At 63.3% G+C, this 55,972-nt stretch carries 57 protein-coding genes and 1 tRNA gene (2 of these 58 only partly in view); 26 read left to right on the top strand and 32 right to left on the bottom strand.

The features are described from left to right. Positions 1 to 176, bottom strand: the beginning of a protein-coding gene (locus U1738_RS18510; protein WP_332790505.1) for a glycosyltransferase family 4 protein. The gene continues 997 nt to the left of window position 1, outside the view; 176 of the gene's 1,173 nt are visible here — the first part of the coding sequence; it begins with the start codon at positions 174 to 176; the stop codon falls past the left edge of the window. A 167-nt stretch (positions 177 to 343) separates the two neighbouring features. Here U1738_RS18510 and U1738_RS18505 point away from each other — a divergent pair, with 167 nt between their 5' ends. Next, entirely contained in the window at positions 344 to 1,048 is a 705-nt protein-coding gene (locus tag U1738_RS18505; protein ID WP_332790504.1) for a fatty acid desaturase CarF family protein, read from the top strand. Positions 1,049 to 1,054: 6 nt separating this feature from the next. Here U1738_RS18505 and U1738_RS18500 read toward each other — a convergent pair whose 3' ends face one another. From U1738_RS18500 to rfbC, 9 genes are all read right to left on the bottom strand, one after another. Then, positions 1,055 to 2,272: a capsule polysaccharide biogenesis protein gene (locus U1738_RS18500; RefSeq protein ID WP_332790503.1), complete on the bottom strand. Its 1,218-nt coding sequence runs from the start codon at positions 2,270 to 2,272 to the stop codon at positions 1,055 to 1,057. Further along, the gene (locus tag U1738_RS18495) at positions 2,269 to 3,936 is read right to left on the bottom strand and encodes a capsular polysaccharide export protein, LipB/KpsS family (RefSeq protein ID WP_332790502.1); all 1,668 of its coding nucleotides are present in this window, start codon (positions 3,934 to 3,936) and stop codon (positions 2,269 to 2,271) included. Before U1738_RS18495 ends, U1738_RS18500 begins: the two co-directional genes overlap by 4 nt. Positions 3,937 to 3,939: 3 nt before the next feature. Beyond that, entirely contained in the window at positions 3,940 to 4,776 is an 837-nt protein-coding gene (kdsA, locus tag U1738_RS18490) for a 3-deoxy-8-phosphooctulonate synthase (protein ID WP_332790501.1), read from the bottom strand. A gap of 9 nt (positions 4,777 to 4,785) precedes the next feature. Next, positions 4,786 to 5,601, bottom strand: coding sequence for a 3-deoxy-manno-octulosonate cytidylyltransferase family protein (locus U1738_RS18485; RefSeq protein ID WP_332790500.1), 816 nt, complete (start codon positions 5,599 to 5,601; stop codon positions 4,786 to 4,788). Next, a complete protein-coding gene (locus tag U1738_RS18480; protein WP_332790524.1) occupies positions 5,598 to 6,590 on the bottom strand; it encodes a KpsF/GutQ family sugar-phosphate isomerase in 993 nt (330 codons plus the stop codon). The genes U1738_RS18485 and U1738_RS18480 overlap by 4 nt, the downstream gene beginning before the upstream one ends. Before the next feature lie 286 nt (positions 6,591 to 6,876). Further along, positions 6,877 to 7,752 carry a glucose-1-phosphate thymidylyltransferase RfbA gene (gene rfbA, locus U1738_RS18475; protein WP_332790499.1) on the bottom strand — a complete coding sequence of 292 codons (876 nt, stop codon included), beginning with the start codon at positions 7,750 to 7,752 and terminating at the stop codon, positions 6,877 to 6,879. Between the two features lie 25 nt (positions 7,753 to 7,777). Then, positions 7,778 to 8,656 (bottom strand): dTDP-4-dehydrorhamnose reductase, encoded by an 879-nt coding sequence (gene rfbD / locus U1738_RS18470; RefSeq protein WP_332790498.1) that lies wholly within the window; start codon positions 8,654 to 8,656, stop codon positions 7,778 to 7,780. After that, a complete protein-coding gene (gene rfbB / locus U1738_RS18465; RefSeq protein WP_332790497.1) occupies positions 8,653 to 9,717 on the bottom strand; it encodes a dTDP-glucose 4,6-dehydratase in 1,065 nt (354 codons plus the stop codon). The genes rfbD and rfbB overlap by 4 nt, the downstream gene beginning before the upstream one ends. Positions 9,718 to 9,724: 7 nt before the next feature. Further along, complete coding sequence (gene rfbC / locus U1738_RS18460) at positions 9,725 to 10,288, bottom strand: dTDP-4-dehydrorhamnose 3,5-epimerase (protein ID WP_332790496.1); 564 nt, start codon at positions 10,286 to 10,288, stop codon at positions 9,725 to 9,727. Between the two features lie 453 nt (positions 10,289 to 10,741). On the opposite strand from rfbC, the gene U1738_RS18455 reads away from it, so the two are divergent. After that, entirely contained in the window at positions 10,742 to 11,929 is a 1,188-nt protein-coding gene (locus U1738_RS18455; RefSeq protein WP_332790495.1) for a polysaccharide biosynthesis/export family protein, read from the top strand. Between the two features lie 48 nt (positions 11,930 to 11,977). Here U1738_RS18455 and U1738_RS18450 read toward each other — a convergent pair whose 3' ends face one another. From U1738_RS18450 to U1738_RS18420, 7 genes are all read right to left on the bottom strand, one after another. Then, positions 11,978 to 13,225 carry a hypothetical protein gene (locus U1738_RS18450; protein ID WP_332790494.1) on the bottom strand — a complete coding sequence of 416 codons (1,248 nt, stop codon included), beginning with the start codon at positions 13,223 to 13,225 and terminating at the stop codon, positions 11,978 to 11,980. After that, entirely contained in the window at positions 13,222 to 13,875 is a 654-nt protein-coding gene (locus tag U1738_RS18445; RefSeq protein ID WP_332790493.1) for an ABC transporter ATP-binding protein, read from the bottom strand. Before U1738_RS18445 ends, U1738_RS18450 begins: the two co-directional genes overlap by 4 nt. Then, positions 13,872 to 15,734, bottom strand: coding sequence for an ABC transporter permease (locus U1738_RS18440; RefSeq protein ID WP_332790492.1), 1,863 nt, complete (start codon positions 15,732 to 15,734; stop codon positions 13,872 to 13,874). Before U1738_RS18440 ends, U1738_RS18445 begins: the two co-directional genes overlap by 4 nt. Positions 15,735 to 15,768: 34 nt before the next feature. Beyond that, entirely contained in the window at positions 15,769 to 16,842 is a 1,074-nt protein-coding gene (gene gmd, locus U1738_RS18435; RefSeq protein WP_332790491.1) for a GDP-mannose 4,6-dehydratase, read from the bottom strand. Next, positions 16,835 to 18,193, bottom strand: coding sequence for a glycosyltransferase family protein (locus tag U1738_RS18430; RefSeq protein ID WP_332790490.1), 1,359 nt, complete (start codon positions 18,191 to 18,193; stop codon positions 16,835 to 16,837). The genes gmd and U1738_RS18430 overlap by 8 nt, the downstream gene beginning before the upstream one ends. 79 nt (positions 18,194 to 18,272) lie before the next feature. After that, positions 18,273 to 19,193: an NAD-dependent epimerase/dehydratase family protein gene (locus U1738_RS18425; protein WP_332790489.1), complete on the bottom strand. Its 921-nt coding sequence runs from the start codon at positions 19,191 to 19,193 to the stop codon at positions 18,273 to 18,275. Further along, positions 19,194 to 20,258 (bottom strand): KpsE/RkpR family capsule polysaccharide export protein, encoded by a 1,065-nt coding sequence (locus tag U1738_RS18420; RefSeq protein WP_332790488.1) that lies wholly within the window; start codon positions 20,256 to 20,258, stop codon positions 19,194 to 19,196. A 381-nt stretch (positions 20,259 to 20,639) separates the two neighbouring features. Here U1738_RS18420 and U1738_RS18415 point away from each other — a divergent pair, with 381 nt between their 5' ends. From U1738_RS18415 to U1738_RS18405, 3 genes are read left to right on the top strand one after another with little or no spacing between them, the layout of a single operon-like run. After that, on the top strand, positions 20,640 to 21,428 hold the full coding sequence (locus U1738_RS18415) for an ImuA family protein (RefSeq protein WP_332790487.1): 789 nt from the start codon (positions 20,640 to 20,642) through the stop codon (positions 21,426 to 21,428). Next, positions 21,319 to 22,863, top strand: a complete 1,545-nt coding sequence (locus U1738_RS18410; protein WP_332790486.1) for a Y-family DNA polymerase — start codon at positions 21,319 to 21,321, stop codon at positions 22,861 to 22,863. The genes U1738_RS18415 and U1738_RS18410 overlap by 110 nt, the downstream gene beginning before the upstream one ends. After that, a complete protein-coding gene (locus tag U1738_RS18405) occupies positions 22,860 to 26,420 on the top strand; it encodes an error-prone DNA polymerase (RefSeq protein WP_332790485.1) in 3,561 nt (1,186 codons plus the stop codon). The genes U1738_RS18410 and U1738_RS18405 overlap by 4 nt, the downstream gene beginning before the upstream one ends. A gap of 165 nt (positions 26,421 to 26,585) precedes the next feature. On the opposite strand, the gene U1738_RS18400 is transcribed toward U1738_RS18405, so the two are convergent. Then, on the bottom strand, positions 26,586 to 27,563 hold the full coding sequence (locus tag U1738_RS18400) for an agmatine deiminase family protein (protein WP_332790484.1): 978 nt from the start codon (positions 27,561 to 27,563) through the stop codon (positions 26,586 to 26,588). Between the two features lie 17 nt (positions 27,564 to 27,580). Then, positions 27,581 to 29,233, bottom strand: coding sequence for a M28 family metallopeptidase (locus U1738_RS18395; protein ID WP_332790523.1), 1,653 nt, complete (start codon positions 29,231 to 29,233; stop codon positions 27,581 to 27,583). 130 nt (positions 29,234 to 29,363) lie between these two features. On the opposite strand from U1738_RS18395, the gene U1738_RS18390 reads away from it, so the two are divergent. Further along, positions 29,364 to 31,364, top strand: coding sequence for an alpha/beta hydrolase family protein (locus tag U1738_RS18390; RefSeq protein ID WP_332790483.1), 2,001 nt, complete (start codon positions 29,364 to 29,366; stop codon positions 31,362 to 31,364). Between the two features lie 145 nt (positions 31,365 to 31,509). Here the strand turns inward: U1738_RS18390 and rpsD are convergent, their stop codons facing one another. After that, positions 31,510 to 32,124: a 30S ribosomal protein S4 gene (gene rpsD, locus U1738_RS18385; RefSeq protein ID WP_332790482.1), complete on the bottom strand. Its 615-nt coding sequence runs from the start codon at positions 32,122 to 32,124 to the stop codon at positions 31,510 to 31,512. Positions 32,125 to 32,340: 216 nt separating this feature from the next. Between rpsD and U1738_RS18380 the strand changes: the two genes are divergently transcribed. After that, positions 32,341 to 32,646, top strand: a complete 306-nt coding sequence (locus U1738_RS18380; protein WP_332790522.1) for a chorismate mutase — start codon at positions 32,341 to 32,343, stop codon at positions 32,644 to 32,646. A 24-nt stretch (positions 32,647 to 32,670) separates the two neighbouring features. Here the strand turns inward: U1738_RS18380 and U1738_RS18375 are convergent, their stop codons facing one another. From U1738_RS18375 to rpiB, 6 genes are all read right to left on the bottom strand, one after another. Beyond that, a complete protein-coding gene (locus U1738_RS18375; RefSeq protein WP_332790481.1) occupies positions 32,671 to 32,931 on the bottom strand; it encodes a hypothetical protein in 261 nt (86 codons plus the stop codon). Between the two features lie 61 nt (positions 32,932 to 32,992). Beyond that, positions 32,993 to 33,715: an RNA methyltransferase gene (locus tag U1738_RS18370; RefSeq protein ID WP_332790480.1), complete on the bottom strand. Its 723-nt coding sequence runs from the start codon at positions 33,713 to 33,715 to the stop codon at positions 32,993 to 32,995. Then, entirely contained in the window at positions 33,712 to 34,173 is a 462-nt protein-coding gene (gene nrdR, locus U1738_RS18365; protein ID WP_332790479.1) for a transcriptional regulator NrdR, read from the bottom strand. Before nrdR ends, U1738_RS18370 begins: the two co-directional genes overlap by 4 nt. Further along, positions 34,174 to 34,341 (bottom strand): hypothetical protein, encoded by a 168-nt coding sequence (locus U1738_RS18360; protein WP_332790478.1) that lies wholly within the window; start codon positions 34,339 to 34,341, stop codon positions 34,174 to 34,176. It lies immediately after the preceding gene. 2 nt (positions 34,342 to 34,343) lie between these two features. Then, positions 34,344 to 35,675 carry a serine hydroxymethyltransferase gene (gene glyA, locus U1738_RS18355; protein WP_332790477.1) on the bottom strand — a complete coding sequence of 444 codons (1,332 nt, stop codon included), beginning with the start codon at positions 35,673 to 35,675 and terminating at the stop codon, positions 34,344 to 34,346. Continuing rightward, the gene (gene rpiB, locus U1738_RS18350) at positions 35,672 to 36,124 is read right to left on the bottom strand and encodes a ribose 5-phosphate isomerase B (protein ID WP_332790476.1); all 453 of its coding nucleotides are present in this window, start codon (positions 36,122 to 36,124) and stop codon (positions 35,672 to 35,674) included. The genes glyA and rpiB overlap by 4 nt, the downstream gene beginning before the upstream one ends. A gap of 202 nt (positions 36,125 to 36,326) precedes the next feature. Here rpiB and U1738_RS18345 point away from each other — a divergent pair, with 202 nt between their 5' ends. The 3 genes from U1738_RS18345 to U1738_RS18335 all read left to right on the top strand — a co-directional run bounded on the left by U1738_RS18345 (position 36,327) and on the right by U1738_RS18335 (position 38,256). Further along, positions 36,327 to 36,872 carry a sigma-70 family RNA polymerase sigma factor gene (locus U1738_RS18345; protein ID WP_332790521.1) on the top strand — a complete coding sequence of 182 codons (546 nt, stop codon included), beginning with the start codon at positions 36,327 to 36,329 and terminating at the stop codon, positions 36,870 to 36,872. Further along, complete coding sequence (locus U1738_RS18340; protein ID WP_332790475.1) at positions 36,869 to 37,621, top strand: anti-sigma factor; 753 nt, start codon at positions 36,869 to 36,871, stop codon at positions 37,619 to 37,621. The genes U1738_RS18345 and U1738_RS18340 overlap by 4 nt, the downstream gene beginning before the upstream one ends. A gap of 80 nt (positions 37,622 to 37,701) precedes the next feature. Then, the gene (locus U1738_RS18335) at positions 37,702 to 38,256 is read left to right on the top strand and encodes a fasciclin domain-containing protein (protein WP_332790474.1); all 555 of its coding nucleotides are present in this window, start codon (positions 37,702 to 37,704) and stop codon (positions 38,254 to 38,256) included. A 194-nt stretch (positions 38,257 to 38,450) separates the two neighbouring features. Here U1738_RS18335 and U1738_RS18330 read toward each other — a convergent pair whose 3' ends face one another. Beyond that, complete coding sequence (locus U1738_RS18330) at positions 38,451 to 39,929, bottom strand: glycosyltransferase family 2 protein (RefSeq protein ID WP_332790473.1); 1,479 nt, start codon at positions 39,927 to 39,929, stop codon at positions 38,451 to 38,453. Positions 39,930 to 40,024: 95 nt separating this feature from the next. Between U1738_RS18330 and U1738_RS18325 the strand changes: the two genes are divergently transcribed. After that, positions 40,025 to 40,582, top strand: a complete 558-nt coding sequence (locus tag U1738_RS18325) for a cytochrome b (RefSeq protein WP_332790472.1) — start codon at positions 40,025 to 40,027, stop codon at positions 40,580 to 40,582. A 146-nt stretch (positions 40,583 to 40,728) separates the two neighbouring features. Here U1738_RS18325 and ppc read toward each other — a convergent pair whose 3' ends face one another. The 4 genes from ppc to U1738_RS18305 form a co-directional block, all read right to left on the bottom strand. After that, on the bottom strand, positions 40,729 to 43,431 hold the full coding sequence (gene ppc, locus U1738_RS18320; protein ID WP_332790471.1) for a phosphoenolpyruvate carboxylase: 2,703 nt from the start codon (positions 43,429 to 43,431) through the stop codon (positions 40,729 to 40,731). Between the two features lie 59 nt (positions 43,432 to 43,490). Beyond that, positions 43,491 to 43,835, bottom strand: coding sequence for a penta-EF hand family protein (locus tag U1738_RS18315; protein ID WP_332790470.1), 345 nt, complete (start codon positions 43,833 to 43,835; stop codon positions 43,491 to 43,493). A gap of 94 nt (positions 43,836 to 43,929) precedes the next feature. Next, on the bottom strand, positions 43,930 to 44,292 hold the full coding sequence (locus tag U1738_RS18310; RefSeq protein ID WP_332790469.1) for a glyoxalase superfamily protein: 363 nt from the start codon (positions 44,290 to 44,292) through the stop codon (positions 43,930 to 43,932). After that, complete coding sequence (locus U1738_RS18305) at positions 44,289 to 44,855, bottom strand: HNH endonuclease (RefSeq protein WP_055775219.1); 567 nt, start codon at positions 44,853 to 44,855, stop codon at positions 44,289 to 44,291. The genes U1738_RS18310 and U1738_RS18305 overlap by 4 nt, the downstream gene beginning before the upstream one ends. Positions 44,856 to 44,983: 128 nt before the next feature. Here U1738_RS18305 and gluQRS point away from each other — a divergent pair, with 128 nt between their 5' ends. The 12 genes from gluQRS (at position 44,984) to U1738_RS18245 (ending at position 54,303) form a co-directional block, all read left to right on the top strand. Then, on the top strand, positions 44,984 to 45,838 hold the full coding sequence (gene gluQRS, locus U1738_RS18300) for a tRNA glutamyl-Q(34) synthetase GluQRS (RefSeq protein WP_332790468.1): 855 nt from the start codon (positions 44,984 to 44,986) through the stop codon (positions 45,836 to 45,838). 9 nt (positions 45,839 to 45,847) lie between these two features. Further along, on the top strand, positions 45,848 to 46,081 hold the full coding sequence (locus U1738_RS18295; RefSeq protein ID WP_332790467.1) for a twin transmembrane helix small protein: 234 nt from the start codon (positions 45,848 to 45,850) through the stop codon (positions 46,079 to 46,081). 35 nt (positions 46,082 to 46,116) lie between these two features. Next, complete coding sequence (locus tag U1738_RS18290) at positions 46,117 to 46,686, top strand: cob(I)yrinic acid a,c-diamide adenosyltransferase (RefSeq protein ID WP_332790466.1); 570 nt, start codon at positions 46,117 to 46,119, stop codon at positions 46,684 to 46,686. A 58-nt stretch (positions 46,687 to 46,744) separates the two neighbouring features. After that, positions 46,745 to 48,004 (top strand): ergothioneine biosynthesis protein EgtB, encoded by a 1,260-nt coding sequence (gene egtB, locus U1738_RS18285; RefSeq protein WP_332790465.1) that lies wholly within the window; start codon positions 46,745 to 46,747, stop codon positions 48,002 to 48,004. 1 nt (position 48,005) lies between these two features. After that, positions 48,006 to 48,983, top strand: coding sequence for an L-histidine N(alpha)-methyltransferase (gene egtD, locus U1738_RS18280; RefSeq protein WP_332790464.1), 978 nt, complete (start codon positions 48,006 to 48,008; stop codon positions 48,981 to 48,983). A gap of 54 nt (positions 48,984 to 49,037) precedes the next feature. Then, a complete protein-coding gene (locus tag U1738_RS18275; protein ID WP_332790463.1) occupies positions 49,038 to 51,128 on the top strand; it encodes a S9 family peptidase in 2,091 nt (696 codons plus the stop codon). Further along, complete coding sequence (locus U1738_RS18270; protein ID WP_332790462.1) at positions 51,125 to 51,517, top strand: acyl-CoA thioesterase; 393 nt, start codon at positions 51,125 to 51,127, stop codon at positions 51,515 to 51,517. Before U1738_RS18275 ends, U1738_RS18270 begins: the two co-directional genes overlap by 4 nt. Positions 51,518 to 51,608: 91 nt before the next feature. Beyond that, positions 51,609 to 52,469, top strand: a complete 861-nt coding sequence (aguB, locus tag U1738_RS18265) for an N-carbamoylputrescine amidase (protein ID WP_332790461.1) — start codon at positions 51,609 to 51,611, stop codon at positions 52,467 to 52,469. Positions 52,470 to 52,491: 22 nt separating this feature from the next. After that, entirely contained in the window at positions 52,492 to 53,004 is a 513-nt protein-coding gene (locus U1738_RS18260) for a helix-turn-helix domain-containing protein (protein WP_332790460.1), read from the top strand. A gap of 48 nt (positions 53,005 to 53,052) precedes the next feature. Beyond that, complete coding sequence (locus U1738_RS18255) at positions 53,053 to 53,412, top strand: hypothetical protein (protein WP_332790459.1); 360 nt, start codon at positions 53,053 to 53,055, stop codon at positions 53,410 to 53,412. A gap of 51 nt (positions 53,413 to 53,463) precedes the next feature. Then, positions 53,464 to 53,910: a hypothetical protein gene (locus U1738_RS18250; RefSeq protein ID WP_332790458.1), complete on the top strand. Its 447-nt coding sequence runs from the start codon at positions 53,464 to 53,466 to the stop codon at positions 53,908 to 53,910. A 9-nt stretch (positions 53,911 to 53,919) separates the two neighbouring features. Continuing rightward, positions 53,920 to 54,303 (top strand): hypothetical protein, encoded by a 384-nt coding sequence (locus tag U1738_RS18245; RefSeq protein WP_332790457.1) that lies wholly within the window; start codon positions 53,920 to 53,922, stop codon positions 54,301 to 54,303. Here U1738_RS18245 and U1738_RS18240 read toward each other — a convergent pair. Then, positions 54,300 to 54,959: a uracil-DNA glycosylase gene (locus U1738_RS18240; RefSeq protein ID WP_332790456.1), complete on the bottom strand. Its 660-nt coding sequence runs from the start codon at positions 54,957 to 54,959 to the stop codon at positions 54,300 to 54,302. The two genes, U1738_RS18245 and U1738_RS18240, sit on opposite strands and share 4 nt — an antisense overlap. A gap of 23 nt (positions 54,960 to 54,982) precedes the next feature. On the opposite strand from U1738_RS18240, the gene folK reads away from it, so the two are divergent. From folK to U1738_RS18225, 3 genes are all read left to right on the top strand, one after another. Next, positions 54,983 to 55,468: a 2-amino-4-hydroxy-6-hydroxymethyldihydropteridine diphosphokinase gene (gene folK, locus U1738_RS18235; protein ID WP_332790455.1), complete on the top strand. Its 486-nt coding sequence runs from the start codon at positions 54,983 to 54,985 to the stop codon at positions 55,466 to 55,468. A gap of 16 nt (positions 55,469 to 55,484) precedes the next feature. Beyond that, positions 55,485 to 55,560 (top strand) — tRNA-Lys (locus U1738_RS18230). A 160-nt stretch (positions 55,561 to 55,720) separates the two neighbouring features. Next, positions 55,721 to 55,972: the beginning of a GH92 family glycosyl hydrolase gene (locus U1738_RS18225; protein ID WP_332790520.1), read on the top strand. It continues 2,070 nt past the right edge of the window; the window shows 252 of its 2,322 coding nt (coding positions 1–252); it begins with the start codon at positions 55,721 to 55,723; its stop codon lies off the right edge, out of view.

Raw genomic sequence — 55,972 nt, 5'->3', positions numbered from 1 at the left:
CTGGAATCCGCCACGGAAAGCACGGCGCGCCATTCCCCACGCTGGACGACGGCCTGGGCCTTCGGGCCGAAATGTTCGACGTACGCGAGGCATACGCGATCGATTCCGGTCGGCAGGCGGCCTGTCCAAACACGCCAGACCAAGCGGCTCACATCGATCAGCATAGTCGCCGGCATGTCCGATCAGGCGAGGCGGAGGCGCGGTGGGCGGGGCTGGAAACCGGTATCTCGGCTTCTGGACGGGTTGCGGTGTGGGTCACGCATCGCCTATCTATCGGCCGCTTCGTCCCGCCAGGCAACCGCAAGCGCGGCGAAGCGTGTACATTCGAGGATTGTGCTGAGGTATGTGGCGGCGGATCATCCTGGGATCGTTCCTGATTTCGCTGGTCTTCAACGCCGCTGCGATGGTCGCGACGTTTACCTTGCTGTCGGTGCTCGGCTTGATCGTGGGCTGGTATCTGGCGGATCTGGCCTCGGGTGTCGTTCACATGCTGCTCGATTATAGGCCCTGTCCGCCGGGCAAGCGCCTCAACGATTTGTATTTCTACACCGGATCGCGGGAGTCCGACGAGTATCTGATGCTGGTACGCGACCGGATGGCGGGCATCGGCGCGTTCGATCGGCTGGTCTATGATTTCAAGAACCACCATCCGCGCCCCATGGCGCTGGGTCGTCGTCCGGTGTGGCGGCTGATCGGATCGAGCGTCGTGATCGCCGCGTTGCCGATGAGCGTGTTGTTGAACATGGCTGCGCTGCTGCTACCGGTGCCGGGCTGGCTGGTCGCGATGCTGCTGGCGCTGATCGTCGGTGGTGCGTTCGCGCAATATTTCCACGGATCGCTGCACCGCGACGACAATCCGGCGGCGATCGACTGGATGCGTCGCCTGCGATTATTGATGACGCCGCAAGCACATCAATTGCATCACGACACGCTGCAGCGCGATTTCGCGACCAATTGTGGCTGGTCCAACCCGCTGATCAACCGCGTGTTCGTCGCGCTCCGGTCGCGGGGATATCTCGAGGATTCAGGGCTGGTTCCGGGCGCCTGAGCGCCGTCAGCAGGACCTGACAGCGAGCAGGCGTTCGACGCTGCTGTCGATCAGGATGCGGATCGCGGATTCGCTCGCGAGGCCACCACGCACCAGACATTTGGCGTGGAGCATCCGCTTGAACGCGGCGTAGAGCTTCTCATCGGGCTTGCCCGGCGCGGACCAGAATTGGTCAAGCCTGCCCTGATAGGTGACGCCGGGCACGTCATAGACCGCTTCGCCCAGCACGATCACCGGCGTGCCGCCTTCCAGTGCCAGCGTGCCGGACGTACTGTTGACGCACACCATGCCCAGCGCGCCGCTGGCCAGTTTGTTTAGATCACCACCGTCGATATGCAGGACGCGATCGGCGATATCGCGCTGCCGGGAATGCTTGCGCAGAAAGCGCCGCCAGTTGCGATAACCGCTGTCGAGCGGATGCTCCTTCACCAGCAGCAGGCAATCTTTCGGCGCATGGCGGGCGAAGCTTTCCAGTACGTAATCGGCGGCGATCGGCATCGATCCGAACGGCGAATGGGCGCGGATCTGGTAATCGCCGGTCAGCTGCAGCGGAAACAGGAAATATTTCTTGCCCGCAAGAGCTTGCAACACCTGTTCGGCCTGCCGCGCCCGACGCTTCGCGCGCAGGAATCGCAGCGCCCAGCCGATCCCGTCCAGCGTGATCGATCCTTCCCGGTGCGATCGATAGAAGGGAAAGCGCAATTTTCCGGTGACGACGTGGTGATAATGCCAGTAGCTGTCGCGCGCGCGCCGGCTGAAAGTCGCGGTGATCGGCGGCAGTTTCGGCAGCGGCGGCAGTGTGCGTGCCGCCGCCAGGATCACGGCCGCGTCGCGATCGAAGGAGGAATGGCCGTTCACGCCGTCGCCCTCCAGCGTCATCCAGTCGGGCCGGATATAGCCTTCCTCGAAGACATGCACATGCACCCCGCGCAGTTGCGCAAGCCCCAGGGCCGCGCGGTGCATCGGCCGGCAGTCGCCGAACAGAACGAGATCGGTGATGTCCCGATCGCGCAGGACATTGTCGAAATAGAGCGGCCATGACGGCATCGTGCCGCGAAAATCGGTTGCACCTTCGGTCCAGTCGTACCGGTCCCCACCGCTCAGGTTGATCCGGTGGATGTCCGCACCGAGGCGCGCCAGTTCTTCGCCGAGCAGGTGGAAGAACGGTCCAGGCGGCCCTTGCAGAAACAGGAAGTGGCGGCCCGCCGCCGATTGCACCGTCATTTCGGGTTGGTCCCAAATCGTTCGGCAAAGCGGGTGAGCGCGCCCTGCCAGGTCCGCAATTTGATGAGCGGGGAGGAGATATGCGCCTCGCCGTTCGCCAGCCGGCCCACCAGTACCTCCACCGGGCAGGGCAGGCGGGTGACCGGATCGATGTAGCGCGGATAGAGGATCAAGACCGCCGCGACCAGTTCGTCGATCGAGCGCGAACGGCCCCGGCGCTTCGGCACCGGGCCGTGATCTTCGGTCAGGCCCCAGCCGGCATAGAAAGGTACGCCATGCGTGACGACTCGTTTGCCCCGCATCAGCGCCTCGAACCCGGCGAGCGATGTGATGACGTGGAGCGTATCGGCCGCCTCGATCGCGGTGGTGACGGCCCCGCCGCGCTCGATGACGTCCGCGAGCGCGAGCACGTCCGCCTCGGCCAGTCGCCCCTTGCGATGGCCGGCCTCGACATCGGGATGCGGGCGATAGGTGATGAACGCGTCCGGCTCCAGTGCACGGGCACGGGCGAGCAACGCGAGATTGGTCATGCCGCCGCCGCCGGTCAGCACGGAGCGATCGTCCTCGACCTGGCCCGGGACCAACACCTTGCGCCGCTTCACCGGTTCGGCGGAGAACGCTTCGGGCGTCACCGGCGGACTGGCACCGTATTTGCTCAAACCGGCCGCGACGAGCCTGCGGCGCAGGGCGGCCGCCCTCGTCAACATCGCCGGCGAGAAATCCGTGTCGGCCAGGATCCGTTCGAGTGTGCTCGGCCGCGTCGGATCGAAATGCACGCCGACAGTGTCGACGATGACCGACAAAGGCGGGACGCAATTGGCGCCGAGTCCCTGCGATCGGATCATACCGTCTTCGATCTCGCCGATATGCACGCCGCGTCGCGTGAGATCCGCGATCACCGTTTCGGGAACACGCGAGGTCCAGACGAGGATATCGTCTTCGGCATCGGGTCTGCGCGCCATTCTGGACCCGGCATATCGGACGCGCGTGCTGCCGTCCCACAACAAGGCGTCCATCGTCACGCGTTTCCAGCGTGCGATGCCGTAAATCGCCTTTGGAGTGCGGTTCAGCTCGATCAAGGCGCGCCAGTCGCCAAGCTGCGCGATGGCCGCCGCCAAATCCCATGGCGCGCCCGTAAACGGGTTGGTCAACGGGGCCTGTGTCAGCACATCGACGAGACAGGCCACGATGGTCGCGCGGTCCGCTTCGCCAAGTGCGGCAAAGCGCCCGTCGCCGAAGACGCGTAAATCCCGCCCGCTAAGGGCCGCGATCAAGGCGAGGTCGTCGTTTCCGCCTGCCCATATCGAGCCGGCCCGGGCGACGATGTGCCAGGGATCCGCACGGGGATCGAAGCAGGGAATGTTCGTTTGTTCGAACCATGCGGACGGGGCCAGCGCCACCGCCCGCGCCGTTAGCCCCGCCTTCTGTGCGGCTTTTACCATCAGTACGGCCATGTCCCGCGATGTGGGCGCGAGAATCAGATCGCGATCGGGCGGCAATACGGGCTGGGGATTCCAGAATGCCCCGCCGATGCGCAGGCGGACGATGTCGGCAGCCAGCATCTCGGCCTCGCCCGGTGCAACCGCGACCGACCCAGCACCGATATGCGGCCGGCCTCCCGGAAAGGGCGGTATACGGAGAAACGGTGGCGGCGATGCGGTCACGGGCTAGCCTTTGACGGCTCGATCGACCCGCAGCAATTGTCGCAACAGACTTTCGAGATCGGCCAGCGGCAAGGCCGAAGGGCCGTCGCACAGCGCGCGCGCCGGATCGGGATGCGCCTCCAGGAACAGGCCGGCGATGCCCACGGCAATACCGCTACGTGCCAGCGCCGCCGTCTGGCGCCCGCGCCCATCGGCACTATCCGCGCGTCCGCCCGGTTTTTGCAACGCATGGGTCACGTCGAAGATCACCGGCGCATCGGCCTTCATCAGGTCGATCCCGAGCATGTCGACGACGAGATTATTGTATCCGAAGCTCGATCCCCGCTCGCACAGCAACACCTTCGCATTGCCTGCCTCGGCGCATTTGGCGATGATATGGCGCATTTCCGCCGGGCTGAGGAATTGCGGCTTTTTGACGTTGATCACCTTGCCGGTGCGCGCGATCGCGGCGACTAGATCCGTCTGGCGCGCGAGGAAGGCCGGCAGCTGGATGATATCCGCGACTTCGGCGACGGCGACGGCCTGAGCGGGTTCGTGCACATCGGTCAGAACGGGCACGCCGAAGCGTGCCTTGACCTCGGCGAGCAGTTTCAGGCCCTGTTCCATGCCCGGCCCACGATAGGAATTGATCGAGGATCGGTTTGCCTTGTCGAAGCTGGCCTTGAACACATAGGGCACGCCGAGCTTCTGCGTCACCGCCACGAAATGCGCAGCCGTCTCCATCAGGGTGTCGCGGTCCTCGATCACGTTCATGCCGCCGATCAGCACGAAGGGCGCGGCGTTCGAGAACACGATTTCCTGGTTCAGGCGGATATCATTGGAAACGGCTGGGCTGGTCATAGGTCGTGCTTATGCGATGCCCCGTGCCGCCAGAACAGCCTCGATCGCCGGCACGTCACCGGGATTGTTGAGTTCGATGCAATCCCAGCCTACGGACTCGAACGTGACGACCCGGATCGGGGCATCGCTTTCGAGAAAGCGCAATTGCTCCAGCCCTTCAAGCTCTTCGAGCGCGGACGGGATTTTCGCGGCATAATCCGCCAGCGCATCGCAGCGATAGGCATAGACGCCGAGGTGCAGGCGGACCTGTTCATGCGCGATAGCATCCAGGGCCGGTGGCACGAAGGGCAGCACGCGTTTGGAAAAATACAGCGCCCGGCCCGATGCTGTGGTGACGACGGTCGTCCCGCCGACGCGTCCGGCGGCGGCATCGCCGATCAGATGCGCGTAGGTGCTGGCCGATGTCCGTAGCGCGACCGTGGCCATGGCCGCTCCGGGTTCCGCGGTGAGCGCGGCCACCAGATCGGGGATGACGAATGACGGGGTCAGCGGCGCATCGCCCTGCAGGTTGACGACGATCTCGTTGCCAAGCCCCAGGGTGGCGACGGCTTCGGCACAGCGTTCGGTGCCGTTGCGGCATTCGGGCGCGGTCATCACCACCTCGCCGCCGAAATCGCGCACCGCGTCCGCGATCCTTGCATCGTCGGTTGCGACATACACCGCGCGCGCGCCGGGCACGCTCTGTGCGCAGGTCCAGCTCCGTTCGATTAGAGATTTGCCCTCGCCGGTCGCTCCGATCAACGGCACCAGCGGCTTACCCGGATAGCGGCTCGATTGGAAACGTGCCGGAATGATGATCGTGAACGGCGGTACGATGCCGGTCATTTCAGCCCGAAGCGCAGCAGATCGTGGACGTGCACGATCCCGATCGGGCAGGCCGGCTGGTCGGCATCGCGCCCCCCCACCACGAAGGCTGCGGTGATCTTGGCCTCGTTCAGCAGCACCAGCACCTCGTCCACCAACATATCGGCCGGGATCGATTTGGGTGCCGGGGTCATGACGTGCGCGGCGGTGGACACGTCGATCGTATCGAAATGGCGGCGCACATCGCCATCGGTGATCACGCCAATCAACCGGCCCTCCGGGTCGATCACGCCGGCAATGCCGAAGCGCCCGTTGGTCATGATCGAGATCGCCTCGGACATATGGGTTTCCGGCGACACCAGCGGCAGGCGGTCCGGGCCATGCATCAATTCACGCACCGGCGTCAGCGGGAAGCCGATCGTGCCGGCCGGGTGCAGCGCGCCGAGCATGCGCTTGGAGATGCCGCGCATATCCATCACCGTCATGGCCAGCGCATCGCCCAGCGCAAGCTGGATCGCAGTGGAGGTCGTCGGCGCGAAATTGATCGCACAGGCCTCGCGCGCCTCGGGCAGCAGTACGGCGACCTCCGCCATACCCATGACGAGTGAATTCTGTCGTGCGGCGACTCCGATGATCGGAATGCCCGATTTGCTGGCATAGGTCAGGATCGAATGAAGTTCGGCGGTGTTGCCGGAGTTCGAAAAGACCAGCAGCACATCGCCTTCGACCAGCATGCCGAGATCGCCATGACCCGCCTCGGCGGGGTGAACGAATGTCGCTGGCGTGCCGGTGGCGGCGAACGTCGCCGCCACCTTGCGCGCGATATGGCCGGATTTGCCCATGCCGGTCACGACGAGCTGACGGCGCGTGCCATGGATCAGGCGACACGCATCTATGAAAGCGTCGTCCAGGGAGTTTTCGAGCAACCTCAGCGCATCGGCTTCGATCCGAACGACCTCACGCCCGCGTGCCAATATGGCATCGCTATCAGCGTCCGGTCGGACCAGCATATGTTTCACTCGAAATCCCCTGCGACCGCAAGTTGCACGCTCGTTTTATATAATAAACTGTTTCGGTTGCATTTTCTTACGTTGGCCCCTTACGACAGTACAACTTGGGGTTCAATGGCAAGGCTTCGGTTTGCTAGTGCAAAGCGCTGAAGCGGTACGATTTCGAGCCCCGAAGGCGGTGCATAAGCTTGCGCGACATCCGACGCATTGCCTTGGGTTCGCACGCACTCGTGGGCGCGCTGCGCGAACTTCGCGCAGCCTGTGCGTGTCTGAGTCCGAAGAGATGTCAGCGTCGGCCGAATTCCAGCATCCGCCTGATCGAGGTCGCATATTCGGACTTGCCCAGCGCAGCGATTGCCTTGTTCAGTTGGGCTTCGTCGATGAAGCCCTGATTGAAGGCGATTTCCTCGGGACAGGCGACCTTGAAGCCCTGGCGTTTCTCGATCGTGCGGACGAATTCCGCAGCCTCGAGCAGGCTGTCGGCGGTTCCCGTGTCGAGCCAGGCGAAGCCGCGGCCCATGATCTCGACCGTCAGTTCGCCGCGTTCGAGATAGACGCGATTGACGTCGGTGATTTCCAGTTCGCCGCGCGGCGACGGTTTCAGGTTCGCGGCGATATCCACGACCTGATGATCGTAGAAATACAGCCCGGTCACCGCCCAGTTGGAGCGCGGTATCGCGGGCTTTTCTTCGATCGACAGCGCGCGCATCGCGTCGTCGAACTCGACCACGCCGTAACGTTCCGGATCGTGGACATGATAGGCGAAGACCGAAGCGCCATTCGGCCGGGCCATCGCGCTCGCGCACAACTCCGTCATGCCGTGGCCGTAATAGATATTGTCGCCCAGCACCAAGGCGGATGGATTGCCGTCCACGAAGTCAGCACCGATGATATAGGCCTGCGCTAGCCCGTCCGGGCTCGGCTGCACGGCATATTCGATGTTCATGCCCCATTGCGACCCATCGCCCAACAGCGTCTGGAACGACGGCACGTCGCGCGGGGTGGAGATGAGCAGCACTTCGCGTATACCGGCCAGCATCAGCGTGGACAGCGGATAATAGATCATCGGCTTGTCGTAGACCGGCATGAGCTGCTTCGACGTCGCGAGCGTCATGGGGTGGAGTCGCGTACCGCTGCCGCCGGCGAGGATGATGCCCTTCATATGCGTAGTTCCAGTCTGTCCGGGATCAGGAAAGGTGCCGTGCGACGCAGAGGTCGACGGCGTGTTGCCAGGGGCCGAGGCGGATGCCGTATGCGTCCGCCAGCTTCGTGCAGTCGAGCCGCGAATTGCCGGGGCGTGTGGCCGGCGTCGGATAATCGGCGGTCGTGATGTGGCGCACGCGCGCCGACGGGCCACCGCGCTCGGCGGAAGCGGTGAAGATGGCCTCGGCGAACCCGGCCCAGCTTGTGTCGCCAGCCGCCGTCATGTGGAACACGCCGCGCAGGTCCGGCGACGCATCCGCCGCCAACCGCTCGACCACCTGCAACACCCCCTCGGCGATATCGAGCGCGCCGGTCGGATTGCCGAACTGGTCCGCTACCACGCCCAGCTCGTCGCGATCGGAGGCCAGGCGCAGCATGGTCTTCAGGAAATTGGCGCCGAACGGGCTGTAGACCCAGGCCGTGCGCAGGATCGCGGTATCGGCATGCGCGGCCAGCACGGCCTGTTCGCCCGCCAGCTTCGATGCGCCGTAGATGCTCAGCGGGCCGGTCGGATCGGTCTCGACATAGGGTTCGGGCTTGGTGCCATCGAATACGAAATCCGTCGACAGATGGACGAGCGGCACGCCCAGGACTGAGGCGGCCTTGGCCACCGCGCCCGCGCCGGTCGCATTGACCGCGAAGGCCAGCTCGCGTTCGGATTCAGCCTTGTCGACGGCGGTATAGGCGGCCGCCGAAACGATCGCGTCCGGTGTCGCCGCGATCAGGGCGTCACGCACACTCGCCACATCGGCGAGATCGAAATCGGGTCGGCCGAGGGGCAGGATCACATGCCCACGCGCCGGCGCGCGTTCGATCAGGCTCTGCACGACCTGCCCGTTCCGGCCGGTGACGGCGATCCTCACGGCGCGGTGGCCGCCGGCTTGGCGAGGCCAAGCCGCGCGCCGTCATATTGTTCGCGCAAAGGCCCCCACCACCATTGATTGTCGAGATACCATTGCACCGTCTTGTCGATGCCGGTCTCGAACGTCTCCTGCGCACGCCAGCCGAGTTCGGTCTCCAGCCGGGTGGCGTCGATCGCATAGCGCGCGTCATGGCCGGGGCGATCGGTGACGTAGGTGATCAACGTCTCGCGCGGCGTGTCGGTCGGCACGAGGCGGTCGAGCGTCTGGCAGATGCGGCGGACGACTTCGATATTCTGCCGCTCGTTGCGTCCGCCGACATTATAGGTCTCACCCGGGCGGCCGCGCTCTGCGATCAGATCCAGCGCACGGGCGTGATCCTCGACATACAGCCAGTCGCGCACATTATCGCCCTTGCCGTACACCGGCAGCGGACGCCCATCGAGCGCGTTGAGGATGATCAGCGGAATCAGCTTTTCGGGGAAGTGATACGGCCCGTAATTGTTCGAGCAGTTCGACACCACGACCGGCAGGCCGTAAGTCCGCTGCCACGCCTTTGCGAGATGATCGGACGACGCCTTGCTGGCCGAATAGGGCGAACTCGGATCATACGGCGTCTCTTCGGTGAACAGTCCTTCAGCGCCAAGCGATCCGTACACCTCGTCGGTCGAGACATGCAGGAAACGGAACGCCTCCTTCGCCCCGTCTTCCAGCCCGAGCCAATAGGTCCGCGCGGCCTCTAGCAGGGTGAAGGTGCCCATGATGTTGGTGCGGATGAAATCGGCCGCGCCCGTGATCGAACGATCGACATGGCTCTCGGCAGCGAGATGCATGATCCGGTCGGGCTGGAACTCGGCGATCGCCGCATCCATGCCCGCACGGTCGCAGATGTCGGCGTGCAGAAACTGGTGATTGTTGCGCCCTTCCACTGCCTTCAGCGACGCCATCGTGCCGGCATAGGTCAGCGCATCGATGGTCAGGACGTCATAACCCTGTTCGAGCACGAGATGACGCACCAGCGCCGAACCGATGAACCCGGCACCTCCGGTAACGATGATCCGCATTTAGATTTCAGTCCTGGTAGGTGAAATAGGCAGGAAGATCGGCCAGCTTGGGCTGGATGCGATCCTTGGGCGACAGCGTGTCAGGATCGGCGACCGCCGGCCAATCTATGCCGATCGCCGAATCATCCCACGCCAAGCCCTTGTCGCTCGCATGGTCATAATAAGCGGTTACCTTATAGACGAGCATCGTATCGGGCACGAGCGTACAGAAGCCGTGCGCGAACCCGGGTGGGACCCAGAGCTGCCGTCCGTTCTCTGCCGAGAGTTCGATCGCGATCGACTTGCCATAGGTTGGGGAGCCAGTGCGGATGTCCACCACAACATCGAGCAGCGCGCCGGCGACACAGCGGACCAGCTTGCCTTGCGCGAATGGATCGGTCTGGAAATGCAAGCCGCGGATCGTACCCACTTTTGCGCTGAGCGATTCATTTTCCTGAACGAATACGAATTTGCCCACCGCATCCGCGAAAGCATCTTCGCGAAACGTCTCGGCGAAATAACCGCGGGCGTCTCCGCGACGAAGAGGCTGAATGGCAACCGGGCCGTCGATATCAAAAGTCTGGGAATTCATACTCGGGCGGGCTCTCGATCTGACTTGGCTCCGATCCTCGGAACCGGATCGGTTTTAGGTTGTCAATATGATGACGGCGCTCCTATCAGCTGCGACCGATCAGAACAAATGACTGAGGCTTGGACAGGAAATGCTGGGCTCATTCGGATCGCGTGGTGGTCGCTTCGGCTGGCCGCGTTTCAACGGCTGGCGTCGCGCGATATAGGAGGTTTCGTTGATCCATCGGGGATCGAGCCGAAAGCCGTTGGCGGAAACCATTATGGTCGGTCTGACCCGAAGCATACGTTTCCAAAACGGTCATGGGTTCGTTCGACTGGCGTTTTTGCGCTAACCTGTTAGTCCCGCTCGTTCGGAGCGCGGGCACCGCTGCCATTTCGGTTGGGCGTCAAATCGTTTTCGAGCCAATTCCAGCCGGCGGTCGAGAAATGACTGGGTGGTTCAATACTGATTTTAATGTTTAGAGGTTTTATGCCGTCCAGCAAGTTGACGTCCCCTAAAGGTCGTGTCGGCGCTATCTATCTGCTCGGATCAGTTGCGGCGGTATTCGCGGTTTCCGGCTGCGCATCGCTGCCGACGAGTGGACCGACAGCCCAACAAGTCGTCCGCGGCACGCAGGATGGTCGCAATACGATCGGTATGCGTATCGTCGACATCGACGGGACATTGACGACCCCAGCAGCACGGCCGAATGATGCCGTGGTTGGCGGGCTTGCCGCATTAGGAACCGCAAGTGTCGTTCAGACCAAAGGTTCGGTAGGCGTCGGGGATCAACTCGATGTGGCGGTTTTCGAGGTCGGCGTAAGCCTTTTTGGAGGCGCACGGCCTGCGGGTGTCGATTTCGACGCGTCGTCGCAGGTTCAGCGCTTTCCGACCGTGACGGTCGATACCGCAGGCCAAATCCGACTTCCGTATGCAGGAACGATCGCAGTGGCGGGGCATACGCCGAACGAGATCGCCTTGATGATCGAGCGCGCTTATCGTGGAAAATCGCAAAATCCTCAGGTGCTCGTAACGATCCGCGGCAATGTGAGTGAAACGGTCTTCGTGTCTGGCGATGTCCGAAAATCCGGCAGGATCGAGGTAACCGCTCAACGCGAACGGCTGCTCGATGTGATCGCCAATGCTGGCGGCACCGTCGCGCAGACCCAGGATATGGTCGTCCGGGTAACCCGAGGCAACCAGGAAGCTGAGGAGCGGCTTGATCGGGTCCGGGTCGGCGCACCTGACGATCTTGTTCTTTCCCCCGGCGACAGAATCGAACTCATCCGTCGTCCGCAAACCTTTATCGTGCTTGGTGCAACCAGTCGTGTTGCTCAGGTTCCGTTCGATCAAAGTGATCTTACCTTGGCCGAAGCGGTTGCGCGGGCCGGAGGACCGAACGATGCTACGGCAAATCCCCGCGCCGTTTTCCTGTTTCGTTATGAAGCGCCTGCCGTCCCGGGTCAGCTCGCTCAACCCGTTATCTACCGTCTCGATATGGTCAATCCGGCGAGCTATTTTATAGCTCAGCGCTTTCCTATGCGGGATAAAGACGTACTTTACGTCAGCACTGCGGCGATCAATCGGACGGCGAAGTTCGTCGCCATCATCAACCAATTGTTCTCACCGTTCGTTGCTGCACGCACACTTACCGGGAACTGACGCGGCCCGTTAACTGACGCGCCATGGCTCGGGTCGGGCTGGTCCCGTTCATCCCGCATTGCTCCAGCGCCAATTGGGCGCGCTGACATAGTCCAGCCCGATCGCGCTGCCCGGAGAAAGGATTATTCCGGTTCCGACCGGCATCGGGGTAGGCTCTACGCCATCCATGCGCGCGCCATCAATCAACAAGGCCCGGACAAGCCCGCCCCATATCGACACTTGGACTGGTTGGCCTGAAAAATTGCGCAGCAGAGTGCCGGATGCGGGTAGCGGCGGAGTAGATATGCCCTGTCGACCGTGAATACGCACGCCTTCGCAGGCCTTTGGATCCACGATCGAGGTGGCAGACAGCGCGAAGTTATTGGCGACGAACTCGATCCATTGTGACTGATTGCATCCGGTGCTGCGTATCGCCCGCTGCCGAATTTCGGAAAACTGGCAGCCAAGCACAGCGTGAGCGCCCGATGTCGCGACTTCGTTGCTATACGCAACATCGGTATTTTCGAAGGTGAAGCCCTGGACTGTGATCCCGAAATTGACCCCGTCGCGGATCGCGAAACCCGTCGTCGCGTTCGACGCTGCGCCACCAGCAAATGTCATGCACTCGACTTGGCGACACTCGATTGCCGTCCCATGGTTGTTTCCGCGGCCGTCCGCATAGGCATTGGCCTTCAGGCCGATGGCGAGGCTGCCCGGTGCCAGGTAATTGAGCCGCAAGGCTGTGACCGGGCCCTGGTCGAAGCTGTTGTCGACCGCCACATCCCGGATTCGAAGCATATTGACCGGGTCTGAAAAGTTATCGCGCCCGATCGAGACAAGCGGACCCGCGAGCGCTCCAACGAAACCAAGCCCTTCCAAGATCGGATCGAACCAATCCGTCGGCCCCTCGAAGCGCAATCCACCTGTACGGCCTTCGATCCGGAGCAGCGATTGGCCCGGCCCAGCAATCCCGACGACGGCGACGGCATGCGGAGCACCGCGCACCTGTCGTGTAAGATCGAGCGAGATCGGGCGGCCGAGATTCGACAAGGCATATTCGCCCGCAGGCACCAATACAGGCGATCCATCGTCGCGACAGGCCGCAAGGCAATGGCGCAAAGCCAGGAGATTGACCGCCCCAGGGGCGTCCGGGCGGGCGCCGAAAGTCTCGATCGATCTTCCCGTCCGAACGATCGAAGGACTTGTGTTTTGTTCGGTAATGGATCGAGTGAGGGTGGCGGGCAGCATCGGAGCGCCGCCTACCGTTGCGAGCAGCGAGCGTCGATTCCAGTCTCGGCCAAGTATTTCTTCGGTCATGCCAGGGATCGGTAGCGGACGATTGCGGCCTCGACATCGTCGAACATCTCGATGCGTCCGCCGTGCAGGACCGCCCCCATATCCGTGAATTGACGGATCGTGTCGACATTGTGCGAGACCAGAATGATGTCGGCGTAAGCGGTGCGCTCGGCGAAGGCCGCCAGCGCCTTTTCGCGAAAATTTCCGTCCCCGACTTCGGTGATCTCGTCGATCAGATAAATATCGAAATCGATGCCGAGGCAGGCGCCAAAGGCAAGCTTTGCCAGCATGCCTGACGAATACGTCTTGGTCTGATTGTCGAACTGTTTCCCCAGTTCGGAAAAATCCTGTACCGCATCGGCTAGGAAGTCGCGGTCGACGCCATAGATGTCTGCCAGGAACGAGACATTATCTCGCCCCGACAAATCCGGATGAAAAATGGTCGCCAGGCCAAGAGGGAAGGACACTTGCCGATCGCGGCGTACTTCTCCGCGGTCGGGGATCTCGGTTCCCGAAATCAGGCGGATCAGGGTGGACTTGCCGGCACCGTTGAGGCCCAGAACCCCGACGTTGCGACCGGTAGGGAACAACACGCTGGCATTGTCGAGCACGACATTTCTTCCTCCGCCGCGCGGATGGTAGATTTTGGAAACACGGTCGAGCTCGATCATTCGACGTCCAGCATTCGACGGCGCATAAGTCGTTCCATTATAAGCGCAATTGCTACCGTTCCGACTGCAAAACCGACCAGATAAGTAACGCTGAGCCATTCCGGCGCGGGTTCATGAAAATAGTGGAAGCGCAACAACTCGATCCCCTGCAGAACGGGGTTCCAGACCAGAATGTCGCGCACCCAGATTGGCATCATGCGCGGAACGTAGAAAGTACCCGACGTGAAATAGATCACCGATGCCGCCGCACCCCAGATGCGTTCCCAGGCGGGAAACACCGAAACGATCGCGGCACTGATCATGCCAACCCCGATCGCGGCAACCCAGAGGATCATCAACGCCCCAAGTACGGCGAGCGGTTCGAGTGGTATGGCATCCAAGCCGACTATAACGAACGCGGCCAGGAAGATCGCTGCGACGATCAGTTCGGTCACCGCCTCCAGCACGGCACGCGCCGCAAAAATATCAAGAATACGCACTCTGGGAATTTGAAGCAGCGGCCTGTTTTCCGGAACAGATCCGATCAAATGACCTGCGGTATGGGTAAACATGTGATACGGAATAATGCCGGTGAAGTAAAAAACCGCGAAACTCTGTCCGATCGGAGGCAGTCCGCCATGGTTCAGCATACCGATCAGAAAGATCATGATGCCGATATGCGCGAGCGGTTCGAACAATACCCAGAGATAACCCAGGCGCGAGCGACCGAACCTTGTCTTCATTTCACGCCTGAACAAGGCTGAGACGCTGCGCACGAAGCTGGGTGGGCGGATATGTCCGCGAGTGGGCACGCGTTCGCGTCGGTTTGCGGAAGGCGCTATCGTCTGTCTGCCACTGATCAATTGGGCATACAGATGCTTGTTGATCACCGTTTCATAGACGGACAAGAAGCCGATATCTGCCGGAGCGAGTTGCACGATACGAGCGCCTACCTCTATCGCACGGTCGTAGCGGCCGGCCTCGGTGTAAGTGGCGAAGACGCCACGGAGCCATGCTTCGCTTTCTGCTCCGTCCTGCCTGGACGCGGTCAATTCGTCGAGAAATGCCGCCGCCTTGCCGTGTCGCCCAAGTTGTCCCAACACGGCAACGGCGTGAAGCAGATAGCCTCGTTCGGTCGGTGCAATCGCGATTGCTCGTTCGATCTCGACAAACGCTTCCTCGAACTGCTTGCCTTGCGCCAGCGCCACACTGCGCAGGAACCGCAGTTCGGCATCTTCGACATCCGGCAAAGCCGCCAACTGATCGAGTGCTGCCTGACCCTCCCCGCGGTCGAGCAACAAGCGGGCGATCGCGAAGAGTATCGCTGGATTTTCAGGGTGACGCCGTGCGGCCCGCCGGCCAAGTAACGAGACCAGCCGGTGACGTTTCAGCATCGCCGCCGCCGTCAGCGCTATCGGCCACAGGGCAACGCTCGCGGTTTCCCCGCGAAGCGCCGGCAAGGCAACGCCGAGAGCCTCTTTGGGGCGAGCAAGATGCATCAACGCTTCGACCAGCGCTGTCCTGAATATAGGATTGTTCGACGCGGCCGCGACGGCCGCTCTCAGATAAGGTTCTGCTTGAGCGGCGCGGCCGGTGGCGAGATAGTCGAAGCCGATAAACGCATCTTGTTCTGCATCGAGTGGAACGATCGCGGATAAACGCAACAAGGCCTCGGAAGCACCGCTTCGGTCCCCGGCCTGCGATCGCAGCCAGGCAAGCTGTGCGAGCAAATCCCGGTGATCACCGATCTCGGCGAGCGCCGCCGCGATGATTGTCCCGGCTTCTTCATGATCGCCTTGGGATATCAGACGCTGCGCTGCGGCCAAAGCCTTGGCCGCAGCGTCGTCGAGGCCCTGCTTTGTCAGTGCGTCACCCGGCATGCTGCGCGACGCCTCCCGAGGCGAACGGGTTTGCTCACAGGAAGTCCTCGAGCATCATCTGGCTATCCACGATGCGTTGCTGCCGGTCGACGTCGGCGCTTACCATGTCGGTTACCAACTGCTCGAAATTGCGCTCATGCTTCCAGCCAAGCTTGGTGCGTGCTTTGGTCGGATCGCCAAGCAACAGGTCGACCTCGGCGGGACGGAAATATTCCGGATCGATCATAACCAGAATTTCGCCGGTTTTGGTACACAGGCCGACTTCGTTGACACCCTCGCCTTCCCAGCGGATTGTCCGGTCGATATGGCCGAACGCCACATCTACAAACTCCCGCACGCTGTGCATTTCACCAGTTGCCAGAACGTAATCGTCGGCATTGTCCTGCTGTAGGATGAGATGCATGCCACGAACATAATCACGCGCATCGCCCCAATCGCGCTTTGCTTCCAAGTTGCCTAGGCGCAAAGTCTGCTTTTGCCCGGCTTTGATCTGGGCAACGGCTTTGGTGATCTTGCGCGTCACAAACAATTCGCCGCGCAATTGGCCTTCGTGGTTGAACAGGATGCCATTGGATGCGTGCATTCCATAGGCTTCGCGATAGTTGACGGTGATCCAGTAACCATACAGCTTGGCTACCCCGTAAGGGCTGCGAGGATGAAATGGCGTTGTTTCGGTCTGCGGTGTCTCCAGCACCTTGCCATACAGTTCCGACGTCGATGCCTGATAAAAGCGGGCATGATCGATCAGGCCCGCCGTGCGGATGGCTTCCAGCAGGCGCAGAACGCCAATACCGTCGGCATTAGCGGTGTATTCGGGTGTTTCGAAGCTGACCGCCACATGGCTTTGCGCCGCCAGATTGTAGATTTCAGTCGGCCGGACGGTCGCGATGATGCGGATCATCGAAGAAAAGTCCGTGAGGTCGCCGTAATGCAGCTTCAAGCGCCCCTTCGCGATATCTTCGCCAAGGAGCTTGGACAAGCGATGCGTGTTCGGGGCGGAAGAGCGACGGACGATGCCGTGCACGATATAGCCCTGATCGATCAGCAATCGCGATAGATATGCGCCGTCCTGTCCGGTGACGCCGGTGATTAAAGCAATCTTAGACATTTCTGACCTCTTCAGAGACGTGCTGGAAGCGTTGGAGTTGAGCCAAAATGCTGCCGCGGATGTTGTAATTAGAATAGGCTTTGTCACGTGCTAAACGCATAGTCGAGCGTTCCGGCTGGGCAGCGGCTTGCTGCACTTTCTGCGCCAGCTCGATATAGTTTCCGATGTCAAAACCGAGAAATGTTTCACCGAAATATTTACGCGTCTCGGCAAATGAGTGGTTGTTGGCACAGACCAATTTTGCTCCTGCTTCCATTCCGAGCACAATTACACCGGACATGCTCTGTCCGACTTCGATGTAAGGAAGAACTACCGCATCAGACAGGCGGAGCGCTTCGATGAATTCAGGATCCGGCAAGCTGCCGATGAAACGGACCCGTTCAGACAGAAGCGGAAGGGGCGGGTGCTGGGTTGATGCGTCGGCCAATCGCTGTGGTTCGCCCAATTGAACCACGGGCATGCCCAATCTCTTCAACTTTGCGGTACGCATCTCACGGGCGTAAACCTCTTCGTCGACTTCGCCCATCAATTCCATAAGCTTTTCGATGAATGGATGTACGGCCGAATGCGCTTGAATCGACTGTGGATGATGGCTGCCGAACAAGACCAGCTTGTATTCGGGTGGTAGTTCCAAGAGCGATTGAAGCGCTGTCTCGATCCCTTTATATTCCGATATATAGCCGAACAGGCCAACGATCTTATCGTCGGGAGCAAAGCCATGCTTCTCTCGAAAGCCGCTGACGTCCGCTTGTCCCCAAGCCGCATCGCGCTCTTCGGGGGTCAGGAAGGCTAGAGGATAGTCGAAACAATTGGGCATGCGGTAGATATCTGTAACGACCCTTCGCTCACGCTTGGTGTGGACTTTTATCCAAGCATTCTTGCGCTTTGATTCATGGCCGACTTGCTCCACGATATCGCGATACAGATTCACGAACCGTTGCGAACCGGCCCGCCGCTTCCAGGGCATCAAGGACATCTGCTTGATCGCCTGCCATAATGCCCGAGAACGTGGAATTGCTTCCACATCGATCCGATGCATAGTCAATATGACATTTGGTGCCGCCGCAATGAGCCATCCGATCCGTCGCTTGATGTCGCCAATCGTCTTTCCGAACAAACCCGCCTCGAATTGAATGTTGACGTAATCATATTCGCGCAGTTTTGCGGCGATCGATCGGATATGCGCATCTCCAGCCTGCCGGAAAATTTTGTCCTTCTTTTGGAGAAGGAAAAGATCGAGCGGCAATACGTCCACATCAACGAATTCACTAAATCCTGTCTTGAGGACGTGTGTATAAGATGCGTTCCCACAGTTTTCATTGTAAGTACTGACTATGGCTAATCTTGCCATATCTAATGTCCCCGATATAAAAAAGAGAATTTCTTATTAGAATTCAGAAGAAATCGATTAATAGATGTCGTGATCTAAATCATGAACGAAGCGAATTGAAGTTCTCTTTTACCCAGAGTATCGTTTCTTCGAGGCCGCGATTCAAGGAATAGGACGTTTGGAAACCGATGTCTTGGATCTTCGTCACGTCGTAGGATCGCCGTAACTGACCGAGCGGTTTCTCGGGATCCCATCGATAGACCACATCGGGATAAAATGCCGCGATAGCTGTCACCAACTCATGGATGGTTCCAGGTTTGCCAGAGGCAAGATTATAGGTGCCTTCCCCCTGATCCATCAGCTTGGCAAGGCCGGCCGCCGCATCCGCGGCATAAAGGAAGTCGCGCTGGGGAGAGCCATCGCCCCAGATGTCTACGACACCACCGTCGCGACTTGCGGATTCGAACTTCATCAGTAGTGACGGAATGACGTGGCCGTATTCGATGTTAAATCGGTCATGCGGACCATAAAGATTGGTTGATATCGCATAGGCGAAGCGCGTTCCGAACTGCCGACGATAGCTTTCGAGTTGTACCAGCATCCCGCGCTTGGCGAACGCATAGGCATATTCCGAGGCGTGAGGCTCACCTTTGAGCGCATCATCCTCTCGCATCGGCTGCTGAAGGCCATCCGCGTATATCGCAGCGGTTCCCATGGCTACTATCTTTTCGACGCCGATCTGGCGCGATGCCTCGATGACATGCAGGTTGAGCAGCGTGTTGCGCCGGAAAGCATCGCCTGGAAAAGCGGTGTTACCGCCCAGGCCGAACACTGCGCCCGCCAGATGGTAGACAAGCCTCGGCTTCTCGCGCTCGAACAGGGCACGACAGACGTGCCAATCCTCAAGGTCGCCATCGGCCCGGCCGCGCAGAACCCGAATATCTGCACCACGCGCGGTCAGCAAGGCGTCTAGTGCAGCGCCCGCGACGCCGCTGCCACCGGTTATCAAGATATCCGCCACTTAAATCCTTTCACGGTAGGATTTCAGAACAAGCGACGCGATGATCCACGCGCTCATCGCAAAGCCCAGAAAGATCGCCAGCGAAAGCGCAAGGCGCGGAGCATCTGCTTCTTCAGGAAGCGTAGGACTAAAGATAGTGTCCAAGTACAATTGCTGTTGCGCGGCCTGCGCCTGCTGCTTTTCCTGGGCCACCATAGCGAGTTCATAACGTTTCTGCGCAAAATCCTGCTCGACCTGCAATTGCTGAAACGCGCTGAGCGCGCCCGAGAGATTGGCCGTACCATTTTGTTCGCCGGTCGAGCGCGACTGAAGAGCGCCGAGCGCCGAGCGAAGTGAAGCGATGCGGGTCCGAAAAGCAGGCAGGGCAGGTGAGCTAGGAGAGTAGCTTTCTCGCATGGACAACTCGGCCTGAGCCTTGATGATTTCGTTTTGGAGCTGAGTCTGCTGCTCGAGGTTGGCTTTGGCGACGAGCTGTGGATCGATCAGTCCGCGCTGATTCCGCAGGCTCTGAAGCCGCACATTGATCTGGCGCAGCGCCATCCCTGCCTCACTGGCATTTGCGCGGGCGTAGGCGACAAGATCACGCCGGGATCGGGTCGTCATGGTGTTAACCAATTGCTCTGATGCAGCGAGTACGGCTTGAGACAAGCGCAGCGTGGTAGCGGGGTCGTACGCGCGAACTTTCACGACCAGTGTGTTGGTCGTATTCTCATAATAGGCGTCGATACGGCGTTGCCAGTACCGCCACAAAGCCTCGCTCGACGCGTTCGGTGACAGCCTTGAGGTCGGATCGATGCGCGGTGACGAATAGATGAGCTTGAGGTTCAGCCGTCGATCAAGTTCGCTCACCCCCGGGCCGCTCTCCAGATATTGAATGATAGCATAGCTGTCTGCAGCGTTGACGGCAGGCAGGCCAATTCCGGGAAGTTGCGGAAATGCAGAATTGCCACCCTCCTGCGCGTTCCGCACGATGGCGCGAAATTCACATACATAGGAGGGAGTCTGGATCAGCATCAAATACAGAGCAAACAGAGTCGACGGTATCAAGACGATCATCAGCCACAAGCGGAAGGTCGTTATGTGTCTCAATATGGCTGCAGTGTGGCGCCATGGCCACTCTGCCCTGGGGAGGCCTCGAACCGTATCGAATTGCCCCTCGTGAGCGTGATCAGGCGAGGGAACCCGCAATATTCAATCCCTTTGGTCATCTGGCAAGCGGCGACGCCTATGCGTCAGAACAGGCCGCGTGGCAACTTATGCGTACCACCGGCCTGAGCTGATGGAACGTCTCGCCGTCCGGCCGAGACGTGTGATCGGCAAGGGCCAGGCCTGGGGTTCCGAAACCGCGTGGGTTGGAACGACTCCGTCCCCGAACCGGATATATTTGGGCAGCCGTGCTTGACTCCGATCCAGCATCGGACGATTTGGAACATAACGGGAACTGTAATGCGTGATTCGGTCGAAATTATTGCCGCACTCAGGCGGCATGTGTCTCAACTGGAGGGCCTGCGCCAGACGGAAACGTCAGGTTTTGTCGGTATCGGCCATGAGGAGATCGATGCTCGGCTCGGCGGAGGGCTGGAGCGTGGACGGGTACACGAAATTTTCGCTCTCAATGCCGATGATGTGAGCAGTGCGGCGGGCTTCGCGGCGATGATCGTGCGTCGCGCCGGTCTGGGGTCGGTTGTTTGGCTCAGGCAGGATAATGCGCAGGGTGCGGGCGGCGCGCTGCACATGCCCGGAATAATCGAATTGGGTTTGCGCGGCCTCGACCTGATCGTCGGGATGCTGCCCGATGCCCTCAGTCTGTTGTGTGTTGCGGCGGACGTAACGCGCTGCGCGGACGTCGCTATGGTCGTGGTCGAACTTTGGCAAAATCCTCGCATGCTCGATCTTACGGCGAGCCGACGCCTCGCCATGGCTGCGGAAAGTTCGGGCGTAACCGCCTTGCTGCTGCGCGTCGCCGCCGAGCCGTCGCCCAGTGCCGCGACCACGCGCTGGCAGGTGCGATCGGCGGCGGCGGTGCCGCTGGCGGCGAACGCGCCGGGTTTCCCGACGCTGGATGTGGAATTGTCGCGGCAACGCGGCGGAAAGGCCGGCGGTCGCTGGTGTGTGGAGTGGGATCGTGACGAGGCAATCTTCCGGCCGGCCGGATATCAGGCGGCGGCGCTTTCTGGCGCTGTGGTTTCCGTTTCTGCCGGCGGACCGGGTGGCGCGCGCCGGCGCGCCGGATAGCCCGCACGCTTTCGTCGAGAAGCAGCAGGGGGCGATGCGGCTGGTGGCGGTTGATCGCACCGCGCAGGGGCTGGGGATCGCGACCGGTATGACCTTGGCCGATGCCCGCGCCCGCCTGCCCGAACTGGTGGCGCTCGATCACGATCCCGCCGCCGACGATGCCCTGCTCGAACGCGTCGCCGATGGCTGCGATCGTTACACGCCGCTGGTCGCGATCGATGGCGCGGACGGGGTGACCCTCGATATCACCGGCTGTCTGCATGATGGCGACAGCGAGGACGATCTGGCGGCGGATATCGAGCGCCGGCTCGACGCTTATGGTCTGCAGGTGCGGCATGCGCTGGCCGCCTCGCCCGAGGCGGCACAGGCGCTCGCGCGTTTCCAGACGATGCCCGCGCCGGGCGAGGCGGCGGCGGTTCTGCGGCTCGGCGTGATCGCGCTCCGACTCGACGAGGATACCGAACTGGCGCTGCGCCGGGCGGGGTTGAAGACGATCGGCGATCTTGCCGGACGCCCGACCGCACCGCTCGCCGCGCGCTTCGGCGATGCGATGGTCGATGCGCTCGCCCGACTGACGGGCAAATCCGATAGCCGGATCGTACCGCGCCGGGTGCCGCCCGCCTTGCTGGTCGAGCGACGGCTGGCCGAGCCGGTGACGCAGACCGCCGCCGCGCTGAACATCCTCGAGGCGCTGGCCACAGAAGTCGCGGAGACGATGGCCGAACAGCATCAGGGAGGTCGGCGTTTCGCCGCGCGCCTGTTCCGCAGCGATGGCCTGACGGTCGATCTCGCGGTCGAGACGAGTCTCGCCGTGCGCGATCCGAAGGTGGTGATGCGCCTGTTCGAGGAGCGGATCGACGGGCTGGCCGATCCGATCGATCCGGGCTTCGGCTTCGACATGATCCGCCTGGCCGTGCCGACGCTTGCCCCCCTAGCGCCGACGCAATTGCAATTGGAGGGCGGGGCGGTGGCCGAGGGCGAACTTGCCGCGCTGATCGATCGGCTCAGCACACGGCTCGGGCGCGGGCGGTTCCGTAGGTTGATCCCGCAGGATACGCACATCCCCGAACAGGCGGTGCTCGCGCTGCCGGCGGTTGTCGCGCCGCCCGCTAGTTGGGATGCGCCGGAGCCGGGCGAGCCGCCGCGCCGCCCGCTGCACCTGTTCGATCCGCCACAGTTGATCCAGGTCTTGGCCGAGGTGCCGGATGGACCGCCGCAACGCTTCCGCTGGCGGCGCAACCTGCACGATGTGACCCGCTTCGAGGGGCCTGAACGCATCGCCGCCGAATGGTGGCGCGATGGCCCACCCCGCCCGACGCGAGATTATTACCGCATCGAGGATGCGCGCGGCCGCCGCTTCTGGGTCTTCCGCCACGGCCTGTACGGCACCGAGCGCGAGAATCCCGGCTGGTACGTGCACGGCCTCTTCGCGTGAGCCGGGCCACCGATCCGCCCTTCGCCGAACTGGTGGCGGCGACGAATTATTCGTTCCTGCGGGGGGCGAGCCATGCGACCGACCTGATCGCCGGTGCGAACGCGCTCGGCATGACTGCGCTCGGGATCGCCGATCGCAACACCGTCGCCGGCGTGGTGAGGGGCTGGTCCGCGCTGAAGACGGCACCCGACAGGGCACGCGTGGCGTTGCTCGCCGACAAGAAGGCAGCGGGCGAGCCCGAGAAGCTGAGCGACGAGGAATGGGCCGCATGTGAAATCGACCTGCGGCTGGTCGTCGGCGCGCGGCTGGTGTTCGTGGATGGCACGCCGGATATCGTCGCCTATCCCGCCACACGCTATGGCTGGGGGCGGCTGACGCGATTGCTCACGGTCGGCAACCTGCGCGCGGTCAAGGGCGGTTGCATCCTGCGCTTCGCCGATCTGATCGATTATGCGCAGGATTTGCTGCTGATCGTGCTGCCTTACTCCACCGCTCGGGACGAGCAGGAGCATCGCGATCCGGTGGACTATGATTACGGCGATCCGCCGAAGCCGGCGCTGCGGCTGGTGGAAGTGCCGCCCGCCGATATCGAAGCGACTCTCGACCGGCTGCGTCGGGTGGCACCCGATCGGGTCTGGCTCGGCGCGGCGATGCCTCATCGTGGCAAGGACGGGCGCGATCTCGCTCGTCTGAACGGCATCGCGAACGCCGCGCGCGTGCCGCTGATCGCGACCAACGATGCGCTCTACGCCTCGCCGGAGCAGCGCCCGTTGCACGACGTGCTGACCTGCATCCGCCTCGGCACGACGATCACAGCGGCGGGCAAGCGGCTGGAGGCCAATGCCGAACGCCATCTGAAAAGCCCTGCCGAGATGGCGCGTCTGTTCCGCGATCACCCGCAAGCGATCGCGCAGACGCAGGTGCTATTGTCACGCATAGACTTCGATCTCAAAGATCTACGCTACGAATATCCGCACGAACCTGTCCCCGAGGGATGGGAAGCACAAGCCTGGCTCGAGCATGTCGCCTGGTCCGCCGCGATCGAGCGCTATGCCGATTATATGCCGCCCAAGGTGATCGCCACGCTGGCGGAGGAATTCGCCCTGATCAGCGCCCGAAATTACGCCTATTACTTCCTCACCGTCTACGATCTGGTTAGGTTCGCGCGCGCACAGGATCCCCCGATCCTGTGCCAGGGTCGGGGATCGGCGGCCAATTCCGCAGTCTGTTTCCTGCTCGGCGTCACTTCGATCGATCCGATGCAGCACGATCTGCTATTTTCGCGCTTTGTGTCCGACGAACGCGACGAGCCCCCGGATATCGATATCGATTTCGAGCACGAACGGCGCGAGGAGGTGATGCAGTATATCTACCGGCGTTACGGCCGCCACCGCGCCGGAATCGCCGCGACGGTGGCACATTATCGCTCGCGCAGCACGGTTCGCGAAGTCGCCAAGGCGCTGGGACTGAGCGAAGACATCCCCGCGCGCATGGCCAGTACCGTGTGGGGCAGCCATTCCGGCGACATGGAGGATCGCCGCATCACCGACGCCGGGTTCGATCTCGCCAATCCGGAGATCGCGCGATTGCGATTCATCATGGACCAGATTCTCGAAGCGCCGTTTCCGCGCCATTTGTCGCAGCATGTCGGTGGCTTTGTGCTGACCGAAAACCGGTTGGATGAGACGGTGCCGCTGCACCACGCGGCCATGGCGGATCGCACCTTCATCGAATGGGACAAGGACGATATCGATGCGCTCGGCCTGTTGAAGGTCGATGTGCTGGCGCTCGGCATGTTGACCTGCATTCGCAAGAGTTACGACCTGCTCGAACGGCACGGTTTCGGCGAACACACGTTGGAGGTCGATCTCGATAGCACCGACTCAGCGGTCTATGAGATGCTGCAAAAGGGCGACAGCATAGGCGTGTTCCAAGTCGAAAGCCGAGCGCAGATGAACATGCTGCCACGCCTTAAACCCAAGAATCTTTACGATCTGACGGTGCAGGTCGCGATCGTTAGACCGGGGCCGATCCAGGGCGATATGGTGCATCCCTATCTGCGTCGGCGCACCGGGGTGGAGAAGGTCGAATATCCCGCGCCCGATCCAAGATTCGGGCCGGAGGACGAGTTGAAAACCCTGCTCGGCAACACCTATGGCGTGCCGCTGTTTCAGGAACAGGCGATGAAGCTGGCGATCGTCGCCGCTGCCTTCACCCCTAGCGAAGCGAACCAGTTGCGGCGCGCGATGGCGACGTTCCGCAATGTCGGCGGCATGCATAATTTCCGCGAGAAGCTGGTCGGGGGCATGGTGGCGCGGGGGTACGAGCAGGATTTCGCCGAGCGATGTTACAAGCAGATCGAGGGCTTCGGCTCCTATGGCTTCCCTGAAAGCCATGCGTTGTCGTTCGCGCGGCTGGTCTATGTCTCGTCGTGGATCAAATGCCATCATCCGGCGGTATTCGCCTGCGCGTTGCTCAATTCACAGCCGATGGGTTTCTATGCTCCGGCGCAGATCGTGCGCGATGCGATCGAGCATGACGTCGAGGTGCGGGCGATCGATGTGAATGCGAGCGCGTGGGACAATGCGCTGGAACTGCGGTCGGAGGGTTTGGCGCCATCCCATGACCTTCCTCGCCATCCTCGCCCTTGCGAGGATGGCCGTGATGAACTGGTCGGGCGGCATCTCGTTTTAAGGCTTGGCCTGCGCCAGATCACCGGTTTCAAACAGGACTGGGCCGGCACGCTCGCCCAGGCACGCAAAGATGCCGGTTCGTTCACCTCGATCGAAAGCCTCGCCCGTCGCGCCAACCTGCCCGAACGCGCGCTCCGGCTGTTGGCCGATGCCGATGCCTTCGGGTCGCTCGGGCTCGGCCGGCGCCATGCCTTGTGGGAGGCGCGGCGTACGCCATCCGCCCCACTGCCGCTGTTCGCCGCGGCCGAGGCGGCTGAGTTGGGCGAGGAAGCGGATATGGCTCTGCCGGCAATGTCCGATGCCGAACACGTTGTCGCCGACTATCAGATGACGCGCCTGTCCTTGAAGGCGCACCCGATGTCCTTTCTGCGCCCGATACTCAGTGGCGAAGGTGTGCTGAGCTGCGCCGCGACGTCGGCGAGCCGGAACGGCGCGCAGGTGCGTACGGCGGGGATCGTTCTGGTCCGTCAGCGGCCCGGCAAGGGCAATGCGATCTTCGTGACGATCGAGGACGAAACCGGCGTGACCAATATCGTGATGTGGGCGCGGATGTTCGAACATTTCCGGCGGCAGGTGATGGCATCGCGGTTAATGGAGGTGGAGGGCATCGTGCAGAAGGCCGGCCCGATCGACGGCAATGTCGTCCATCTGATGGCGTCGCGGATCGTGGACCGCACCGATCTGCTCGATCATCTGTCCGATCTCGACAAGGCCGATATGCCCGTGCTGCGGGCGGACATATTCGAACACCCGCAGCCGCGATATCCCGATGCCAAGCATACGGCACCTTCAGGGCACAACACCCCGCGCCACCGCCATCCGCGCGATGTGCGGATCATTCCCAAGTCGCGGGATTTTCATTGAGCGTAGGAGAAGGGGTTTCACACAAAGGCACAAAGGCACGAAAAGAAGTTTTGAAAATCTGCGCTTCGCATCACCGCCGGAGGCAATCTTCCTCCTTTCACTTCTTTTTGCGCCTTCGTGTGAACCAGTCTTCTTTCTAAGGTTCGCTATCGCGATCCCGCAAATTCACCCCGGTATCTGCTGGCTGATGCAGTGGAAGCTGCCCCCGCCGGTCAAGATATGATCGGCGTGCAGGCCCACCGCCTCGCGATCCGGGAATAGGGCCTGGATCGCCGCCACCGCCGCCGCATCGTTGGGCGCGCCATATTGCGGCACGACCACGACCGCATTGCCGATATAGAAATTCATATAGCTCGCCGGCACGATCTCCTCGTCGCGCAGCACGCGGCCGGGGGAGGGGAGCAGTGCGATCTCGATCCCGTCATGAAGTCCCGCGTCGCGGGCGGCGTGTTGATAGATGAGCCAGTTGGGATCGTTCTCCGCCGCCTGCGGAATCGCCAGCTTGCCGGGCGCGACGAAGCGCGCGAGGTTGTCGACATGCCCGTCGGTATGATCGTGCATCAGCCCCTCGCCGAGCCAGATCACCTGCGTGAAACCGAGATCGGACCGCAGCCGCGCCTCGATCTCAGCCTTGGACAGGCCGGGATTGCGATTGTGGTTGAGCAGGCATTGCTCGGTCGTGACGACGAGGCCGGTGCCGTCGCCGTCGATCGCGCCGCCTTCCAAGATCCAGTCGCAACGTTCGGCATGGATGCGCCGCCGCGCGGCCAAACGCTGGCCGATATCGTCATCACCCGGCAGATCGTATTTTCCGCCCCAGCCGTTGAAGCGGAAATCGCGTGCCGTGCCGTCGCTGAGCAGAATCGCGGCGGTATCGCGCAGCCAGATATCGCCGAACGGCTCGACCACGACATCGGCGATCCCCTTGGCCATCGCCCCCGCCGCGCCGGCCGCTTCCTCATCGGCGGCGACCAGGATCACGCGCTCGCCGCGCCCGTCGGCATGCACCGCGCGGGCGAACGCCACCACCTCCTCGCGCGCCGGCTCCAGATCGTCGAGCCACAGGTCCGGGTGGCTGGGAAAGCCGATCCACACCGCCTTGTGCGGCGCCCATTCCGCCGGCTGCACCAATTGCTTCGTCATCGTAGCTTCGCCCGTTGCTATTTAGCCGCGCCGCGGCTTTCGTCGCGGATCTTGCGGAATTCGGCCGACGGATACCAGTTCGGCCACACATCGCCCTGTGCCAGTTCGTGGCCGAGCGCATAATAGACGTTCAGGTCGGAAACCGCGCCGTCCCAGTTCCACTTCGCATCATATTCGTCCTGCGGCTTGTGATAGCGGTTGACGACATAATCCTCGGTCGCGGCCTTGCCCGCCGCCACGCCCCCGACCACCAGATCCTCGCCGCTTTCGCCATACAGCATCGGCACGCCCAATTTGGCGAAGCTGAAATGGTCGGAGCGGTAATAGGAACCGCGCTCGGGGTTCGCCTCCAGCGTGATCACGCGCCCCTCTGCGGCGACCAGCGGTTTGACCATGTCCTCCAGCTCGGACTTGCCCGCGCCTATGAGCACGAAATCCTTCGTCTTGCCGATGATGTTCAGGCCATCCATGTTCACGCCACCGACCGTCTGTGCCAGCGGATAGACCGGGTTCTCGGCATAATATTTCGATCCCAGCAGCCCGGATTCCTCGCCCGTCACCGCCAGGAACACCTGACTGCGCGTGGCCGGTCCGGCCTTCACGCCCGCCTCGGCCAGCGCAACCAGCCCGGCGACGCCGGTAGCATTGTCGACCGCACCGTTGCAGATATCGTCGCCCTTCACCGCATCGCAGTGGCCGAGATGGTCCCAATGGGCGGAATACATCACGATCTCATCCGGTTTCGCAGTGCCGGGCAGGATGCCGACGACGTTCTTCGATGCCTGACGCCGGATCGTATTGGTCCACGATACGCTGGCCTTCACGCCCAGCGGCACCGCCTTGAAGCCCTTGATCGCGGCGGCCTTGGACAAAGCGGCGAAATCCTGCCCTGCACTGGCGAACAACGCCTCGGCGATCGGCTTCTGGATCCAGCCTACGGCTTGGCTCTGGTCCATATGGTTGCCCGGCGTATCCTGTTCGAGTTGCGGGCCGGTCCAGCTCGACTGCACCACGCCCCAGCCATAAGCCGCCGGCTCCGTATCATGCACGATGATCGCCGCGGCCGCGCCCTGCCGCGCCGCTTCCTCGAACTTGTACATCCAGCGCCCGTAATAGGTCATCGCGCGTCCGCCGAACGGGCCGTCGAGCGTCATCGTCCGCCAGTCCGGATCGTTGATCAGGATGACCACCGTCTTGCCCTTCACGTCCACGCCGGCATAATCGTTCCAGCCACGCTCGGGCGCGTTGATGCCGTAGCCGACGAACACGACCGCGCTGCCCTCGATCGCCACCTTCGGCACCACGCGGTAGGTGCCGATCACCACGCCGGAGCGATAGGGTGCCGATACCGGCACCTTGCCACCGGTGAAGGTGAGCGGCGTCACATTGGTCGCGTTGATCTCGACCAGCGGCACGTTCTGGAACCAGCTGGCCCCATTTTCACCATTTGGATTGCCGGGTTTCAGGCCCGCTTGCTTGAAGCGCTCGACGATATAGGCGGTCGTCTTGTCCTCGGCGGGAGTGGTCGGCTTGCGGCCTTCATAGGCGTCGGAGGACAGCGTTTGCGTGACGGTCTTCAGTGTGGCCACGGAGATTTGCGGCGGCGCATCCTTGGCGCTGGCGGGCAGGGTGATGGTCGCCAGCAGCAGTACGGCAAGGGGTTTGCGCATCGTCAACTCCGAGTATGTCAGCATGATCGAGGTGTGGCAGTGCATATCCACCAGCGCAAGACCGTCCGCCCACTTGCGCCCGGCCCGACTCCGACTATCCTTGCGATTCTAACGCACTGGGGGGGGAATCATGCGTAACTCGAAGTTGATGGCGCGCGCCTTGTTGGCAGGATGTACGCTGATATTGGAAATGCCTGCGTTGGCGGCACCCGATGCCGCGCTCGATGCGGCCGCTGCATTCGGCGCGCGGGAATCGGTGCAACAGATCAGTCTGTCGCCCGATGGCACGCATGTCGCGATCGTGGGGCCGACAAAGGGTCGAGGAGCAGCCCTTTCGATCGCCGATCTGGTCAATGGCGGCCCTGCCAAGCCGATCATTCGGACGAGCGGCGATCCCGAGCGGCTGACCAAATGCAATTGGTCAAGCGACACGCGACTGATCTGCGGGATTTACATGATCGCCAAGGAGCCCGGGAAACTGACTTTCACGCGGCTCGTTTCGGTCGCCTCCGATGGCTCCGATTTGCGACAGATCAGCGCGAAAACCAATAGTCGGTCACTGGGGCTGATGCAGGATGGCGGCGACGTCATCGACTGGTTGGCAGACGGAAGTAGCGGAAAGATCTTGATGACGCGTAGCTTCGTGCCGGAAGCATCGCTTGGCACGACGATCCGGCAGGAGCGTGATGGACTTGGGGTCGAACAGGTCGATCCGGCCGGTACGCTGCGCCGGGTTGTCGTTCAGCCACGACGTAACGCGGTGGAATACATTACGGACGGCCATGGCAAGGTGCGTCTGATGGCCGTGCAAAAGCCGAGCAACGCTGGCTATATCTCAAATGAAATCAATTATTTCTATACCGCCAAAGATAGCAATGACTGGAAGACGTTCGGAACGGTCAAAATCGATGGCAGTGGCATCGGGCAAGGGTTCGTTCCCTATGCGGTCGATCGCGATCTCGATATCGCCTACGGGTTTGATGCCAAGGACGGACGGCAGGCCCTGTTCAGCACGAGCCTGACCGAAGCTGCGCAGCGAAACCTTGTGTTCGCGAGAAACGACGTCGATGTTGATGACTTGATCCGAGTTGGACGTCAGAGACGCGTCGTAGGCGCAACCTTTGTGACGGATCGTCGCGAAAGCGAATTTTTCGATCCCGAATTGCGCAAATTGAGAGCGGCGCTCGGCAAGGCCTTGCCTGGCCAGCCTTTGGTGACCTTCGTCGATGCCAGCGCCGATGAAAGCGCATTGCTGCTGTTCGCGGGCAGCGACACCAATGCGGGCCATTATTACGTTTATCGCAAGGCTACGCACAGTCTCGAAGATGTGATGGCGGCACGGTATCAACTCGACGGAATACGGTTGGCAACAGTCAAACCGATCACTTTCCCGGCTGCGGATGGGACCCTGATCCCCGGTTTCCTGACGCTGCCGCCGGGCAGTGACGGCAAGAACATCCCGGCGATCGTCATGCCCCATGGTGGGCCCGGCGCACGCGACGAATGGGGTTTCGATTGGCTTGCGCAATTCTTTGCCAATCGCGGCTTCGCGGTGTTGCAGCCGAATTTCCGAGGATCCACCGGTTATGGTGAAGCGTGGTTCCAGAAGAACGGCTTCCAATCCTGGCGCATCGCGATCAGCGACATCAATGACGGAGGACGTTGGCTAAAAAGCCAGGGGATCGCCGCGCCAGGAAAATTGGGCATCGTTGGCTGGTCCTATGGCGGATATGCCGCCTTGCAATCGGCGGTTCTGGATCCGACCCTGTTCAAGGCCATCGTCGCGATTGCACCGGTGACCGATTTGGAAACATTGCGCACTGAGTCGCTGAATTTTACCAACTACAAATTGGTCGATGCATTCATCGGCCATGGTCCGCACGTCGTGCAAGGATCCCCTGCGCGCAACGCCGCACGAATCAAGGCGCCGGTGCTGCTGTTTCATGGAAACTATGATCGCAACGTCGGTATCGAGGAATCACGCCTTATGGCGGATAAGCTCAAGGATGCCGGCGGCAAGGTTGAATTGGTCGAGTTCAAAGGCCTTGATCATCACCTCAATGATGATGCCGCTCGTACCGAGATGCTGACCAAGGCGAATGCATTCCTGCGGTCGTCGCTCGGCATGTGAATGTGAAAAGGGCGGCCCGTTGCGGGGCCGCCCTTTTCTTTTTGCTTGGCTGCGCCGTGGCGAAGCCACGTCGTCGGACGTCGCTTGAGCGACGCCGGCCGAGCCGCTGAGGATGCCTGGATTTAGCTTGCGCTAAATCCTCGGCTCAGCGGCTGTAGAATTCGACCACCAGATTCGGTTCCATCTTCACCGGATACGGCACTTCGTCCAGGGTCGGCACGCGGGTGAAGGTGACCTTCGCGTTGCCGTCCGGAGCGACGTAATCGGGGATTTCGCGCTCGGCCAGGCTCTGCGCTTCCATGACGAGGGCCATTTCCTTGGCCTTGCTGCCCAGCGTGATTTCCATGCCCGGGAAGCAGCGGCGCGAGGCGATGTTGCACTTGATGCCGTTGACGCGGATGTGGCCGTGCGACACGAGCTGGCGCGCGGCGAACACGGTCGGCGCGAACTTGGCACGGTACACGATCATGTCCAGGCGCTGTTCGAGCAGGCCGATCAGGTTCTGGCCGGTATCGCCCTTCATGCGCGCGGCTTCATGATAGCAGGCGCGGAACTGCTTCTCGGTCACGTCGCCATAATAGCCCTTGAGCTTCTGCTTGGCGCGCAGCTGAATACCGAAATCGCTGACCTTGCCCTTGCGGCGCTGGCCGTGCTGGCCGGGGCCGTATTCGCGCTTGTTCACCGGGGACTTCGGACGGCCCCAGATGTTCTCGCCCATACGGCGATCGAGCTTGTACTTTGCGGATGAACGCTTCGACATGATACTTACCTTGCAATTGCCAACAACAAGACCGGCTTCGCGTGTTACGGCTGGGCTGATCGATACCCGGTCATCGCTCTACCCCTCGGGGCAGGGCCACCACTTCACCGGGGTGTGGGGCCATTTGCGAAGGCGGGCGGTTAGCCGCGCGGGGCCGGCGAGTCAAGCTGGACAGGCGCGTGCGGCTCGGACAAGAGCGCATCCATGAGCGATACGATGCACCAGACGATTTTGGCCGGCCCCGATTGCGGCACCATGGCGGAGGTCCGCGCCGGCGTGGATCAGGTCGATCGCGACCTGATCGTGCTTCTCGCCCGCCGTTTCGCGTATATGGATGCTGCGGCGCGGATCAAGCCGGAGCGGGGCGCGGTGCGGGACGAAGGGCGCAAGGCGCAGGTGGTCTCCAACGCGATCGCGGCGGCGCAGGCGGCAGGTTTGCCGGCGGATGCGATCGCCGATCTGTGGGACCTGCTGGTCGAAGCGTCGATCGCGTACGAACTGGCCGCGTTCGACCGGCGCTAGGCCGAACCAGCAGAGCGCAGAGGATCAGCTGGGATTGCGCACGATGTTATCGGCTCCGGTGGTGTCCTGATCGAGCTCATGCCACTCGGCTGCCGTGCGACAGGTCCGCTTCACGAGCCGCGTGGACGTCCGCGTATCCTTGCGGCAGATCTTACGATCCGCGTCCGATTTTGCCGCCTTCGGTGCTTCGGCCTTGGCGTCGGGTTGTGCAGGAGGGGTCTGGGCGATGACGGGTGTGGCAAGAAGGAACGCAGCGGCAACAAGAACCTTCATCACGATCTCCAAATGTATTGAGGACCGTTGATACCGTTGCCCCTCAAATCGCGAAAGAGAAATCAGCGTGATATCAGGATCGCGGACGCTTTCCGGCTAACGCGCTCAAAACGCCGCGTAATGTGCGCACTTCCTGGCTCGACCAGCCTGGCTTTGTCAGCAACGTGCGCAACGTGCGTTTGGTGACTGGCGTTCGACTGGGAGGATAGAAAAAGTCGGTCGGCTCCAGCATCGCGTCCAGCTGACCGATCATGCCGTCCAGTTCTTCCTGGGGCGCGGGTTCGGGCAGGTCGGTCTCGGGCGGGGAGGCGAGGCCGGTGCCTTTCGACCATTCGTACGCGACGAGGATCACCGCTTGCGCCAGATTGAGCGACCCGAACTCGGCGTTGATCGGCACGGTGATGATCTCGCGGGCGAGTGCCACGTCGTCGGTTTCGAGACCGGAGCGTTCCGGGCCGAATAGGATCGCGGTGCGGCCCGGCGCGGCGTGGATCGCGCCTGCCGCCTGTTCGGGGGTGACGACCGGCTTGGTCACGCCGCGCTTGCGCACCGTGGTGGCGTAGACGTGCGGGCAATCGGCGACCGCCTCGGCCACGCTGGCATAGACCTGCGCCCGTTCCAGTACCACGTCCGCGCCGCTTGCTGCGGGGCCGGCGGAGGGGTTGGGCCAGCCGTCGCGCGGGGCGACGAGGCGCAGCTCGGTCAGCCCGAAATTGAGCATGGCGCGCGCGGCCTTGCCGATATTTTCGCCGAGTTGCGGGCGGACCAGGACGATGATGGGGGGCGGGGCGTTCACCCCTTGCCCACTTCCGTGACGTTCCCGGCGAATTCCTCGAAATCCTTCGCCTCGCGGAAGTCCTTATAGACGCTGGCGAAGCGGATATAGGCGACCGAATCCATGCCCTTCAGCCCCTCCATCACCAGTTCGCCAATGCGCTTGGAGGGAATTTCGTTCTCGCCCTGCGTTTCCAGCTGGCGCTGGATGCTGGACACGAGCTTTTCGAGGCGAAGCGCATCGATCGGACGCTTGCGGGCCGCGATGGAGACCGAGCGGAGCAGTTTGTCGCGGTCGAACGGCTCGCGTTTGTCCTCGCTCTTCAATACATAGAGATCGCGCAGCTGGATGCGTTCGAACGTCGTGAACCGCGCCGCGCAGCCTTCGCACTGCCGCCGCCGCCGGATCGCCGCCCCGTCGTCGGTGGGGCGCGAATCCTTTACCTGGCTGTCTTCATGTCCGCAAAAAGGGCAACGCATTCAGAGCTTCTTCTTCGCCTTGAGATAGGCGTAGCCGGCGCCGGCCGCCGCGCCGATGATCGGGCCGACGAACGGCACCGGGATCGCCACCACCGCGCCCAATGCCGCCCATTTCGCCATGCTCTTGCCGAGTGGCTTGTCGATCTGGGGCTTTTCGAAATCGCTCATGGTCAAATTCCTTCCGGGTAGATCGGGAACCGAGCGCACAAGGCGGCAACACGTTCCTTCACCGCCGCTTCGATCTGCGCATCGCCTTGTTCGCCATTCTTGCGCAAGCCGTCGAGCACGTCGGCGACCATATGGCCGATCTCGCGGAATTCGGCCGGTCCGAAGCCGCGCGTAGTGCCAGCGGGGGAGCCGACGCGGATGCCGCTGGTCTTGGTGGGGGGGAGCGGATCGTTCGGGATGCCGTTCTTGTTGCAGGTGATGCCGGCGCGTTCGAGCGCTTCGTCGGCATCCTTGCCGGTGACGCCCAGCGGGGTGAGGTCGATCAGCGCGAGATGCGTGTCGGTGCCGCCGGACACCACTTCCGCGCCGCGCTCCTTGAGCGTCGCCGCCAGCACCTTGGCGTTCTCGACCACGGCGGCGATGTAGCTCTTGAAGTCGGGCTGGAGCGCCTCGCCGAACGCGACCGCCTTGGCGGCGATGACGTGCATCAGCGGGCCACCCTGAAGCCCGGGGAACACCGCGCTGTTGATCTTCTTGGCGATGGCCTCGTCATTGGTGAGCACCATGCCGCCGCGCGGACCGCGCAGCGTCTTGTGCGTCGTGGTCGTCACCACGTGCGCATGGGGCAAAGGCGAGGGGTGCAGGCCGGCCGCGACGATGCCGGCGAAATGCGCCATGTCGACCATGAAGAACGCACCCACCTCGTCGGCGATCGCGCGGAACCTGGCGAAATCGATCTCGCGCGGATAGGCCGAGCCGCCCGCGATGATCAGCTTGGGCTTATGTTCCAGCGCGAGCGCGCGGACCTGTTCGAAATCGATCAGGTGCGTGACCGGATCGACGCCATATTGCACCGCGTTGAACCATTTGCCGCTCATCGCCGCGCGTGCGCCGTGCGTCAGATGGCCACCGGCATCGAGGCTGAGACCCATGATCGTCTCGCCCGGCTTGACCAGAGCGAGCATCACCGCGCCATTGGCCTGCGCACCCGAATGCGGCTGGACGTTGGCGAAGCCGCAGCCGAACAATTCGCAGGCGCGCGAGATCGCCAGTGCCTCGATCTCGTCCGAGGGTTCGCAGCCCTGATAATAGCGCTTGCCGGGATAGCCCTCGGCATATTTGTTGGTGAACACGCTGCCTTGCGCCTGCAACACCGCCTTGGAGACGATGTTCTCGGACGCGATCAGCTCGATCTGGGTCTGCTCGCGCTTCAGTTCGTGCGCGACGCCGGCGAAGATCGCCGGATCGGCTTCGGCCAGGCCGCGGGTGAAGAAGCCGCCATCCACCGAATAGGGCGGCTGGACGTCGTTCAGAGTCTGCGGGTTCGTGCTCATTTTATAAGCTCCTCGAACTGGGGATGGCTGAGTTTCTCGACGCGCCCCGAATGGCGGCCGCCGGCGAAATCGGTGGTCAGGAAGGCGGTGATGCAGGCGCGGGCCATGTCCTCGCCGGTCAGGCGCGCACCCATGGCAAGCACGTTGGCGTCGTTATGTTCGCGCGCGAGCGCGGCGGACAGCGGCTCGCCGACCAAGGCGCAACGCACGGCGGGATTGCGATTGACCGCGATCGAGATGCCGATGCCCGATCCGCACAAGGCGATGCCGCGATCGGCCGTGCCGGCGGCGATGGCGGCGGCGAGCGCATAGCCGAAATCGGGATAGTCGACGCGATCCGCGCTGCGCGGGCCGAGATCGGCCACGTCATGCCCCGCCTCGCGCAGCCAGGTGGCGAGCGCCGCCTTCAGATCGAAAGCGGCATGATCGGATGCGATGGCGATGCGCATGCTCGGCGTGCGTGTCCCTGATGGCGTATTGGGGTGTTCGTGTGCGGCGGCTCTTACGCAAACCGCGTGGCAAACGCCACCGTGGATATATGCTTTCAACACAAGCGATTGCCGCGCACGCCCAAGCCCTGTAGCAAGACGGCCTGTGACAGACTCGCGCCCAGCCGAACCGATCGGACCGAAGACCGATCCGGTCGCCGCCATGGCGGCGCGGGCGTATCTCACCGATATGCTGGTGAAGACCGGTGATGAGGACCGCCAGGCGTTCCGCGAACTGTATCAACTCACCTCGGCGAAACTATTCGGCATCACCTTCCGTATCTGCGGTGAACGACAAGCGGCGGAAGATGTGTTGCACGACGTATATCTGACGATCTGGAAGCGTGCGGGGGCCTATGAGCCGTCGCGCGCCAGCCCGATCACGTGGCTCGCCACGATCGCGCGCAACCGCGCGATCGACTGGCGGCGCGCGCAGACCATTCGTCGCGCCAGCCCGATCGAGGACGCGCCGCCGATCGCCGACGGCGCGCCGCTCGCCAGCGACACGATGGTCGCCGATCAGGACGCGCGCCTGTTGCATGGCTGCCTCGATACGCTCGAACGGCGCCAGCAGGATGCGATCCGCACCGCCTTTTTCGACGGCACGACCTATGCCGATCTCGCGCTGGCGCAGAACGTGCCGCTGGGGACGATGAAGAGCTGGGTAAGACGCGGCCTCCTCAAGCTGAAGGAGTGCCTCGAATCATGAGCGACGACACGCTTCTTCCAGAAGATGACGGCCCCGATCCGGATGTCGCCGCCGCCGAACTGGCGCTCGGGCTGCTGGAGGGCGAAGACCGCGCGCTGGCGTTGCGCCGTGTGCTGGCCGAGCCGGGCTTTGCGCATTCGGTCGAGATCTGGCGCGCATATCTCGCGCGATTGTTCGATCTGTGGCCGGAAATGACACCGTCGGGTGGGGTGTTCGCGCGGATCGAGCAGACGATCGACGTGCCGGCCGCGCTGCCGGAGGTAGTGCCGGTGAAGCGGTCCGCGCTGTTGTGGCCGGGCATCGCCGCCGCCGCCAGCCTGCTGGCGGCAAGCCTGTTGCTCGTCGTGATGTTGCGTCCGATTCCGGTGCCGACCGCGCCTTTGCCGACCAAGCCTCCGGTCGCCGCTACTCCGGCCGCGATGCTCGTCGCCGCGATCGATCCCGGCAAGACCGGCGCGCCGGTGGCGGCGGTCTACGATCCGGCCTCGGGCGGTCTTCGTTTGACCGAGTCGGCGCTGGCCGATGCCAACCAGAGTGCCGAATTGTGGATCATCGGTGCGGATGCCACGCCGCACTCGCTCGGGCTGTTGCGGACCAAAGGCGGCACCGTCCTGACCGTGACCGCCGCCAACCGCGCGCAGATCGCCGCCGGGGGGACCCTGGCCATCTCGCTCGAGGCGGTCGGCGGGTCCGCAACCGGCCTGCCGCAGGGGCCGGTGGTCGCCAAGGGCACGCTGTCGCAGGTTTAGGCTGCATCCGGGCGCGGTGGCCGCCCGTAGCTCCTGTCAGTCCGCACGCTAGCGGATGCAAAAGGCAGGAGAGCCAGTTCATGACCCCCCAGATTCGCGCATCCATTCTCGCCGTCGCCCTTGTCGCCGGTGGTTCCACGCTCGCTTATGCCAAGGGTAATCCGATGGTCGGCGGCGCTGCGATGTATCCGACCAAGAACATCATCCAGAACGCCGTCAACTCGAAGGACCACACCACGCTGGTCGCCGCGGTCAAGGCCGCCGGTTTGGTCGACACGCTGTCGGGCAAGGGTCCGTTCACCGTGCTCGCGCCGACCAACGAAGCCTTCGCCAAGCTGCCGGCCGGCACGGTGGATACGCTGGTGAAGCCGGAGAACAAGGCGACGCTGACCAGCATCCTCACCTATCACGTCATCCCCGGCAAGATCAGCGCGGCGGCGATCAAGGCCAATGCCGCCAAGCATATGGGCAAGGCGACGTACAAGACGGTCAACGGTGAATCCGTGACCTTCTCGAAATCGGGCACCGGCTGGGCCGTGACCGATGCCAAGGGTGGCACGGCCAACATCACCATCGCCGATGTCAACCAGTCGAACGGTGTGATCCACGTGATCGACACGGTGCTGATGCCCTGATGTGAGAAAAAGACGGGCGCGCTGCATCCGAACGTATCGCGCGCCCGTAGCTACCAACGTCTTTCACAAACGAAAGACGAGTGTCGGGTGCCTACCCCTTTGAGGCACCTGCCCGCGTATCGTACCGCGTAACTCGGACCTGTCGGCGCCCCAATGCCGGCAGGTCCGTTTTCGTTTGCGACACCGACGCTGCGTCAGATCTCGCGCGAGGCGCGGATCGCGCTGCGGCTCTGCGCGGTCCAGGTTTCCTTGCCGGTGAGGAACGCGACCCAGCCGAGCAATGCGCCCCAATGACGGAACAGCTGGAACGTGAACGGCTCGAGGATCGCGGCGATCAGCGCCGGGCCCCAGTGCAGGCCTTCGCTCTGTCCAGTCCAGCGCGCGTAGAGGCGCAGGGAACCCAGATGGAAGCTGAGGTCGATCGCAATCTTGGCGAGCATGATGAGCAGGATCGGCAGCACGATGTGGAACCGGCCGCTGACCAAAACGACGATCAGAATCGCGAAGGCGGCCAGGCCGTAGATCGGCTGTACCGTATCGAGCGCCTTTACGGGGAGCATCTGCGTGCCGAGCTGCCCGAAGCGGCGATTGCCGACCATGTCGCGATTCCAGTGCTGCGTCTGTAGAAAACCGCCGAACCAGCGGCGGCGCTGGCGCAGGAAGGCGGGCAGGGTGGCGGGTGCGTCGGTGCGGGCGATGGCTCGGCCGATCACGCGCACGCGCCAGTCGAGGCCGGCATTGGCGGCGTGGCGGTGCAGGCGGTGGATCAGTTCGTAATCCTCGACCATGCAGTCCGGATCGAACCCGCCGACCGTCACTACCGCATCGCGCCGGAACGCGGCGAATGCGCCGGAGATCAGCAACAGGCTATGCTGTTGCTCCCAGGCGTGGCGCGAGAGGAAATTGCGGACATATTCGTAGGTCTGGAACCATTCGAACAGCCGGCCCTGCAGATCCGGCCCGCACATCGGCTTGATCACGCCGGTCGCCGCGACCAGCTCGGGTTCGGCGGCGAAGGCGGCGCGCATCGCGGCGATGGCGCCGGGATCGAGCAACGTATCGGCATCGACCGTCAGCATCACCTCGGCATCGATTTCCAGCATCGCCGCGTTGAGCGCGCGCGCCTTGCCGCCATGCGGCAGGCGCAGCCAGCGCAGCGAAGGCAGGATCGGGCTCGGTGGGCTGATGATTCCGAGCGCGGGCGGCGCTAGGCCGTATCGCGCGGCGAACACCGCCGGGGTGGCATCGTCCGATCCGTCGTCGGCGATCAGGATCACATCCGGCGCATCGTCCTGCGCGGCGAGGCGGTCGATCGTCACGTCGAGCACGGTTGCCTCGTTGCGCGCGGCCACGATCACGGCAAAGCGCGGGCGGGCAGTGCTGGCGGCGGGGACCAGCGCGCCGTGGCGCAGCGGCCAGATTCGCCACGCGGTGAACACCAGCAGGGCCGTGTCGTAGAGGATATAGGCGATGCCGACCGACCACACCGCGATCCCCTGACGCAGGAACGCCTGGGCGATCAACGCGGCGAAGATCGCGAACACGGCGAAGCTGATCGACCGGCTGGCGAAGCCCGCCGGTTGCGGGTTGAGCCTAGGCGATTGCACCGCGAAGGCATTGGCGAGGGCATCCGCCGCGGGGGCGAGCGCATCCGCCGCAGGGGTCTGGATCATGAAATGACGCGCTCTCGGGGGGAAAGAGTGCCGCCCCTCTAGCGCCGCATCGCGGGCCGCACTAGCGTTTTGCGGATCGAACGCAGGAGCTGCATGTGGACGTCAGACGCTATACCAAAACCGCGATGCTGTTCCACTGGGTGATCGCGCTCGGCATCCTGGCGAATGTCGCTTTGGCATGGGTGTGGCCGTATCTCGCCGACGAGAAGGTGCGGCCGGCGATCGATACGCACAAGTCGATCGGGGTGACGCTGCTGGGGCTGGCCGTGCTGCGCGTGCTGTGGCGTTTCGCGCGCACGCCGCCGGCCTATCCCGCCAGCTACAAGGGGTGGGAGCGGACCGCCTCGCATGTTGTGCATTGGGGGCTGTATCTGATCATCTTCGCCATGCCGCTGACCGGCTGGATCATGGATTCGGCGTACAAGGACGCGGCGAGCCATCCGATGCACTGGTTCGGCACGTTCGAATTCCCGCGCATCGGCTTCATCATGACGCTCGACCCCGCTTTGCGCGACAAGGTGCATGACGGTTTCGGCGCGGCGCACGGGCTGCTGCAATGGCTGCTGTATCTGCTGGTGCTGGTGCACGTGGCGGGCGCGCTTAAGCATCAGATGGAGGGGGAGAAGGAATTGCAGCGGATGTGGCCGGGCTGATTGTCTTCGTTCAGCTAACCACCGTCATCCCGGACTTGATCCGGGATCCATTCCTCCGCTTGCTGTGACGTTGCGCTTCTCGCGCCGTGATTGCCAAGCGGTCCGTTGGATCCCGGATCAAGTCCGGGATGACGGCTGCTGGTGGATCAGCCCGAATTCCGCAGCGCCGTGGCGATCGCGTTGATCGATAGCAGGATGCCCTCGCCGATCCGTTCGTCCTCGTCGCCGGCGCGGCGACGTTTGATCAGTTCGATCTGCAACAGGTTGAGCGGCTCGATATAGGGCAGGCGCAGCCGGATCGACGTGTCGAGCGCAGGATGCTTTTCGAGCAGGCGGGACTGGCCGGTGGCGGCGAGCAGGCCGTCATGCGCCTGCCCCCAGCCGGATTCGATCTGGCCGAACACCGTATCGCGCAGGCCCTTGTCCTCGACCAGAGCGGCATAGCGCGCCGCGATGCCCATGTCGGATTTGGCGATGACCTGTTCCATGTTGGCGAGGCTGGCGGCGAAGAACGGCCAGGCTTCGGCCATTTCGCGCAGCAGGCCCTTGTCCTCGAACCCGGCCAGCGCCTGGCCGACGCCGTACCAGCCGGGCAGCATGACGCGCGCCTGCGCCCAGCTGAACACCCAGGGGATGGCGCGCAGATCCTCGATCCGGTCGGATTTGGTGCGGCTGGCGGGGCGGCTGCCGATGTTGAGGCCGGCGATCTCGGTCAGCGGCGTCATCTGGCGGAAGAAGGTGCGGAACCCTTGCGCATCGTCATTGTAGACGAGGCCGCGATACGCCTTGAACGCGGCGTCCGACAGGGTCGTCATCGCCGCACCGAACCGCTCGGTATCGGCGGCCGACAGTTGATCGGGCTCCAGGCTGGCGAGCAACGTCGCCGAAGCCATCGCCTCGAGATTGGCCATCGCGCTTTCGCGGGTGCCGTATTTGCCCGCGATCACCTCGCCCTGTTCGGTGATGCGGATGCGGCCCTGCACCGTGCCGAACGGCTGCGCGCGGATCGCGGCGAAGCTGGAGCCGCCGCCACGCCCGACCGCACCGCCGCGACCGTGGAACAATTGCATGCCGATCCCGGCCTTCTCGAACACCGGCTTCAGCGCGGTGGAGGCGACCGACAGGCTCCAGGTCGAGGTGAGGTAGCCGCCGTCCTTGTTGCTGTCGCTATAGCCGATCATCACCTCCTGATGGCCGCGCTTGCCGGCGATGGCGACGATCTCGGGCAAAGCCAGCCACTCGGTCATGATGCCGGGGGCAGCCTCCAAATCACCGATCGTCTCGAACAAAGGCACGGCCATGATCGCCGCACTTGGGGTTTCGCCGGCCCGGTAGAGGCCGACTTCCTTCAGGAGCAGGTTGATCTCGAGCAGATCGGACACCGACTGCGCCATCGAGACGATGTAATTGGTGATGCACCCCGCACCGTAGCGCGCATGCGCCTCGGCGGCGGCGCGGACGATGTTCAGTTCGCCGGTCGTCTCCTCGGAATATTCGGCGAAGCTGCTGGTCAGCGGGCGGGCGTTGGACAGTTCGGTGCGGAGCAAGGCGGTGCGTGCGGCCTCGTCCAGCGAGAGATAATCGTCCTCGACCCCGGCGACCTTGAGCAGTTCGGCGACGACGCGTTCGTGCACCGCGCTGTTCTGGCGCAGGTCGAGCGTGGCGAGGTGGAAGCCGAAGGTTTCGACCGCGCGGATCAACCGGCCGAGCGCACCCCCGGTCGCGAGCGGGCCCCCATTCTTTACGACGTCTTCCACCGCCAGCGCATGGGCGATGGCGACGAGATCGGCGCGGAAGCTTTGCGGGTCGGAATAGGCCTCGCCCTTGAGCGCGCCGGGGCGGGGTGCCGGCTTGCCGGTCAGCTTGACGTGGGTCGCGACGAGCCGGGCATAGATGCCGGAGAGCGCGCGGCGATACGGTTCGTCGCTGCGGCTGGCGGCGGTGTCGCCGCTGGCGTCCGCCAAGGACTCGACGCCGGGATCGACCGGCGCGAGATCGGTGGAGATCGAGAGTTCTGCACCGAGCGCATGCACCGCGTCGAGATAGTAGCCCAGCACCGCCTCGCACGCCTTGCCGAGCGCGGTGCGCAACGAATCGGCGGTGACGAAGGGATTGCCGTCGCGGTCGCCGCCGATCCAGCTACCGGGGCGCAGGAAACTCGGCGTGCGTGCGCCCAGTGCCCGATCCCAGCGCTGGTAGAGCGCGGGCAAAGCGGGCAGGAACACGTCGCGCAGATAGCTGAGCGCGGTTTCGACCTCGTCGGTGACGTAGAGCCGTTCCCGGCGCAGCACGCGCGTCTGCCACAACAAAGCGATCTGGCGCAGGATCGCCTCCTCGACCTTGTCGCCTTCCGGCGTCTCGTCGAGCCCGCGATCCTTCAGCGCCATCAGCGCGGCGATGCGGTTGCGGTGATCGATCATCGACTTTCGGCGCACCTCGGTCGGGTGCGCGGTGAGCACGGGGACGATCAGTGCGTGATCCAGCAGATGCATCACCGCATCGTGGCCGATCCCCTCGCCCGCCAGGCGCTTCAGCGCGGCATCGACCGTCGCGCCGTCCTCCGAGGTCACACCCTGCCGGTCTTCCGCAAGGTTGGCGAGCATCGAAAACAGCATGAAGCCGCGTACGAAATCCAGCGTTTCGTCGATGTCCAGCCGGTCGAGCCCGAGATCGGTATCGGGCGTGCCATGACCATTGCCGTTGCTGCGATGCCGATCGACCGAGGCGGCACGGATATATTCGGTGCGCTCGAACAGCGTCTCGCCGCCATAAGCGCGGATCACGTCGCCGAGCAATTTGCCCAGAAAGCGGATGTCGGGATTGTTCGTGATCGTGGGGAGGTCGGCCATGGCGTCTTGCTGCGCTGCGGCAAGATCGTCGTCAACCGCCTGCGTAACGATCGGACGAATCATTTTGCGGTGTCGCTCGAATTACGCTTGCCCCAACCGGCCGCATCGCGCTCGGCGCTGCTAAGAATGCGATCGTGATCGGTATCGGCGGCATCGAAGCGGGCGAGCTGCGCCGCTTCGAATTCGCCGAGACTGACATGGCCGTCGTGATTCGCATCCGCGGCCATGACCCGCGCGACCCGGTCGGGGCGAAGTTCGCCGGCCTCGATCGTCGAATTGCGATCGGCGTCCATCGCGCGAAACCGCAGTTCGATCCCCGACGCGAAATCGGCGCGATGCTGATTGGTCGGCGGACGGAAATCCACCGCATCGCCCTTGGCCTCCTGATCGGAACAGGCCCCCAACAGAACCAGAACCGGGACGAGAACGGACGGGGCAAGCACGCGCATATCGTTGGGCCTTATGCTGGGAAGTACATCGAACGGTGCGCGGGCGAATTCAGTTCCGACTGCCGTCGAAGCGCAGCATGTTGCCGAACGGATCGGTCAGGGTGGCCTCATCCTTGTCCACGCCCGGCCGGGCGAAACGCGTCTGCTTGGCGAGCAATTCGGCGAACAGGGTGCGCGGATTCCCGGTGCGGATCCACACCGCGCTGCCCGGCGTGCCGTCGCCATAATGTTCCGACAGATGCAGCACCATCCCGCCGCGCGACACCTGCATGTAAAGCGGCAGATCGTCCGCGAACCGATGCTCCCAATCGAGCGTACAGCCGAGGAAGTCGCAATAGAATTCCAGCGCCTTGTCCCGGTCGTAGATGCGCAGGATCGGGATCGCCGCCGACAGGGTAGGCGCGTCGCTCATGCCTCCAGCTCGACATCCCAATAAAGCCAGTCGTGCCAGGTATCGTGCAGATAGTTGGGCGGGAAGCGGCGGCCATGTTCCTGCATCTGCCAGCTGGTCGGGCGGATCGCGGCGATGTGCAGCGGCATCTGCGCCTGTTTCGGCGTCCGCCCGCCTTTCTTGAGGTTGCACGGCGCGCAGGCGGTGGCGACGTTTTCCCAGGTGGTACGCCCGCCCTGCGCGCGCGGGATGATGTGATCGAAGGTCAGGTCGCTGCCGCAGCCGCAATATTGGCAGGAGAATTTATCGCGCAGGAACACGTTGAACCGCGTGAAGGCCGGGAAAGCGGAGGGGCGGACATAGGATTTGAGCGCGATGACCGAAGGCAGTTTCACGCGCCGCGTCGGGCTGCGCACCTCGCGTTCGTATTCGGCGACGATATCGACGCGGTCGAGGAACACCGCCTTGATCGCGGTCTGCCACGGCCAGACGGACAGCGGATAATAGCTGAGCGGCGTATAATCGGCGTTCAGCACCAGCGCGGGACACCCGTCGGGATGCCGGATCAGATCGGGATGGTACATAACCCCCTTTCTCTCGTCGCGCGCCTGCGCGCCGCTGCTCAAGTCCTTGACGGCGCTTTTGCCGACTTGGATGACGGTGTCATGACAGCACGGCGCACGACTCACGGTCAAGGGGGCGCGGAACTGCGATGAGCACGGTGACGCGGTTCGCGCCCAGCCCGACCGGAAAGTTGCATCTCGGCCACGCTTTTTCGGCGATCCAGAGCCATGATCGCGCGCGGGCCGATGGCGGGCGCTTCCTGTTGCGGATCGAGGATATCGACGGGACGCGATCCCGGCCCGAGCATGTCGCGGGCATCTGCAAGGATTTGCGCTGGCTTGGGCTGGATTGGGATGAGGACATGCTGTTCCAGTCTTCCCGGCTGGACGCTTACGATGCGGCGCTGGAAACGCTCAAGGCACGAGAACTGCTCTATCCCTGCTTCTGCACCCGCGCGGAAATCGCGCAGAGCCTGTCCGCGCCGCACGGGCCCATCGCGGCTTATCCAGGTACGTGCCGCCATATCGAATCCGATCGTCGCGCGGCTCGGCTGGCGGGCGAGCCACACGCGTGGCGCATCGATATGGCCGCTGCCGTCGCGGGCGTAGGGACGCTCTACTGGGAGGATGAGATTGCCGGTTCGCAACAGGCCGATCCCGAGGCGCAAGGCGATGTCTTGCTGGCGCGCAAGGATGCGCCGGCCAGTTATCATCTGGCGGTGGTGGTGGACGATGCCTTCCAGGGCGTGACGCATGTGGTGCGGGGCGAAGATCTGCGCAAAGCGACCGATATCCATCGTCTACTGCAAGAGCTGCTCGGGTTGCCGACGCCGATCTATCGGCACCATCCCTTGCTCACCGACGCGCAGGGACAGCGGCTGGCCAAGCGCAACGACGCGCCGACTTTGGCGGCTTCGCGCGCGGAAGGGATGGACGGTCGGGCGCTGGCCGACGATCTCCGCGCCGGGCGGCTGCCCATTGGCTTTGGCCTGCCGAACGCCTAGATAGGGCGCATGAGCATTTTCCTGATCGTCCTCCTCGTCGCCGCCATGATCGCGGTGGTGGTCGTGTTCGTGCGCGGACTCGTCGTCTTCCTCGCCAATGCGACCGAGGAAGCGAAAAACGGCGGCACCGGGCCGAGCGCATCGGCGCTGAAATCGAACAAGATGATGCAGTATCGCATCTTCTTTCAGGCGATCGCGATCGTGATCGTCGTCCTGCTGCTGATGCTTGCCGGTAAGGGCTGATCTTGGGGTCGACCCGGCGCTGGCGGGCCTGAACGATGGTCAAGCTCAACAAGATCTATACGCGCACCGGCGATGACGGCACCACCGGCCTGGTGGATGGGTCTCGCGTGGCGAAGACCGATGCACGCATGGCCGCGATCGGCGATGTCGATGAGGCGAACAGTGCGATCGGCGTGGCGATCGTCGCGCTGGGGGTTGGCGATCTCGCAATTGCGTTGACGCGGATCCAGAACGATCTCTTCGATCTCGGCGCGGACCTCGCTACGCCGGGCGAGGACTTCGCACCGGGCGAAATGACCCTGCGGATCGTGGCGGCTCAAGTCGCGCGGCTGGAGGAAGAGATCGACGCGATGAATGCGCAGATGCCGCCGCTCACCAGCTTCATCCTGCCCGGTGGCACGGCGGGCGCGGCTGCGGTGCATCTGGCGCGCGCGATCGTGCGGCGGGCGGAGCGGGCCGGTGTTGCCGCGGCTGCCGAGGTTTCGATCAACCCCCTGGCGCTGGCGTATCTCAACCGATTGTCGGATTATCTTTTCGTCGCCGCCAGATACGTGAACCAAAAGGCGGGTGGCGACGTTCTGTGGGTGCCCGGCGCATCCCGCTAGCCGGAGGCTTGCTTCAGATCAATTGATCCGGCGCGACGTTCTGGATAGAAAGAACGGAATGCGAACAAAGCCCCGCCTCGCCCCCGGTGTTTCCACGCTGGCCGAACGATTCGCCAAGGTCCGCGGCTTGTCCGAGGCGCTGGTCGCCCCGCTGTCCGATGCAGACGCCACGGTTCAGTCGATGGAGGATGCGTCGCCGGCCAAATGGCATCTGGCGCATACGACGTGGTTCCTCGAAACCTTCATCCTGCGCGATTTCGTCGCCGGATATGTGCTGCACGACGATCGCTTCCCGTTCCTGTTCAACAGCTATTACGAGGCCGAGGGCCGTCGCCATGCGCGCGGCCGGCGTGGGATGGTGACGCGGCCGACTCTGGACGAGGTGCTGGCGTACCGGCATCATGTCGATGCGGCGGTGCTGGCTGCCTTGCCCGACCTTCCGGATGCGGCACTCGAACTGGTGACTCTGGGGTGCCATCACGAGGAGCAGCATCAGGAGTTGCTGGTAACCGATATCCTGCATTTGATGTCCGAAAATCCGCTGGAGCCGGCGATCTGGCCGGCGGCGCGCAAGGTGCCGGTGGAAATGCCCGGCCCGATCGGCTGGATCGAGAGCGCGGGCGACGTGGCCGAGATCGGGTTCGAGGGAGAGGGCTTCGCCTTCGATTGCGAAGGGCCGCGCCATCCGACCCTGCTCACGCCGCATGCGATCGCCGACCGCACGATCACCAATGGCGAATGGGCCGCGTTCATCGCCGATGGCGGGTACAGGAATGCCGCGCATTGGCTGTCGGACGGCTGGGCATGGGTGAAGGCGGAAGCGATCGTCGCGCCGCTTTATTGGGAAGAACAGGACGGCAATTGGACGCGCTTCGGGCTCGACGGCCGTCGTGCGATCGATCCCGCCGCGCCGGTGACGCATGTCAGCTTCTACGAAGCGGATGCCTATGCTGCCTGGGCCGGAGCCCGCTTGCCGACCGAGGCGGAGTGGGAAGTCGCCGCCGCGGGATACGATGCTTCTGGCGGCAATCAGTTGGATACCGCCGGCCCGGTTGAGCCGCGTCCCTCGGCGGACGGCCCCGCATTCTTCGGTGACGTGTGGGAATGGACCGGCAGCGCATATCGGCCTTATCCCGGCTTCAAAGCGATCGAAGGCGCGGTCGGCGAGTATAACGGCAAGTTCATGTCCGGGCAGTGCGTGTTGCGTGGGGGATCGTGCGCCACGCCGCGCGGGCATGCGCGGGCGAGCTATCGCAACTTCTTCTATCCGCACCAGCGCTGGCAATTCACCGGCGTCCGCCTCGCGAAAGATCTCTGATATGCTCAAGCAGGAAATCGAGGACGGCGACGTCACTTTGGCCGATCCGGCGTTCCGCGCCGACGTATTGCGCGGATTTGCGCTGCGCCCGCGCGCGATTCCGGCGCGGTGGTTCTACGACCGGCGCGGATCGGAATTGTTCGAGGCGATCACCGATCTGCCGGAATATTATCCGACCCGCACCGAAACGGCGATCCTGCGGGATGTCTGCCCGGAAGTGGCCGAGATCGCCGGGGAAGGTCGCGCGGTAGTGGAATTCGGTTCGGGTTCGTCGATGAAGACGCCGATCCTGCTCAGCGCCGTCGCGCCCGCCGCCTATGTGCCGATCGATATTTCGGGCGATTTCCTGCGCGAATCCTCGGCACAGCTTTCGTCGCGTTTCCCCGGTCTGCCGGTGCTGCCGGTCGAGGCGGATTTCATGAATCCGATCCCGCTGCCGGTGCAGGTCGCGGCATTGCCCAAGCTGGGCTTCTTTCCCGGATCGACCATCGGCAACATGATTCCGCATGCCTCGGTCGACCTGTTGCGCGCGATGAAGGCGAGCCTCGGCGAGGGCGCGATGCTGCTGATCGGCATGGACCGGGTGAAGGACGAAGACGTGCTCACCACCGCCTATGACGATGCGCAGGGCGTGACGGCGGCGTTCAATCTGAACCTGCTGGAAAGGATCAACCGCGAGCTGGACGGCACGATCCCGGTGGAGAAGTTCCGTCATCGCGCGATCTGGAACGACGATCGCGCGCGAATCGAGATGCATCTGGAAGCGACGGAGGATCTGGCCTTCACGATCGAGGGCCGCCCTTTCGAGATCGCGGCGGGTGAGACGATCCACACCGAGAACAGCCACAAGTTCGGCCAGCGCGACGCAAGGCTGTTGCTGCGCGCCGGCGGGTGGACGCCGATCGCGGAATGGACAGACCCGGATGGCCTGTTCGCGGTGATCCTGGCCGAAGCGCAGGCACCGCGCCTCGCTCCCTGAGGCCTGTAAGACTTGGGGTTTGCGCTGGCGGCGTCGGGGGCGGTAGTGGGGAGCATGAATATTCCTCCCGTCGCCGAACGGCGCCCGCACAGCTTCACCACGCACGGCATCACGATCGAGGATCCGTACGCCTGGATCCGCGATCCGGGCTATCCGGATGTGACCGATAAGGACGTTCTGGCCTATCTCGCGGCCGAGAACGACTATTACGAAAGCGTCATGGCGCCGCACAAGGCGCTGACCGACCGGCTGTACGAAGAGATGAAGGGCCGCATCAAGGAGGACGATTCCTCGGTGCCGCAGAAGGACGGCGACTGGCTGTACTGGACGTCGTTCGAAACCGGCGGCGAATATCGCAAATGGTGGCGCAAGCCCGTCGCTGGCGGCGAGGATGTGTTGATCCTCGACGAACCGGCATTGGCGGAGGGGCATGAATATTTCCGGCTCGGAGCGATCAGCATCAGCGAGGATGGGCGGCGCATGGCCTATGCCGTGGATGACGACGGGTCGGAACGCTACACGATCCGCTTCAAGGCGCTGTCCGACGGGGCGACATTACCCGAACAGATCGCCGGCGCAGCCGGGAAATGGGGCGAGGATTCGATCGAGGGGGCGATCGGCAACATCGTGTTCGTCAAGGACGGCAGCGGCATTCTGTACGGGCTGACCGACGAACATTGGCGGACCCGCACGATCAAGTTCCATCGTCTGGGCACCCCGGCCAGCGACGACGTGGTGATCTATTACGAGGACGATGCCAGCTTTTCGGTCGGCGTCGAGCAGACCAGCGATCGTCGCTGGATCGCCTTGGTCGCGAGCAGCCACGACACGAGCGAGGTGCGGCTCTATCCGAGCGACGATCCGCTGGGCGATCCAATCCTGGTGTCGCCGCGGCATGACGGACGCGAATACGATCTCGATGTGCATGGCGACACTTTGTTCATCCACACCAACGATACCGATCCGAATTTCCGGCTCTGCACCGCGAGCCTCGCCGCGCCGGGCGAATGGGCCGAGCTGATCGCGCCGTCGCGGGATTTCTACATGACGGGGATCGAGTGTTTCAAAGACTTCTTTATCGTCGACGGGCGCGAAGAGGGCTTGGATCAGATCGAGATCCGGCGCTACGAAACGCCGCTCGAGGCGCAGCGCATCGCGTTCCCCGAGGCGAGCTACGACGCGGGCCTCGGCAACAATCCCGAATACGACATGAGCGTGCTGCGCGTCGGCTACGAATCGATGGTCACGCCGGGGACGGAATATGATTACGATGTGGCGACGGGTGAACTGACCACGTTGAAGGTGCAGGAGATCCCGTCGGGCTACAATGCGGATCGCTATCGCACCGAACGGCTGAAGATCGTCGCACGCGACGGTACCGAAGTGCCGGTGTCGATCGTGTATCCGAAGGATTTTCCGCGCGACGGGAGCGGGCCGTTGTTCCTCTATGCCTATGGCGCGTACGGATATGCCATTCCGCCGGGCTTTTCGACCGGGCGCCTGAGCCTGCTCGATCGCGGTTTCGCCTATGCCATCGCGCATATCCGGGGCGGCGACGATCTCGGGCAGCAATGGTATCTCGACGGCAAGCTGGAAAAGCGCGCCAACACGTTCAACGATTTCGTCGATGTGGCGAAGGGGCTGGTGGCGGAAGGCTGGACCAAAGCCGGACGGATCGCGATCGCCGGGCGATCGGCGGGGGGCGAATTGATGGGGGCGGTGGTCAATTCCGATCCTGAATTGTGGGGCGCGGTGATCGCCGACGTGCCGTTCGTCGATGTGCTCAACACGATGCTCGATGGCGATCTGCCGCTGACGCCGGGCGAATGGCCCGAATGGGGCAATCCGATCGAGGATAAGGCGGCGTTCGAGTTGATCCGGGGCTATTCGCCCTATGATCAGGTGACGGCGCAGGCCTATCCGCCGATGTTCATTTCGGGCGGCCTGAACGATCCGCGCGTGACCTATTGGGAGCCGGCCAAATGGGCGGCCAAGCTGCGCAGCGTGAAGACCGACGACAATGTGCTGCTGCTCAAGACCAATATGGGCGCCGGGCATGGCGGCAAGTCCGGGCGATTCGAGAGCCTGCGCGAGGCAGCGGAGGAGCATGCGTTCGTGCTGTGGCAAATGGGTGTGGCGGATTGAAGCCGTTCACCCTCGCAATCACCGCGACGCCCGACGACATCGACGAACTCGGCCACGTCAACAATGCGGTGTGGGTGCAGTGGATCCAGCGCATCGCCACCGCGCACTGGGAGGCGGTGGCGCCGGCCGAGCATGTCGCGGCCTATGTGTGGGTCGTGACGCGGCATGAGATCGATTATCGCGGCAACGTGTCCGCCGGCGAGACCGTGACGGGCGATACGTGGGTGCCGGAGGGACCGAAGGGCGCGCGGTTCGACCGGCATGTGCGCTTCACCGGCGGCGATGGCCGCGTAAAGGTGGAGGCGGTGACGACCTGGGCGTTGCTCGATCGCGCCACGGGGCGATTGCTGCGCGTGCGTCCGGAGATCGCCGCGCCATTTCTTGGCTGATAGCGGCGATTGCATGGGCTTTACTCTAAAGTCGCGTTAATTCCTGCCACGATGCATTTCAAAGCTCATGCCGAATGGTTAAGGTGAGGTCATGACCGAGATCATTGTTGCTGCACTGCAGCTTGCCTTCACGCCCGATATCGATGCCAACATCGCCAAAGTCTCGACGCTGGTGCGCGAGGCAGCGGGGCGCGGTGCGCAGGTGATCCTGCCGCCGGAATTGTTCGAGGGCGAGTATTTCTGCCGCGTCGAGGACGAAGGCCTGTTCGCCAATGCCAAGCCGGTCGGCGAGCACAAGGCGGTGCTGGCGATGCGCGCGCTGGCCGCGGAGCTGGGCGTGACGATCCCGACCAGCTTCTTCGAGGCGGACGGGCCGCATCATTACAACAGCCTGGCGATGATTGGCCCCGACGGCAATGTGATGGGCGTGTATCGCAAAAGCCATATCCCCGACGGACCGGGATATGAGGAGAAATTTTATTTCCGCCCCGGCAATACCGGCTTCAAGGTGTGGCCCGGCCCGGCGGCGGCCGGTGGCGCGACGCTCGGCGTCGGCGTATGCTGGGACCAATGGTATCCCGAGACTGCGCGCGCGATGATGCTGATGGGCGCGCAGGTCTTGTTCTATCCCACCGCGATCGGCAGCGAACCGCATGATGACAGCCTGGATACCGCACGGTTGTGGCGACGCGCGATGGTCGGCCATGCCGTATCCAACGTCGTGCCGGTGGTCGCCGCCAATCGAATCGGCACCGAACATGACCAGACCTTCTACGGCACCAGCTTCATCACCGACGAGCGCGGCGACATCCTGGCCGAGCTCGGCCGCGAGGAGGAAGGCGTGATCGTCGCGACGCTCGATCTCGACCGGATCAAGCGCCACCGCGCCGCTTTCGGCTTCTTCCGCGATCGCCGCCCCGATCTCTATCACCGGCTGGTAGAGGATTCGTGACCGGACCGGCCATGCGCCCGTGGTGATCGATCGCTTCGACCGCGTGACCGAGCCGCAGCGCGAATGCCTGCGGCTGGTGCTGACGCGGCGCAATTCGAAGGAGATCGCACTTGCGCTGGGCATCTCCTCGCACACCGTCGACAAACGGCTGGAACGCGCCATCGCCACGATCGGCGCGACCAGCCGCTTTGATGCCGCGAGACTGCTCGGCGACTATGAGGGGGCCGCGCTTGCGCCGTTCTCCGCCACATACGAACCTTTCGTATACCAATCGCCCGACATTGTGCCGGCCGCTCAATCCGACATGCTTGGTGTGTCTGAGGGGTTGGCACAAAGGGGAGGCAGTCGGGTCGCAACAGCGACCTGGCTGCCGATCCGCTCCAAGGGCGGCAGGGGCAACACACTTTCGCCATGGCAGCGGCTGGCCTGGATCGGCATCATCCCGGTGGCGCTCGCGGTCGCGGTCGGCATGCTGGGTTTCGGGCTCAGCGTGGCGGGGAAGTTGCTTCAGCTGTTCACGTCCGTCATGTCCTGATCAGGCGCTTATCGGTCCGATATGGACCGACCATCTAGGATGAGAGCCATGAGCACGACGCACGAAACCATTGCCGGCCAGGTCGGCACGTTGCTTCACAAACTGGAAATGCTGATCGACGAAGCCGTGAGCTGCGGCGCGGAACTGACCGCAGCCTTGCCGCGCGCCCGGGTCGAGGCGAAATTGCCGGCCGTGGTCGGCCAGCATTCGCTCGATACGCTGAGCGAGGCGGTGCAGTCGCTCGTCGCCGCGCGCCGCCAGACGGTCGCCACGCACAAGCATCTGGACAAGGTGCGCGAACTGATGGGCCTGCCCGTGATCAGCTTCGGCGAGGAAAGCCCCAAGCCGGACGACAAGGTGTTCACCACCGGCGTGGCCCGCACCGATCATCTGCGCATCGCCGCCTGACGCCTGGCAGGTCCGGTTGATTCGACACAGATCCAGGTCGGAACGAGCGGTATGCTGATCGTCTATCTCTTCAATGCTCTTCTCGCATCGTGCGCCGTCTACGCCTTCGTGCGGGGCGGCGCGCCGGAAAAGGTCGTGGCGGTGGCGTTTATCGCCTCCGCCGCGGCCAGTTATGCCGCCATACCGGTGCATGGACGCTTTCACGGACTGGAATGGGGCCTGCTGCTGATCGATGCAGGCCTGCTCTTCGTGCTGGTGGCCGTTGCGCTGTGGGCGAACAGGTTTTGGCCAATATGGATCGCCTCGTTTCAATTGTTCGCACTGCTCGTGCACATCGCGAAAGCGTATCAGCAGGATGTTCTGCCGATCATCTATTTCGGCGTGATTTCCCGCATCGCCTATCCGATGCTGGCGTTGCTGGTGATCGGCACCGCGCGCCACTTCCAGCGCGTGCGGTTGTACGGCGCGGATCCCGACTGGAGTTCCCGCGGGCTTTAGGAGGCGACCGTGCCTGATCGGATCACGAGCGGCGACGGGCCGAAGATCGGCGCGTCGGGCAGCGGACCACCGACTGCGCACGACAATGCGTCGCGCCTTCTCGCGTTCAGCCATATCCGGTCGAGGGTGTTCGAGCCGTATGGCCTGGCGGTCAACGACATCGCCTGGCAATTGCTGCTTGCGTTGTTCATCGCGCAGGAGCGCGGGCTGCGCGTCACCATCTATCGGCTGTGCGAGGACGTACCGGTGCCCAAGAGCGTATCGGTGCGCTGGCTGCGGGCGCTTCGGGGAAGCGGGATGATCGATTATGACGATGCGACCTTCGGCCTGTCCGCCCCCGTGCGCCTGACGCCGGCGGCCGAGGACAGCCTGCGCGATCTGATCGACGCTTAAGCGGCGTCCTGACCGCGCAATTCCAGCGCGCGGACGAAGACGGCGTCGAGCATCTCGCGGGTGAGCCGCCCGGTATTCTGGTTGTAGCGCGAGCAATGGTAGCTATCGATAAGGATGCGCCCGTCGGGCATCCGATGTTCGGCAAGGTGCGCGAAGCGGCATTTGGGCAGTCGCCCGCCGAGCATCTTGACCGCCGATTGGTGGGCGATCTGGCCGAGCGCGATATAGATTCGCGCGTTTGGCAGCGCCGCCGCCTCGCCTTCGAGAAACGGGCGGCAGGTGCGGATTTCCTCCGGCGTCGGCTTGTTGAGCGGCGGCACGCATTTCACCGCGTTGAGGATCATCGCACCGTGAAGAGTCAGGCCGTCGTCCGGCGTGCCGAGAAAATCGCCGCTCGCCAGTCCGTGGTCGCGCATCGCGGCGAACAACAAGGCGCCCGATCCGTCGCCGGTGAACGGCCGCCCGGTGCGATTCGCGCCATGTTTGCCGGGAGCCAGGCCGACGATGCCGAGCCAGGCATCGGGATCGCCGAACGCCCCGACCGGGGAATTCCACCAATCGGGCTGTTCGGTGCGCAACTCCGCGCGATATCCGGCGAGGCGCGGGCAGAGCGGGCAATCGGACGGCGGGGCGGGCAAGCTTGGTGCGAAGGTCATCGCGATGCGTTAGGCGCGTGTCCATGCCGACGACAAGCTATGCCATCGCCATCGGATCGAACCGTCGCGGCCGTCACGGCGCGCCGGAACGCGAAGTGGCGGCGGCGATTCGGGCGCTGGGAGCGGTGGTTGCCGTGTCGGGCATCGTGGCGAGTGCGCCGCTCGGCCCCTCGATTCGTCGCTTCGCCAACGCCGCAGCGCTGATCGAAACGCGCGAGACGCCGGCGGAACTGCTCGCGCGACTGAAGCGGATCGAGCGCGATTTCGGGCGGCGGCGCGGGCAGCGCTGGGGCGCGCGGGTGATCGATCTGGATATCGTCCTGTGGTCGGCGGGCTCATGGGCCGAGGACGACCTGATCGTGCCTCACCCGGCGTTCCGCGCGCGGCGCTTCGTGCTGGACCCCTTGCTGGAAATCGCGGCGGACTGGCGCGATCCGTTGACGAATTCCACCGTGCGACAACTCGCCTGGCTGGCACAAGCGGTTGACCGCCGCCCCCGCCGCCCGTAACGCGCCATCCTTGGTCGGGCCCGTAGCTCAGTTGGTAGAGCAACGGACTTTTAATCTGTAGGTCTCGGGTTCGAATCCCGACGGGCCCACCAATGCGCAGCGGAAGAGACGCAGCAACGAAGTTGCAGCGCACTTCCGCAAGCACGGCCGGCGCGAAAAGGCAGTGCCCATAGGGCGCGGCTTTGCCGCGACCGACGGGCACGAAGTTCGAGGCACAAGCTTCCCCAAAGCCCCCGCATTTGCTCTAACGCACTGATGTTCAGCAAAATGCCCCTGCGCGTCGCACTCGCCGCCGCCCTCGCGCTGGCCGGCCCCGCACAGGCGCAATCCGATCAGGTCGATCCCTTCATCGGCACCGGCGGCGAAGGCCACACGTTTCCAGGAGCCGTCGCGCCGTTCGGGATGGTGCAGTTGAGCCCGGATACCGACACGACCTGCACGATCCGCGACTGTTATGCCCATGCCGCGGGCTATCGTTATACCGATCCGACGATCCAGGGGTTC

Origin of the sequence: Parasphingomonas caseinilytica, assembly GCF_036663755.1 — a bacterium.
Classification (GTDB): domain Bacteria; phylum Pseudomonadota; class Alphaproteobacteria; order Sphingomonadales; family Sphingomonadaceae; genus Sphingomonas.
The sequence above is the reverse complement of the archived record's forward strand: the minus strand, read 5'-3'. Positions and strand labels throughout refer to the sequence as shown.

What these genes read in the sequence shown, in the direction of transcription:
- U1738_RS18290 (WP_332790466.1), top strand. Translation starts at nt 46,117, where the DNA reads ATGGTCAAGCTCAACAAGATCTATACGCGCACCGGCGATGACGGCACC.
- U1738_RS18395 (WP_332790523.1), bottom strand. Translation starts at nt 29,233, where the DNA reads ATGCGCAAACCCCTTGCCGTACTGCTGCTGGCGACCATCACCCTGCCC.
- rfbA (WP_332790499.1), bottom strand. Translation starts at nt 7,752, where the DNA reads ATGAAGGGCATCATCCTCGCCGGCGGCAGCGGTACGCGACTCCACCCC.
- U1738_RS18295 (WP_332790467.1), top strand. Translation starts at nt 45,848, where the DNA reads ATGAGCATTTTCCTGATCGTCCTCCTCGTCGCCGCCATGATCGCGGTG.
- U1738_RS18415 (WP_332790487.1), top strand. Translation starts at nt 20,640, where the DNA reads ATGCGTGATTCGGTCGAAATTATTGCCGCACTCAGGCGGCATGTGTCT.
- gmd (WP_332790491.1), bottom strand. Translation starts at nt 16,842, where the DNA reads ATGTCTAAGATTGCTTTAATCACCGGCGTCACCGGACAGGACGGCGCA.
- U1738_RS18335 (WP_332790474.1), top strand. Translation starts at nt 37,702, where the DNA reads ATGACCCCCCAGATTCGCGCATCCATTCTCGCCGTCGCCCTTGTCGCC.
- aguB (WP_332790461.1), top strand. Translation starts at nt 51,609, where the DNA reads ATGACCGAGATCATTGTTGCTGCACTGCAGCTTGCCTTCACGCCCGAT.
- U1738_RS18345 (WP_332790521.1), top strand. Translation starts at nt 36,327, where the DNA reads ATGGCGGCGCGGGCGTATCTCACCGATATGCTGGTGAAGACCGGTGAT.
- U1738_RS18455 (WP_332790495.1), top strand. Translation starts at nt 10,742, where the DNA reads ATGTTTAGAGGTTTTATGCCGTCCAGCAAGTTGACGTCCCCTAAAGGT.
- egtB (WP_332790465.1), top strand. Translation starts at nt 46,745, where the DNA reads ATGCGAACAAAGCCCCGCCTCGCCCCCGGTGTTTCCACGCTGGCCGAA.
- U1738_RS18330 (WP_332790473.1), bottom strand. Translation starts at nt 39,929, where the DNA reads ATGATCCAGACCCCTGCGGCGGATGCGCTCGCCCCCGCGGCGGATGCC.
- rpsD (WP_332790482.1), bottom strand. Translation starts at nt 32,124, where the DNA reads ATGTCGAAGCGTTCATCCGCAAAGTACAAGCTCGATCGCCGTATGGGC.
- U1738_RS18340 (WP_332790475.1), top strand. Translation starts at nt 36,869, where the DNA reads ATGAGCGACGACACGCTTCTTCCAGAAGATGACGGCCCCGATCCGGAT.
- U1738_RS18485 (WP_332790500.1), bottom strand. Translation starts at nt 5,601, where the DNA reads ATGACCGGCATCGTACCGCCGTTCACGATCATCATTCCGGCACGTTTC.
- U1738_RS18250 (WP_332790458.1), top strand. Translation starts at nt 53,464, where the DNA reads ATGCTGATCGTCTATCTCTTCAATGCTCTTCTCGCATCGTGCGCCGTC.
- U1738_RS18480 (WP_332790524.1), bottom strand. Translation starts at nt 6,590, where the DNA reads ATGCTGGTCCGACCGGACGCTGATAGCGATGCCATATTGGCACGCGGG.
- U1738_RS18310 (WP_332790469.1), bottom strand. Translation starts at nt 44,292, where the DNA reads ATGAGCGACGCGCCTACCCTGTCGGCGGCGATCCCGATCCTGCGCATC.
- U1738_RS18240 (WP_332790456.1), bottom strand. Translation starts at nt 54,959, where the DNA reads ATGACCTTCGCACCAAGCTTGCCCGCCCCGCCGTCCGATTGCCCGCTC.
- U1738_RS18360 (WP_332790478.1), bottom strand. Translation starts at nt 34,341, where the DNA reads ATGAGCGATTTCGAAAAGCCCCAGATCGACAAGCCACTCGGCAAGAGC.
- U1738_RS18445 (WP_332790493.1), bottom strand. Translation starts at nt 13,875, where the DNA reads ATGATCGAGCTCGACCGTGTTTCCAAAATCTACCATCCGCGCGGCGGA.
- glyA (WP_332790477.1), bottom strand. Translation starts at nt 35,675, where the DNA reads ATGAGCACGAACCCGCAGACTCTGAACGACGTCCAGCCGCCCTATTCG.
- U1738_RS18255 (WP_332790459.1), top strand. Translation starts at nt 53,053, where the DNA reads ATGAGCACGACGCACGAAACCATTGCCGGCCAGGTCGGCACGTTGCTT.
- ppc (WP_332790471.1), bottom strand. Translation starts at nt 43,431, where the DNA reads ATGGCCGACCTCCCCACGATCACGAACAATCCCGACATCCGCTTTCTG.
- folK (WP_332790455.1), top strand. Translation starts at nt 54,983, where the DNA reads ATGCCGACGACAAGCTATGCCATCGCCATCGGATCGAACCGTCGCGGC.
- rfbB (WP_332790497.1), bottom strand. Translation starts at nt 9,717, where the DNA reads ATGCGGATCATCGTTACCGGAGGTGCCGGGTTCATCGGTTCGGCGCTG.
- U1738_RS18305 (WP_055775219.1), bottom strand. Translation starts at nt 44,855, where the DNA reads ATGTACCATCCCGATCTGATCCGGCATCCCGACGGGTGTCCCGCGCTG.
- U1738_RS18275 (WP_332790463.1), top strand. Translation starts at nt 49,038, where the DNA reads ATGAATATTCCTCCCGTCGCCGAACGGCGCCCGCACAGCTTCACCACG.
- U1738_RS18390 (WP_332790483.1), top strand. Translation starts at nt 29,364, where the DNA reads ATGCGTAACTCGAAGTTGATGGCGCGCGCCTTGTTGGCAGGATGTACG.
- egtD (WP_332790464.1), top strand. Translation starts at nt 48,006, where the DNA reads ATGCTCAAGCAGGAAATCGAGGACGGCGACGTCACTTTGGCCGATCCG.
- U1738_RS18505 (WP_332790504.1), top strand. Translation starts at nt 344, where the DNA reads ATGTGGCGGCGGATCATCCTGGGATCGTTCCTGATTTCGCTGGTCTTC.
- U1738_RS18440 (WP_332790492.1), bottom strand. Translation starts at nt 15,734, where the DNA reads ATGCCGGGTGACGCACTGACAAAGCAGGGCCTCGACGACGCTGCGGCC.
- kdsA (WP_332790501.1), bottom strand. Translation starts at nt 4,776, where the DNA reads ATGACCAGCCCAGCCGTTTCCAATGATATCCGCCTGAACCAGGAAATC.
- rfbC (WP_332790496.1), bottom strand. Translation starts at nt 10,288, where the DNA reads ATGAATTCCCAGACTTTTGATATCGACGGCCCGGTTGCCATTCAGCCT.
- U1738_RS18450 (WP_332790494.1), bottom strand. Translation starts at nt 13,225, where the DNA reads ATGACCGAAGAAATACTTGGCCGAGACTGGAATCGACGCTCGCTGCTC.
- U1738_RS18500 (WP_332790503.1), bottom strand. Translation starts at nt 2,272, where the DNA reads ATGACGGTGCAATCGGCGGCGGGCCGCCACTTCCTGTTTCTGCAAGGG.
- gluQRS (WP_332790468.1), top strand. Translation starts at nt 44,984, where the DNA reads ATGAGCACGGTGACGCGGTTCGCGCCCAGCCCGACCGGAAAGTTGCAT.
- U1738_RS18400 (WP_332790484.1), bottom strand. Translation starts at nt 27,563, where the DNA reads ATGACGAAGCAATTGGTGCAGCCGGCGGAATGGGCGCCGCACAAGGCG.
- rpiB (WP_332790476.1), bottom strand. Translation starts at nt 36,124, where the DNA reads ATGCGCATCGCCATCGCATCCGATCATGCCGCTTTCGATCTGAAGGCG.
- U1738_RS18380 (WP_332790522.1), top strand. Translation starts at nt 32,341, where the DNA reads ATGCACCAGACGATTTTGGCCGGCCCCGATTGCGGCACCATGGCGGAG.
- U1738_RS18430 (WP_332790490.1), bottom strand. Translation starts at nt 18,193, where the DNA reads ATGGCAAGATTAGCCATAGTCAGTACTTACAATGAAAACTGTGGGAAC.
- nrdR (WP_332790479.1), bottom strand. Translation starts at nt 34,173, where the DNA reads ATGCGTTGCCCTTTTTGCGGACATGAAGACAGCCAGGTAAAGGATTCG.